The sequence below is a fragment of the Zemynaea arenosa genome, from assembly GCF_004614185.1.
GTDB lineage: Bacteria > Pseudomonadota > Gammaproteobacteria > Burkholderiales > Burkholderiaceae_D > Telluria > Telluria arenosa.
The window spans coordinates 1-56,847 of the sequence record NZ_SPVF01000106.1 but is presented as its reverse complement, the minus strand read 5'-3'; the positions used below and the strand labels follow the sequence as shown (position 1 = coordinate 56,847).

Annotated in this window: 51 protein-coding genes (1 of these 51 only partly in view); 24 read left to right on the top strand and 27 right to left on the bottom strand. The window is 67.3% G+C overall.

Annotated features, from left to right (window positions below):
- Positions 1–1,232 carry the 5' portion of a M20/M25/M40 family metallo-hydrolase gene (locus E4L96_RS07935; RefSeq protein ID WP_135206673.1) on the bottom strand. The gene continues 199 nt to the left of window position 1, outside the view, so 1,232 of the gene's 1,431 nt are visible here — the first part of the coding sequence; it begins with the start codon at positions 1,230–1,232; its stop codon lies beyond the left edge, outside the window.
- A gap of 97 nt (positions 1,233–1,329) precedes the next feature.
- Entirely contained in the window at positions 1,330–2,466 is a 1,137-nt protein-coding gene (locus E4L96_RS07930; RefSeq protein WP_229414302.1) for a metallophosphoesterase, read from the bottom strand.
- A 123-nt stretch (positions 2,467–2,589) separates the two neighbouring features.
- Here E4L96_RS07930 and E4L96_RS07925 point away from each other — a divergent pair, with 123 nt between their 5' ends.
- From E4L96_RS07925 to E4L96_RS07885, 8 genes are all read left to right on the top strand, one after another.
- The gene (locus E4L96_RS07925; protein ID WP_135206672.1) at positions 2,590–3,144 is read left to right on the top strand and encodes a GNAT family N-acetyltransferase; all 555 of its coding nucleotides are present in this window, start codon (positions 2,590–2,592) and stop codon (positions 3,142–3,144) included.
- A 109-nt stretch (positions 3,145–3,253) separates the two neighbouring features.
- Positions 3,254–3,757 (top strand): glycine zipper 2TM domain-containing protein, encoded by a 504-nt coding sequence (locus tag E4L96_RS07920; protein ID WP_135206671.1) that lies wholly within the window; start codon positions 3,254–3,256, stop codon positions 3,755–3,757.
- Between the two features lie 89 nt (positions 3,758–3,846).
- The gene (locus E4L96_RS07915) at positions 3,847–4,911 is read left to right on the top strand and encodes a protein kinase domain-containing protein (RefSeq protein WP_135206670.1); all 1,065 of its coding nucleotides are present in this window, start codon (positions 3,847–3,849) and stop codon (positions 4,909–4,911) included.
- A gap of 326 nt (positions 4,912–5,237) precedes the next feature.
- Positions 5,238–7,631, top strand: coding sequence for an FtsW/RodA/SpoVE family cell cycle protein (locus E4L96_RS07910; protein ID WP_229414301.1), 2,394 nt, complete (start codon positions 5,238–5,240; stop codon positions 7,629–7,631).
- Complete coding sequence (locus E4L96_RS23950) at positions 7,601–9,502, top strand: hypothetical protein (RefSeq protein ID WP_181017598.1); 1,902 nt, start codon at positions 7,601–7,603, stop codon at positions 9,500–9,502. The genes E4L96_RS07910 and E4L96_RS23950 overlap by 31 nt, the downstream gene beginning before the upstream one ends.
- Before the next feature lie 5 nt (positions 9,503–9,507).
- Positions 9,508–10,014, top strand: a complete 507-nt coding sequence (locus E4L96_RS07895) for an SH3 domain-containing protein (protein ID WP_135206668.1) — start codon at positions 9,508–9,510, stop codon at positions 10,012–10,014.
- Positions 10,015–10,151: 137 nt separating this feature from the next.
- Positions 10,152–11,141 (top strand): PP2C family protein-serine/threonine phosphatase, encoded by a 990-nt coding sequence (locus E4L96_RS07890; RefSeq protein ID WP_135206667.1) that lies wholly within the window; start codon positions 10,152–10,154, stop codon positions 11,139–11,141.
- 99 nt (positions 11,142–11,240) lie between these two features.
- The gene (locus E4L96_RS07885) at positions 11,241–12,770 is read left to right on the top strand and encodes an FHA domain-containing protein (protein ID WP_135206666.1); all 1,530 of its coding nucleotides are present in this window, start codon (positions 11,241–11,243) and stop codon (positions 12,768–12,770) included.
- 60 nt (positions 12,771–12,830) lie between these two features.
- Here E4L96_RS07885 and E4L96_RS07880 read toward each other — a convergent pair whose 3' ends face one another.
- The 11 genes from E4L96_RS07880 to E4L96_RS07830 all read right to left on the bottom strand — a co-directional run bounded on the left by E4L96_RS07880 (position 12,831) and on the right by E4L96_RS07830 (position 27,777).
- Complete coding sequence (locus E4L96_RS07880) at positions 12,831–13,244, bottom strand: type 2 periplasmic-binding domain-containing protein (protein ID WP_135206665.1); 414 nt, start codon at positions 13,242–13,244, stop codon at positions 12,831–12,833.
- Between the two features lie 14 nt (positions 13,245–13,258).
- Positions 13,259–14,458, bottom strand: a complete 1,200-nt coding sequence (locus tag E4L96_RS07875) for a porin (RefSeq protein WP_135206664.1) — start codon at positions 14,456–14,458, stop codon at positions 13,259–13,261.
- Between the two features lie 428 nt (positions 14,459–14,886).
- Positions 14,887–15,771 carry a pirin family protein gene (locus tag E4L96_RS07870; RefSeq protein ID WP_135206663.1) on the bottom strand — a complete coding sequence of 295 codons (885 nt, stop codon included), beginning with the start codon at positions 15,769–15,771 and terminating at the stop codon, positions 14,887–14,889.
- The gene (locus E4L96_RS07865) at positions 15,768–16,166 is read right to left on the bottom strand and encodes an OsmC family protein (protein WP_135206662.1); all 399 of its coding nucleotides are present in this window, start codon (positions 16,164–16,166) and stop codon (positions 15,768–15,770) included. Before E4L96_RS07865 ends, E4L96_RS07870 begins: the two co-directional genes overlap by 4 nt.
- Entirely contained in the window at positions 16,163–18,403 is a 2,241-nt protein-coding gene (locus E4L96_RS07860) for an SUMF1/EgtB/PvdO family nonheme iron enzyme (RefSeq protein WP_135206661.1), read from the bottom strand. The genes E4L96_RS07865 and E4L96_RS07860 overlap by 4 nt, the downstream gene beginning before the upstream one ends.
- 6 nt (positions 18,404–18,409) lie before the next feature.
- The gene (locus E4L96_RS07855; RefSeq protein ID WP_135206660.1) at positions 18,410–20,293 is read right to left on the bottom strand and encodes an SPFH domain-containing protein; all 1,884 of its coding nucleotides are present in this window, start codon (positions 20,291–20,293) and stop codon (positions 18,410–18,412) included.
- A 116-nt stretch (positions 20,294–20,409) separates the two neighbouring features.
- On the bottom strand, positions 20,410–21,447 hold the full coding sequence (locus E4L96_RS07850) for a hypothetical protein (protein WP_135206659.1): 1,038 nt from the start codon (positions 21,445–21,447) through the stop codon (positions 20,410–20,412).
- Entirely contained in the window at positions 21,444–22,715 is a 1,272-nt protein-coding gene (locus E4L96_RS07845) for a hypothetical protein (protein WP_135206658.1), read from the bottom strand. The genes E4L96_RS07850 and E4L96_RS07845 overlap by 4 nt, the downstream gene beginning before the upstream one ends.
- Complete coding sequence (locus tag E4L96_RS07840) at positions 22,712–23,266, bottom strand: hypothetical protein (protein ID WP_135206657.1); 555 nt, start codon at positions 23,264–23,266, stop codon at positions 22,712–22,714. The genes E4L96_RS07845 and E4L96_RS07840 overlap by 4 nt, the downstream gene beginning before the upstream one ends.
- Positions 23,267–23,276: 10 nt before the next feature.
- Positions 23,277–24,503 (bottom strand): hypothetical protein, encoded by a 1,227-nt coding sequence (locus E4L96_RS07835; protein ID WP_135206656.1) that lies wholly within the window; start codon positions 24,501–24,503, stop codon positions 23,277–23,279.
- 118 nt (positions 24,504–24,621) lie between these two features.
- Positions 24,622–27,777: a penicillin-binding transpeptidase domain-containing protein gene (locus tag E4L96_RS07830; RefSeq protein WP_229414300.1), complete on the bottom strand. Its 3,156-nt coding sequence runs from the start codon at positions 27,775–27,777 to the stop codon at positions 24,622–24,624.
- Positions 27,778–28,141: 364 nt separating this feature from the next.
- Here E4L96_RS07830 and E4L96_RS07825 point away from each other — a divergent pair, with 364 nt between their 5' ends.
- Complete coding sequence (locus E4L96_RS07825; protein WP_135206654.1) at positions 28,142–28,705, top strand: YXWGXW repeat-containing protein; 564 nt, start codon at positions 28,142–28,144, stop codon at positions 28,703–28,705.
- A 123-nt stretch (positions 28,706–28,828) separates the two neighbouring features.
- Positions 28,829–29,470, top strand: a complete 642-nt coding sequence (locus tag E4L96_RS07820; protein ID WP_135206653.1) for a ribonuclease HI family protein — start codon at positions 28,829–28,831, stop codon at positions 29,468–29,470.
- 61 nt (positions 29,471–29,531) lie between these two features.
- Here E4L96_RS07820 and E4L96_RS07815 read toward each other — a convergent pair whose 3' ends face one another.
- Positions 29,532–30,287 (bottom strand): tetratricopeptide repeat protein, encoded by a 756-nt coding sequence (locus E4L96_RS07815; RefSeq protein WP_135206652.1) that lies wholly within the window; start codon positions 30,285–30,287, stop codon positions 29,532–29,534.
- A 42-nt stretch (positions 30,288–30,329) separates the two neighbouring features.
- Here E4L96_RS07815 and E4L96_RS07810 point away from each other — a divergent pair, with 42 nt between their 5' ends.
- The 4 genes from E4L96_RS07810 to E4L96_RS07795 all read left to right on the top strand — a co-directional run bounded on the left by E4L96_RS07810 (position 30,330) and on the right by E4L96_RS07795 (position 33,751).
- Entirely contained in the window at positions 30,330–31,001 is a 672-nt protein-coding gene (locus E4L96_RS07810) for an HD domain-containing protein (RefSeq protein WP_135206651.1), read from the top strand.
- Positions 31,002–31,070: 69 nt separating this feature from the next.
- Positions 31,071–32,315 (top strand): TCR/Tet family MFS transporter, encoded by a 1,245-nt coding sequence (locus tag E4L96_RS07805; protein WP_135206650.1) that lies wholly within the window; start codon positions 31,071–31,073, stop codon positions 32,313–32,315.
- Positions 32,316–32,334: 19 nt separating this feature from the next.
- Positions 32,335–33,186, top strand: coding sequence for an EamA family transporter (locus E4L96_RS07800; protein WP_135206649.1), 852 nt, complete (start codon positions 32,335–32,337; stop codon positions 33,184–33,186).
- Positions 33,187–33,250: 64 nt separating this feature from the next.
- On the top strand, positions 33,251–33,751 hold the full coding sequence (locus E4L96_RS07795) for a hypothetical protein (protein ID WP_135206648.1): 501 nt from the start codon (positions 33,251–33,253) through the stop codon (positions 33,749–33,751).
- A gap of 3 nt (positions 33,752–33,754) precedes the next feature.
- Here E4L96_RS07795 and E4L96_RS07790 read toward each other — a convergent pair whose 3' ends face one another.
- From E4L96_RS07790 to E4L96_RS07770, 5 genes are read right to left on the bottom strand one after another with little or no spacing between them, the layout of a single operon-like run.
- A complete protein-coding gene (locus E4L96_RS07790) occupies positions 33,755–36,046 on the bottom strand; it encodes a GAF domain-containing protein (protein WP_135206647.1) in 2,292 nt (763 codons plus the stop codon).
- Complete coding sequence (locus E4L96_RS07785; protein WP_229414299.1) at positions 36,039–36,479, bottom strand: hypothetical protein; 441 nt, start codon at positions 36,477–36,479, stop codon at positions 36,039–36,041. The genes E4L96_RS07790 and E4L96_RS07785 overlap by 8 nt, the downstream gene beginning before the upstream one ends.
- Before the next feature lie 16 nt (positions 36,480–36,495).
- Positions 36,496–38,670, bottom strand: coding sequence for a TonB-dependent receptor plug domain-containing protein (locus E4L96_RS07780; protein ID WP_135206646.1), 2,175 nt, complete (start codon positions 38,668–38,670; stop codon positions 36,496–36,498).
- Positions 38,670–40,883, bottom strand: a complete 2,214-nt coding sequence (locus E4L96_RS07775) for a TonB-dependent receptor plug domain-containing protein (RefSeq protein ID WP_167758629.1) — start codon at positions 40,881–40,883, stop codon at positions 38,670–38,672. Before E4L96_RS07775 ends, E4L96_RS07780 begins: the two co-directional genes overlap by 1 nt.
- Positions 40,883–43,051, bottom strand: coding sequence for a TonB-dependent receptor plug domain-containing protein (locus E4L96_RS07770; RefSeq protein WP_229414297.1), 2,169 nt, complete (start codon positions 43,049–43,051; stop codon positions 40,883–40,885). The genes E4L96_RS07775 and E4L96_RS07770 overlap by 1 nt, the downstream gene beginning before the upstream one ends.
- 163 nt (positions 43,052–43,214) lie before the next feature.
- Between E4L96_RS07770 and asd the strand changes: the two genes are divergently transcribed.
- A complete protein-coding gene (asd, locus tag E4L96_RS07765) occupies positions 43,215–44,066 on the top strand; it encodes an archaetidylserine decarboxylase (RefSeq protein ID WP_135206643.1) in 852 nt (283 codons plus the stop codon).
- Positions 44,067–44,374: 308 nt separating this feature from the next.
- On the opposite strand, the gene E4L96_RS07760 is transcribed toward asd, so the two are convergent.
- Entirely contained in the window at positions 44,375–45,289 is a 915-nt protein-coding gene (locus tag E4L96_RS07760; RefSeq protein WP_135206642.1) for a LysR family transcriptional regulator, read from the bottom strand.
- A 137-nt stretch (positions 45,290–45,426) separates the two neighbouring features.
- On the opposite strand from E4L96_RS07760, the gene E4L96_RS07755 reads away from it, so the two are divergent.
- From E4L96_RS07755 to E4L96_RS07735, 5 genes are all read left to right on the top strand, one after another.
- Positions 45,427–46,026: an FMN-dependent NADH-azoreductase gene (locus E4L96_RS07755; protein ID WP_135206641.1), complete on the top strand. Its 600-nt coding sequence runs from the start codon at positions 45,427–45,429 to the stop codon at positions 46,024–46,026.
- A gap of 84 nt (positions 46,027–46,110) precedes the next feature.
- The gene (locus tag E4L96_RS07750; RefSeq protein ID WP_135206640.1) at positions 46,111–46,998 is read left to right on the top strand and encodes a pirin family protein; all 888 of its coding nucleotides are present in this window, start codon (positions 46,111–46,113) and stop codon (positions 46,996–46,998) included.
- 135 nt (positions 46,999–47,133) lie between these two features.
- Positions 47,134–47,613, top strand: a complete 480-nt coding sequence (locus E4L96_RS07745; protein ID WP_135206639.1) for a cupin domain-containing protein — start codon at positions 47,134–47,136, stop codon at positions 47,611–47,613.
- 9 nt (positions 47,614–47,622) lie between these two features.
- On the top strand, positions 47,623–48,084 hold the full coding sequence (locus E4L96_RS07740) for a hypothetical protein (RefSeq protein WP_135206638.1): 462 nt from the start codon (positions 47,623–47,625) through the stop codon (positions 48,082–48,084).
- Positions 48,085–48,139: 55 nt separating this feature from the next.
- Entirely contained in the window at positions 48,140–49,099 is a 960-nt protein-coding gene (locus tag E4L96_RS07735; protein WP_370660733.1) for a M14 family metallopeptidase, read from the top strand.
- A gap of 6 nt (positions 49,100–49,105) precedes the next feature.
- Here E4L96_RS07735 and E4L96_RS07730 read toward each other — a convergent pair whose 3' ends face one another.
- The 3 genes from E4L96_RS07730 to sugE form a co-directional block, all read right to left on the bottom strand.
- The gene (locus tag E4L96_RS07730) at positions 49,106–49,984 is read right to left on the bottom strand and encodes a DMT family transporter (protein ID WP_135206692.1); all 879 of its coding nucleotides are present in this window, start codon (positions 49,982–49,984) and stop codon (positions 49,106–49,108) included.
- The gene (locus E4L96_RS07725; protein WP_135206636.1) at positions 49,984–50,940 is read right to left on the bottom strand and encodes a 4-hydroxyproline epimerase; all 957 of its coding nucleotides are present in this window, start codon (positions 50,938–50,940) and stop codon (positions 49,984–49,986) included. The genes E4L96_RS07730 and E4L96_RS07725 overlap by 1 nt, the downstream gene beginning before the upstream one ends.
- A 159-nt stretch (positions 50,941–51,099) precedes the next feature.
- Positions 51,100–51,423: a quaternary ammonium compound efflux SMR transporter SugE gene (sugE, locus tag E4L96_RS07720; protein ID WP_135206635.1), complete on the bottom strand. Its 324-nt coding sequence runs from the start codon at positions 51,421–51,423 to the stop codon at positions 51,100–51,102.
- Between the two features lie 95 nt (positions 51,424–51,518).
- Between sugE and E4L96_RS07715 the strand changes: the two genes are divergently transcribed.
- The 3 genes from E4L96_RS07715 (at position 51,519) to E4L96_RS07705 (ending at position 53,875) form a co-directional block, all read left to right on the top strand.
- Positions 51,519–52,424, top strand: coding sequence for an EamA family transporter (locus E4L96_RS07715; RefSeq protein WP_135206691.1), 906 nt, complete (start codon positions 51,519–51,521; stop codon positions 52,422–52,424).
- Between the two features lie 84 nt (positions 52,425–52,508).
- Positions 52,509–52,805: an ArsR/SmtB family transcription factor gene (locus tag E4L96_RS07710; protein ID WP_135206634.1), complete on the top strand. Its 297-nt coding sequence runs from the start codon at positions 52,509–52,511 to the stop codon at positions 52,803–52,805.
- 14 nt (positions 52,806–52,819) lie between these two features.
- Positions 52,820–53,875, top strand: coding sequence for an alkene reductase (locus tag E4L96_RS07705; RefSeq protein WP_135206633.1), 1,056 nt, complete (start codon positions 52,820–52,822; stop codon positions 53,873–53,875).
- Positions 53,876–53,894: 19 nt separating this feature from the next.
- On the opposite strand, the gene E4L96_RS07700 is transcribed toward E4L96_RS07705, so the two are convergent.
- The 3 genes from E4L96_RS07700 to arsC all read right to left on the bottom strand — a co-directional run bounded on the left by E4L96_RS07700 (position 53,895) and on the right by arsC (position 55,205).
- Positions 53,895–54,410 carry an SRPBCC family protein gene (locus tag E4L96_RS07700; RefSeq protein WP_135206632.1) on the bottom strand — a complete coding sequence of 172 codons (516 nt, stop codon included), beginning with the start codon at positions 54,408–54,410 and terminating at the stop codon, positions 53,895–53,897.
- Positions 54,397–54,777, bottom strand: a complete 381-nt coding sequence (locus tag E4L96_RS07695; protein ID WP_135206631.1) for an ArsR/SmtB family transcription factor — start codon at positions 54,775–54,777, stop codon at positions 54,397–54,399. Before E4L96_RS07695 ends, E4L96_RS07700 begins: the two co-directional genes overlap by 14 nt.
- 83 nt (positions 54,778–54,860) lie before the next feature.
- Positions 54,861–55,205, bottom strand: a complete 345-nt coding sequence (gene arsC, locus E4L96_RS07690; RefSeq protein WP_135206630.1) for an arsenate reductase (glutaredoxin) — start codon at positions 55,203–55,205, stop codon at positions 54,861–54,863.
- 99 nt (positions 55,206–55,304) lie between these two features.
- Between arsC and E4L96_RS07685 the strand changes: the two genes are divergently transcribed.
- Positions 55,305–55,964, top strand: a complete 660-nt coding sequence (locus E4L96_RS07685) for a 1-acyl-sn-glycerol-3-phosphate acyltransferase (protein WP_229414293.1) — start codon at positions 55,305–55,307, stop codon at positions 55,962–55,964.
- A gap of 5 nt (positions 55,965–55,969) precedes the next feature.
- On the opposite strand, the gene E4L96_RS07680 is transcribed toward E4L96_RS07685, so the two are convergent.
- Entirely contained in the window at positions 55,970–56,530 is a 561-nt protein-coding gene (locus tag E4L96_RS07680) for a GNAT family N-acetyltransferase (RefSeq protein WP_135206628.1), read from the bottom strand.
- Positions 56,531–56,847 lie beyond the last annotated feature (317 nt).

Below are 56,847 nucleotides of genomic sequence, written 5' to 3'. Positions count from 1 at the left end.
TGTTCGAGCGAGAACAGGTCACCGGTCCCCAGTTCGTCCTCGCGCTTGAAGACGTTGGCGCCGATCGGCAGGAGCGCCTGCTGCAGGGGCGTGAACAGCGGCAGCGCGGCCTTGCCCACACTGGCCTGGATGCCGAACGGGCGCCCCGAGCCACCATCGCTTTCGATGGCCGCAAAGTGCTTCTCCACCTCGCCCTTGTACGCGCCCGCGTAGCCGATGCCGCCATGGCCGCCCTGCTCTTCGCTCATCCACGCCACCAGGCGGATGGTGCGGCGCGGGTGCAGGTCCAGCTTGCGCAGCGTCTCGATCACGCCCATTGCGGCAGCGACTTCGGATGCATCGTCATTGGCGCCGGTGGCGAGGTCCCAGGAATCCAGGTGACCGGAGACGATCACCACTTCGTCCGCCTTGTCGGTGCCCGGCCAGTCGGCGATCACGTTGAAGCTGTCGGCATCCGGCAGTTTTTGCGGGGTCACGGTCAGGTGCATGGTGAGCGGGCCGCGGCGCGCCAGGCGCGTCATCAGCATCGCGTCTTCCGTGGTCACGGCGGCGGCGGGAATCGGTTTGACGGTCCCGAAATTGGTCAGGCCCGTATGCGGGATGCGGAAGTTGGCGCCGCCGACGGAGCGCACCAGCGCGGCCAGAGCGCCGGCTTCCGCCGCCATGCGCGGACCAGCGCCACGGTAGGCCACCGCGGTGCCGTAGGCCGGGCCGGCCAGGCCGCGGTCCGCCGCCAGCTGGTCGAACGGCACGTCGAACAGCACGATCTTGCCCTTCGCTTCGGCGCTGCGCGCCTTGAATTCATCGAAGCTGTGCACCACCAGCACGGGTGCGCGCAGGCCGGCCTGCGGCGTCGCGCCGGAGTTGCCCAGCGCCGTCAGCACCACCTTCTGCGCCACGCCGTTGGGGCGGCCCGCGTACTCCACCAGCTCACCGGTCTCCACGCCGCGCACCCAGTGCGGCACCTTCACCGGCTGCAGCGTCACCTTGGCACCCAGCGCGCGCATCGCATCGGCCACCTGGTTGATGGCGGCGGCCGCACCCGGCGAGCCGGCGGGGCGCGGGCCAATCAGGTCGGTGAGGTCGGCCAGGCGCTCGTAGGCGTAGTCGCTGGCCATCGCGGTATCGCGGATCTGCGCCAGCGAGGCCGGCGTGTTCCCGGGGGTGGCGGCAAAGCTGGACGAGGCAAGCAGGAAGGCGGCGGCGGCCAGGGTATGGCGGGCAAAGTTCATGCGGTGATCCTTTTGGGTTCGACGGGAACTCAAAACGATAGCGCATTTGGCAACGGTCTGCTGGACCGTGCCATTTTTCGATGGCCGCGTGGCGCGCTTACTTGGCTGGGACCAGCCGCACGCGCGTGATTTCGGAGGGTGCGCCGAAGCGTTTCGGCGGGCCCCAGTAGCCGGTGCCGCGGCTGGTATAGACCCACAGGTTCTTCAAGCGATTAAGGCCCGCAACGAACGGCTGCTGCAGCGGCACGAACAGGTTCCACGGGAAGAACTGCCCACCATGCGTGTGGCCCGAGAGCTGCAGATCGAAGCCCGCGTCGGCAGCGGCAGGCGCGGTGCGCGGCTGGTGCGCCAGCAGAATCTTGACGGCGACGTTGTCCGGCGCGCCCGCGGCGGCCTGTTGCGGGTCGCTCTTGTGGGAGGCATCGAACAAATGCGCCGTGTAGTCGGGCACTCCGGCGATCAGCAGCTGCTGGCCATCGCGCTCGCGGATCACATGCTGGTTGATCAGCACCGTCAGGCCAAGGCGACGCATCTCGGCGATCCATTCATGCGCACCTGAGTAGTACTCGTGATTGCCGGTGACGAAGAAGGTGCCGTCGCGCGCGGCCAGGCGGCCCAGCGGCGCGGTGTGCGGGGCCAGGCGGTGCACACTGCCATCCACCACGTCACCCGTGACCGCGATGGCGTCCGGCTCCAGCGCGTTCACGCGGTTGACGATGGCGTCGATGTACTTGCGCTTGATGGTGGGGCCGACGTGGACGTCCGAGATTTGCACGATCGAATAGCCATCGAGCGACGCCGGCAGGTCCTTGATCGGCACTTCCACTTCGACCACCCGTGCGGTGCGGCGCGCGTTGAAGAAGCCGACCACGGTGACGCCCAGCGCCAGCAGCGGCACGCCGACGGCGGTGGCATGGGTGACGTCGGCATCGGCCATACCCGCGACTTCGAGCAAGAGCAGCAGCAGATCGCGCAGGAAGGTCAGCACCAGCAGGGACGAGAACAGGCCCATCACCAGCAGGCCGACCCACGCCAGCCGGTCCGCGAGATCGCCTTTCCGCACGCGCGTTGCGATGAGGCCCATCGGCATAAGCACCGTGGACGCGGCCAGGAACAGGACCGCCAGTGCGTAGCCCACGCCCGCCAGGCCGATGGCCGGAATCAGCCGCATGCCGATATACATATGCAGCAGTGCGAGCAGGCTGAGAACAACGGCGACACGGCGCTTGAGCATGGACGGATCCTTTCGATGCGGTCGGACCAAGATGGGGCCAGGGGCAACTTACACAAGGCCAATCTGCTAACATGGGGACGTCTATAGCACGTCTATACAATCGTCACTCGCACAGGAACCGCCATGCTGAAGGGAGCACTCTGCAACGTCCGTCACATCACGACCGTCGACCTGCCAACCTACATCGCGCTTCAGAATGAACTGGAAAACCGCGGCGAATATTTTTCGCAGCAGTTCCATTCGCCGGAGGCGCTGCGGCGCGAGTTCGCGGCCACCGGCTTCGTCACCGATGACCGCGAGATGATGCTGGTGGAAGACAAGACTGGCGCCATCGTCGGCTCGATCTCGCACTTCAAGAGCCGCACGCCGCTCGCGCGCGAGATCGGCTACCGCCTGCTGGCGGGCAGCGGGGGGCGCGGCATCATGACGGAAGCGACCCGGCTGATGTCCGACTACCTGTTCCGCGCCTATCAATACAACCGGCTGGAACTGCTGATGAACCCTCTGAACATCGCGTCCGAGCGCATCGCGCAGAAGTGCGGCTACACCTACGAGGGCACGCTGCGCGGCATGTTCTTCACCGATGGCCAGGTGCGCGATGCCAAAATGTACAGCCTGCTGCGCAGCGAGTGGGAACAGTGGCGCGGGTCCGATGTTTCGCGTGAGCGGCATTTGTAAAATTCTGTATTAAGAAAAGGAAAAATTCCGCGCCGGGCGTATATTGAACTCGTGCCCCCAGAGTGTCAGCGGCCATCCCGGCCGGGCCTGGGGATGTAGAGGAAACGCCATGATGAAGAAAACTGTTCTCGGTGCGGTGCTCCTGACCGCAGCTGCACTCTCCGGCGCGGCCATGGCGCAGGACCGCGCGGGCAGCACCCTGGCTGGTGCCGTGATCGGCGCCGCCGTCGGCAACTCGACCCACTCGCGCAACGGCGCGGCGGTCGGTGCCTTGGTGGGCGCGGCGATCGGCAATGCCGCCGCCTCAGGTGACCGCGGGTACTACTCCAACAACGGGTACTACTCCAACAGCGGGTACTACGGCAACGGCTACGCGCCCGCCACCAGCTACTATCCGCAATCGTCCACATATTACGCGCCGTCGACGACCTACTACGAGCCGGCCCCGGTGTACGTGGAACCGCGCCCGGTGGTGCGCTACTACGAGCCGGCTCCGGTCTACTACGCGCCCCCGCGCTACTACGGCCCGCGTGAAGTCGTCATCGTGGGTGGCCGCGGCGGATACTACGGCGGACGTGGCCACGGCGGCTGGGGCCATCACGGCCACCGCTAAACGGCGCCTTGCTCCCCTGAAAACACCGGCCTGCCGGTGTTTTTTTTCGTCCCTCCGCTAAGGTCCCGCATGGGCTTACGGGAGGTGACATGCAGGCAGGGGACGTGATGCAGCTGGACGGTGGCAGCTATGTGCTGCGCGAGCGGCTGGGCGGGTCGAGCTACGGGGTGGTGTGGAGTGCGCGCGGTGCCGCATGCGATGTGGCGCTCAAGCTGGTCAACCGCGAACAGATGGCGGCGGCGCGGTGCGGGGAGCGCGCACACTGGACGGCCAGCGCGGAGGCGGAGATCGGCTTTCTGCGGTCCCTGTCGCCGTGGGATGGGCGGCACATCGTGCGCTTACTCGACTGCGGCGTGGATGAAGGGCTGCCGGTGCTGGCCCTCGAACGGCTGGAGACCGACCTGTCGCGCTACGTCGCGCAGGAGCGCAATGCGGGGCGGGCGCTGGAGTTTGCGCAGGTCCTGTCATGGATGCAGCAATTGAACCAGGCGATCGCCAAGGTGCATCAGTATGGCTGGCGGTACCTGGATCTCAAGCCGTCCAATGTGCTGCTCGATTCCGCATCGATGCGGGTGAAACTGGCGGATTTTGGGACCAACCGGCCGCTCGTCGATGGCACTCCGCACTCGTACGCGGGCACGGCCAATTGGCAGGCGCCCGAACAGTTCTTCCCGGATGAGGAGCAGCGCTATCGCACCGATGCGCGGACGGATTACTTTGCGCTGGGGGCGCTGTTCTACTTTCTGGTGACGGGCGGGGTGCAGCTGCGCTTCTGCAGTGAGGTTGGGGCGGCGTATCGCGAGCATCGCAGCGCTGGCGCGTCCGTGCTGCGTGAGCGGCATGGCCGCAGGCTCCCGCCGATGTTGAGGCACGATGAGGCGGCGCTGTTCATGCACCGCATCGACCGGCAGGCGCAAGCCGGGTCGAGCTGGGTGCCTGCGGCGTGTGCGTGGACTCCTGCGGCCTGCGAGGCGTTGGCCCTGCTGCGGCAATTGCTGGCCGCCGACCCGCAGCAGCGTCCCCGCAATGCACTGGAGATCAGCCGGCGGCTCGATTCGGTCCGCAAGGCCTGGCAATCCCAGGCCAGCGAACGCGCCTTCTTCGCCACCCTGCGCGGCGGCGGCTGGGCCAGCGCCCTGCGAGGCGCTGCATGATCGCCCGCCCCGCCCTCCCCGGCGCCGCCTTCTGGCGTACGCTTCGCCTGATCGTATCGCGCGCTCGCCCCGAGCGAGTATCCCGCAGCCGCCAGCCAGCCGCGCGCCCGGCACCAACCGCCAAGCCGAAGGCATCAGCCCGACTCGCCAGACCGGGAGCGATGGCGTACCTCTTCGCCGCCGCAGCGCGCCTTGGCGGCGCTACGCGACCGCGAGGCAGCGGAACGTCGCGGGCGGCCAGTGCACAGCCTGCGCCCGTACGCGCCGGACGAGCCCCGCGTCATCTCGCGTGGGGCACTCATGTTGTTTTCGCGGGGGCGCTGGCGGTGCTGTGCGCGCTGCAGGTGCTGGCGTTGTGGCGCGCACCGGCCGCGTGGTATCCAGCGGCGATCAGGCTTTCGCTGCCCGCGGGCGCCTCGGTGGTGCTGGGCCGTGACCAACTGGCTGCGCCGCGCGCCGCACCATCGCATGTGCGCATCGAACACGCCGCATCCGGCGAGTGGCTTGCCGCAGCCGTCTCACAAGCGGCGCCCATTGCCATCCAGCGCGGGGACGAGGTGCAGCGCAGTGGCACCGTACCAATCACCGAAAGCATGCGCTTCGCCCTCGGCGCTGCGCGCTTCCACGTCACGGCACTGGACAGCGGCTCGGTCACCATGACGGACGGCCAATCGCAATGGCGCTTCGATGGCGGCACCGTGTACCGCGACGGCCACGCGCAAGTGGCCTGCCCCGACGCCCACGTCGGCGCCCGCATCGCCACCATCTGGAACCGCTTCACGCCGCGCCTGATCAACCTGCGCAAGCCCCTGGCCTTCGGCGGCAATCTCCACTGCGCCACGCGCATCGGCATTCCCAACGTGGACGCCGCCGCCGCGACCCTCATTCGCACGAGCGAAGCCTTTATCCTGACCGCCACGCCTGGCGCGGCATCGCCCCTCGTCGTCAACCAGAGCCCCGCCCATAGCTCCGCCGATCGGCAGCCGTCCCCCGTCTCGTCGAATGCCGCCTTCCCAGCACGCGCCGCGCTCCCGCTGGCCGCAGCAGATGCGCTGATCGTCGGCCAGACCCGCTTCGCCATCCGCACGGTTGGCGACGTCCTGACGCTCACGCCCTCCCGCCACGTGACCCTCTACACAAGCGACCGCGCCGACCTCCCGTCCAACGTGAGCTGGGACTGGCGTCAACGCCAGCACTGGACCATCCCCAGCGGCCCCGCATGGCGCATCGCCGCCGTCCTGATCGCAGTCCTCCTGCTGGCCACGGCCATCGCGGCACAACGCGGCCGCTGGCCGTTCACCCGGGACGCCACCCATGCCGAGCGCATCGCTTGCCTCGCCGGCGCCGCACTCGCCATTGCCGGGCTCACCGCCCTGCTCATGCAACGCGCTGGCACGCCGCTCGGCGCGGGCATCTCGCTGCTCCTCAACTGCGCTGCCTTGTGGACCGCATTGATACTGTTTGGCCGCAGCAGCCTCGCCGTATCCGCCGCAGTCATCCTGCTCGCCACCGGCCTCCTGGCCCAATTGGAACTGGGCCTTGGCGGCGCCGACATCGCCTGGCTGCGCCACTTCCAGAAAACCAGCGCCCTGCTGGCCCTGGGCATCGGCACCGCCTCCTTTGCCGTCATCCGGTTGAACGCCCGCCCCTTGCGCATCCCGCAGCTCACCCTCGAATGGCTGCTCGCCGCCCTCGCGCTTCTGGCACTCGCCGCCCTCGCCGCGCAAGTCTTGCTGGGCGACGAAACCGGCGTCTTCGATCTGCAACCCGTGGAATTCGCCAAGCTCGCGCTCACCGCGCTGACGGCCCACTGCATCGCCGTGGGTCTCGGCTGGCAGCAACAGCGCAACCTACCAAGCAAACGCACCCTGCGCACCGACACCCTGCGCTGGCTCCGCATGTCCGGTCCCGTCTTCATCTTCATGGCTCTCCTCGGCCTCGCCCTCGTGCAGGTGGACGACTATTCGCCCCTCATCCTGCTGACGGTATGGTCCACCGCCATCCTGCTGACCTGGTCCATCGCCACCCGCCGCTGGCTGCTTGCCATCCCCGTGCTGCTGGCCGCAGCCGCCGGCGTGGCGGCCATCGTCATGTTGCGCGAGGCGGGACCGCAAGCCTTGGCCGGAATGAACTTCTACGGCGACCGCTTCCAGGTCTGGCTCGATCCCGCCACGCATCCGCACACCGGCGAACAGATGCTGCTCGGCGCCCGCGCCATTGCGGACGGCGGCTGGTTCGGTGCCGACAACTGGTTCGGCCTGCGAACCCTCGGCCAGTCGGCGGGCGACACCTTACGCATCCCCGCCGTACAGGATGATTTCGCCCCCGCCTTCTTCCTGAACCGCCACGGCCTGGCCGCCGCGCTGCTGCTGTGGACTGTGCAGGCCCTGTTCCTGGCCGGTCTCCTGCAAGCCGCCGCGCGCGCATGGAAGTCGTCCGCAGGCTCGCGCGACTTTCACGGCGCCTGGCTAGGCCGCTTCCGCTGCTTCGCCCTGTGCGGGGGCGCAGCCTTCGTGCTTGGGCACTTTCTGCTCTCGTGGGGCACCAATCTTGCCATCTTCCCCGTCATGGGCCAGCCCATGAGCTTTTTGTCGGCCGGTGGCAGCCACCTGCTGTTTTTCATCTGCCCCCTGCTAGGACTGGTCGGGATCACGACGATCAGTGCTCAGAATTCAGAGGAGGTTTCATCATGCCGGTCTATGTCCAACACCAGGTGCTAGGCAATATCGACGACGTGTTCAACGCGGAAGCGATCTGGCGCGCCCCGGGCCTGGCCCTGTTCTCGCGCCGCCCGCTGCTGCGCGACCTGCTCGAGCGCAGCCCGCGTGAACATCGCGGCCGCGCGCCGACGCGCTGCTTTTCCCACGTCACCCTGGTGCTGCCGCAGGAAGACGTGGACGACGACCGCCACCTGACTCGCGGCAGCCGCGCGCGCGACCTGGTCGAGACGCTCAAGACGCTCCATCAAAAGGACTTCGGCGACCTGCTGGGCACTGACGAAGTCCGCTACGACGTGGTAGGCGACGAGCGCCTGCAGCCGGGCGAAGTGGAGGTGCGCTTCGGGCACGCGGTGTACCTGCCCGCGCAGGGCGAACCGGTGCTCTACAACGTCACGGTGTCACGCGACAGCGCTGTATGGAAGCCGGTGTGCCAGGTGTATCTGGACCAGCGGCTGGCGGTGCTGGGACAGGACGAGGAATCGGCGAGCCATGGGGTGCCGGGGTGGCCGTTCGGTGAGGAGTGCCAGGTCCTGCTGATCAACGACGGGCCGGAGGCGCCGGTGGAGGTTCAGGTGCGGCCGAAGAATGTGCTGGACTGCCACTATGATCCGCTCAATGGCTGCTACGTCATTCGCGGCAAGGATGCCGTGAACGGCGCGCCGCGCTTGTTCCTCAAGCTGGCGCGCACGCTGGCGGCGGCCAAAACGCGTTCGGCAGCGGAAGTTGCGGCTAGCGATGCTCGCGCGTCCGTATGGAAGTCGCGCTCGGGGGCGCAGCCGATTGCACTCGGCCAGCGCGAGATGGCGATGACGCAGGAGCGCGGGGCCGGGCAGGCTGCGGCGGCGGCCAGCAAGGTTGGAATGCGCTCTGCGGCCAAGGCCACCGTCGCCGCCGTCGCAACCTGCGGCGACGGAGCGGACGGGTCTTCAGGCACGTATGGTACGGCGCAGATGGAGGGCGGGCTCTCGGGTTCGCGTCCTGCGGCGCAGGAGGCTTGGCCCGCAGGCGCACTTGGCACGGCGCAGATGGACGCCCAGTCTGATGCGACGGCGGTGCCGGTGAGCCACCGGCCTGCGCTGGCGGCTGCGGGCCTGGGCCTGGCCGATGCGGAGGCGACCTATGCGCCGGTGGCGCGGCAGAGCGCCACGCTGGTGGCACTGGCTCTGCCACGCCTGTCCCGCTACCGCGATACCGGCGCGGCCAGCCTGTGCTTCGGCTTCGACGAGTCGCTGGGGATCGCCGCCGATCCGTCCCGCGCCGTCCTGACGATTGCCGTGGACGCGGCGGACAACGTCTCCGCCGCCAACGGCGACGGCCAAAGCGCGGTCACCATTCCGGCCACGTTCACGCCCGTGGATGCCCGCGCCATCACACTGGCCGCCGTACCGCGCCCGATGGCCGACCGCTACCTCGCGCTGGTGACTCTGCCGGAGCCGCGCACCGCCGCGATCTCGCGTGGCGCGCGTCTCAGCTTCGGCCGCGCCGCCGCCGCACTCTCGACGCTGCGCGTGCTCGACTCCGGTGCCTTGCTGCGCCAGACCAGTGCCACGGCCAGCGCTACCGCTGGGACGCCCGCGTTCGCAACCCAAGGTGCGCTCGGCTCCTCAGCCCTCGGCACCGGCGGTGGCGGCCCTGCCGGCGGCACATCGAATGCCGACCGCCTTGGCCTGTCCCGCACCGCCTTCAGCTTCGAGGCCGGCGATGGCGTCTACCGCATCACCCGCCAGAGTCCCACGCAGGCGCTCTACCACCTGGACGACAAGCTGCGCTTCGTTGCCGCCATCGGCGACGCGACGCCGGACCAGCCCTACATGCTGCCCTCCGGCCATCACCTGGTCGCCGGCCATTACGTGCTGCGCTTCGACGCCTGAGCACCATGGAGACGATCGCCCACATGCCCGCCCTGGCCTACGCCGCCGCCTTCCTCGCCACTCTGGTGCTGGCCCGCTACCTCACGCCCGCCCGCTGGTGGCGCCACGCGAACGCCCGCGCGCTGGCCGTACTGGTGGGGGGCACCTGGGCGCTCGGCACCGGCCTCCTGTGGCTCGCCAACGCCCCGGCGGATGCGCTGGCCGCTGACAGGCGCCCAACCCTGGCTGGCAGCGCCGATGCCCCGGCGGCGCCGCAGCTGACGTCAACGAGCGAAACCCCGGCCGGCACACCAGTGACGGGCGCCCACTACCGGGTCTACCGAGACCTGAACCTGCGCACTGCACCGGGAGTGTCCGCCCGCCGTATCGGGACTGTACCGGTACAGTCGGAAGTGGTGTCCACTGGAGTGTCCGCAGGTGATTGGTGGGAGGTGCGGGCCCGTACCGGTACAGTCGAAACGACGGGCTGGGCCAGCAGTCTCTGGCTGCGCCGCACCGACGAGCGCCACTGACCAGACCGTACTCCTTTGTCAAGCCAAATCATTAATGGCAAGAAACACCAAAAGGCCCGTCTAATCGTGCCTTTGGCGTCATGGGCCATCGGCTAGAGTAGGCGGATTGCTAATCTGCTTCTCACCCTGCCCGCACCATGTCCGCCGTTCCGCCCTGCCGCGAGTTTGACCTGGGCCCGCTCGGCCCCCGGCTGGACGTGGCCGCCCGCTCCGCCCCGGCAGCCCATGGCACCGGCGGGCGCGAGAACCAGGACAACTTCCTGCTCATCGACGCGGAAGGGAACGCACGCTACCTGCGCAACCAGCAGGAAGAAATCACCCATCTGGCCCATTGGCCGCACGGCCATGCGCGGGTGGCCGTCCTCGATGGCATGGGTGGCCACGTGCAAGGCCGGCAGGCCGCTGAAGCGACCGTCGCCGCCCTGCTGACCCTTCCGCCCTGCGGCAGCGCCACCGAACTCGCCGCGCGGCTCGATGCGCTGCACGCCGAGCTGCAGCGCCACTTCGACGCCGCCCACGAGAACGGCTTCCGCCGCCCCGGCACCACGCTCACGCTGCTCGAACTGCGCCCCGGCGCGAGCGCCCTGCTGTACCACGCCGGCGACTCCCGCCTGTACGAATTGACAGCCGACCAGGCCACGCCGCTGACGGTCGACCATGTGCCGGCGACCGCGATGGCGATGGCCGGCCAGCTCGACGAACACGAATGGTGGCGCCAGGTCCACGGCGAGCACCGCTCCCAGATCTCGCAGGCCTTCATTCTCGGCAACGCGTTTGCCAGCCAAACGGTGCTCTCGGACCCGCTGTTCCCACTTACGCCCCTGAACCTGCCACCCTGGCTGTGCCACCTGCCGGACCGCCGCGCCGTCGAACTGCTGCCGGAGCGCACCTACCTGCTCGCCACCGACGGCTTCTGGTCCTGCCCTGACGCGTGGGACTGGGTCGCGCGCTGGCCCGCTATGTTGGGAAGCGCCCAGACCGCCAGCGCCAAGCTTGACATCCTGTTCACGGAAATCGCGCAGCGGCCGCCCGCCCAGCTGCATCTCGACAACATCACCGCTGTGGCACTGCGGGTTCTGGCTCCCGCGACACCGCCGCATGACGAAACCGCCCTGCCCGCCGCATGATTTCCCGCGAAGAAACGTTGTTGAGCGTAATTCAACGGAAGTTTCCACAAGCCATGCAAAATGGCGTAAGCTTTCGGCAACCTCAAGTCCGGCACTGATATGAACAAATGCTGTGATCCCGATCATCCGCACTGCACGCAATGGGTTTTGCCCGGCGCGCACGCGTGCGCGGTCGGGCATGCGCAGCCGGTGCGGCCGGATGCCTCCAGCTTCAACCTGCTGGCCACGGCCCGCGCCACGCGCTCCGGCCTGACCGTCGCGCCGCAATCGCCGCAGGCTCTCGCCGCGGATGCCCGCATCAATCCGCGCCCCTACCTGCACGTGAGCGGCTTCGACCCGCGCGCCGCCGGTGGGCGCCAGACCTTGCGCCTGGACCTGCGCGCCCTGCCCGATGACGGCGCGCGCCAGGTGAACATCGCGCTGAAATCGGCCCTGCTGCCGCAAGGCCGCACGCACCACGTGTTCGCCCGCGCCCTGCATGGCCACTGGTGCCCGGTGTACGTGGAGTTTTCCTCGCGCGGCAAGGAGCATGGCCAGTACCGCATCGACGTGGAGCTGCACAGCCAGCGCGATGGCCAGGTGCACCGCCGCTGGACCTGCACCCTGGTGGTGCTGGTACCACGCGCCGACGCCACCCTGGGCGAGATCCACCAGACCTTCCTGGCCACGCACAAGAACGTGCGCGTGAGCGCGGATGACGCCTCGATCGCGCGCCTGAACGCTGCAGCGGGCGGTGGCCGCATCGACATCGACGTCAGCGCCACCAACGCCTCGATTGCTCACGTGGACGTGGACGCGCGCGGCAAGATCGACCTCGGCTTCCCCACCATCGCGTGGGACGAAGACCTGATCGAACTGGATGTGCAGGCCGCCCAGCACGCGCACCCGCACCCGGCACGCACCGCCAGCATCGTCAACGCGATGCCCAGCGCGGGCGAACAGCGCCACCTGCGCCTGTTCGCAGGCGACGAGTGTGTGCTCGGCCGCTTCGAATACATCGAACCCGAGGCCGACCTGCTGCTGGCGCACTTCGGCACGCACGGCATGGAGCGCTCGGGCCTCACGCGCCGCATCTCGGGCCGCCATGCCATCATCCGCCGCAGCGTGAACGGCTTCGAGATCGAAGACGTGTCGCGCTATGGCCTGCTGCTGGACGGCGTCTGGCCCGGCAAATACGTTCCGGTCCCGCTACGCACCGGCATGCGCATCGAACTCACGGCCAGTGTCCGCAACGCGGTGGTGCTGGAAGTCGGCGCGGTGCTGCCGCATGGCCTCATCCTGCACCGTATCGATGCCGGCGCCGCCGCCGAATGCTTCTACGTGCTGGCGCCAGACATGCCGCTCGTCTCAAGCCCGCCGGGCCACGCACTACTGCCGCAGGCCAGCCAGCTGCCTCTGGTCTTCCACGCCGCGGGTGGCTTCTGGCACCTGGACCCGGCCACTGGCGAGCGCACGGCGCTCGGCCCGCTGACCGACACCGCGCGGCTGGCGCAGATGCCTGCGCACGCCCGCTTCGCCGCCACCGCCTACCCCGAGCACGGCATCCTCCGCGACTCAGTTGAGAGCCCCTCGCCAACCCCGCGCCATCCCACCCGCCCCGGCAGCGGCGCCCACATCGCCACCGCCTGAACAAAAAAAACCGCGCCAGTTCATCGCTGGCGCGGCTCGTACAGCGGATCTCCGCAAAGATCACTGCACGGTGAGGATCACCTTCACGCTGTCATCGACAGCCGACTTCTCGATGTAGCCGATGGCCGAAACGTCCGAAGCCACCGCCTTCTTCACGTCCGCGCTTGATGCGTATTCCTTCGGTGCGGTCGCCTTGCCGGTGAAGACCAGCTTGGACCACGCGGCCTTCACGGTCGCCGGATCCTTGTTCAGGACCTTCTGGTAGAACTCCGCGCGCAGCGGGGCACCGTCATTGCGCTCCACCGGCGTGAACTGGGTCGACTTCCCGAGGAAGAACTGGGCCGCCTGCTCGCTGAACATGCGCGAGGCCGGGTTCTTCGGGTTGACGATCACGGCGATCTCGGTCGCGAAGGCAGGAGCGATGCCGCCGCCGATCAGCGCCGCCACCACGATATGGGCAAATTTCAGTTTCATGAATCACGCCCTCCTTAGAACACGAAGTCCACGCCAGCGGCGTACACGTTGACCGGACCGGTGAAGCCGGCGGCCGGCTTCAGGAACGCACCTGCGCCGTCCTTCGGCTCGATGCGGTCGATCTGCACCTTGAACGCGGCGGACTTGGCGAAGTCCCAGCGCAGGCCGATGGCATTGGAGGTTTGCAGCGGGGACTGGCCTGCGGCGTCCAGCGCGGCGGCCAGTGGCAGCAGCGGGCCGACGGCCGGCACGCCGGTGTAGTGGCGCGCGTTGTCCTGCTTCAGCGTGGCGTGCATCACGTACGGGGTGAACTTGCCGAGGCGGTAGCCGCCCATCGCGTACCACGCCGTGGTGTCCATCAGGAAGCGGCTGTCGGTGTCACGCTTGGCGTATTCGGCCTGCACGATGAAGTTCTGGTAGTCCATGGTGCCGCCCAGCGAGGTGAAGGTGCCCTTCACGCCGGCGATCTTGTAGTCGTTGGCGGCGGAGGCATAGCCCACCTTGGACAAGGTCGCGAGCAGCGTCGCGGCCTGGGTGTTGTTGACCATGGTGACGTCCGCACTGGCGCGGCCGAAGCGCACCGTGAACGGGCCGCGTTCCACCACCACTTGCAGTGCATACGCCTTCTTGTAGTCGACATAGTAGCCGCCCGGGACATCGGAACGGCTGTTGCCGTAGCCCAGCTGCGCGGTGACGGTGGTGTCGCCGTAGCTGTGGTTGTAGGTGATGTCGGCGCCGTCGATGTAGTCGGCGGTGACCTGGCGATACAGCTCGGCCGGCGGACGGATCATGGTGCTGGCGTAGCCGACGTAGCGGTAATCCGAGATCATGTAGATCGGGACGCCGACGCGGCCCACACGGACCGAGAAGTCGTCATTCAGCTTGTACTTGGCGAAGGCCCACGAGACTTCCGCGCCGAATTGGTCGGTCGCGTTCTTGCGCACCAGGCCTTGGGCGGTCAGCGACAGGCGGTCGTTGAAGGTGGCGGTGGCTTGCACGCCGAAATTCGAGTCGGGGCCGAAGCGCGGGTCTTCCTTGACGCCGGCGGCCTGGTTCGGGCGGGCGAATTCGGCCTTGTCCGTGTTGGTGGCGGTCAGGATCGCGGAACCGAAGCCACTGATGCTGATCTGCGGACCACCGTCCTGGGCCGACGCGTTGGCAGCGCAGGCGGCCAAGATTGCCACGGCCAGACTAGTGCGCTTGAACTGTTTCATCTCAATCCTCATGTTGGTTGCAGTGAACGAAGTTTGACGCACAGCAACACATGTTGAAAATGGGTTGGTTCAAGATTCTCACTAGAATCTCACCTCTAGTTGTCCCGAGGCAACGAAACGGTAATAACTGAGCAACATTGGATGGCCCAAAGGCTAACCAACATGACAAGACCGGCGGGGAAAAAGCGCGAAAAGCGCGAGAAGCCGCCGTCCCCGCACGGGAACGGGGCGTAACGGTCAGCTCGGGATGAGGACGAGGAAGATGAAGGACAGGACCACCAGCATTCCGCCACCGATGGACAGCACGGTGACCGGAATCCGGACGTTGTCGGGGATATGCATGACGGTTCCTTTCAAAAGTTGAACAGGAACCTTCAGTATAGAAAGGGCGCTTACGGTTTCAAGCGTCACCTTCCAGCTTCAAGAGGTCACGCGCGGGGTGGGCGATTGGCGGGCAAGGGAATGAACTCGGTCTCGCCGGGCACCATGGCATAGCGCTGCGCCTCCCAGTCGTCCGCCGCCTGCACGATCCGCTCGCGGCTGGAGGAGACGAAGTTCCAGTAGATGTAGCGATGCCCGTCCAGCGCCTCGCCGCCGATGACCACGAACCGCGTCCCGCCCGGCGCCGCCACCCGCACCTGAGCGGCAGCCGTCGGCAGCAGGGCCATGGTGTCCTGCGGGACGGTCTCCCCATCGATGCACACCGAGCCCTCGACGGCATACAGCGCCGCCTCGGCGGGCAGCGTGTCAAAGGTGAGCGTGGCGCCCGGGTCCAGCGCCACGTCCAGGTACAGGGTTTCGCTGTAGGTGCGCACCGGCGAGACCTGGCCAAAGGCGCTGCCCACCAGTACGCGGATGCGGCAACCGTCCAGCGCCACTTCGGGAATCGCACTGGCAGGCGTGTGTTCGAAAGACGGCGCGTCCTCTTCGTGCTCGCGCGGCAGCGCGCACCATAGCTGCAGGCCATGTTTGCGGTGCCCCACGCCGCGCAGCTCCGGCGGCGTGCGCTCGGAGTGCACAATGCCGCGGCCCGCCGTCATCCAGTTGATCGCCCCGGGCTCGATGCGCTGCTCGGAGCCGATGCTGTCCCGATGCATGATGGCGCCTTCGTACAGATAGGTCACCGTGGCCAGGCCGATATGCGGGTGCGGGCGCACGTCGTGGTTGTCCTGGGGGTGCGCGTCGATGGGACCGAAGTGGTCGAAGAAGATGAAGGGCCCGACGGCCTGCCTGGCGGCCGCCGGCAGGTAGCGCCGCACCTTGAAGCCGCCGCCGAGATCCTTCTCGTGGGCCTTGAGCAGTTGCGCGATCATGCCAGCTCCGTGGTGATTTCGGTGGTCACGCTGGACATCAGCTTGTGCACCGGGCATTTGCGCGCCACGCCGAGCAGCTCTTCGCGCTGCGCGCCGGTGAGGTCGCCCATCAGCGCGATGGTGGTCGCCAGCTTATAGACGCCCTGCCGTTCCTGCGAATTGTCGCGGTCCACCTGGACCTGGATGTCGGTCAGCCCGATGTTCTTGCGCTTCGCGTACCACAGCAGTGTGAGGGCCTTGCAGGCGCCGAGCGCCGCGTCGTACAGGTCGTGCGGATTGGGGCCGGCATCGGTCCCGCCCTCGTCCAGTTCCAGGTCGGTGGAGACGATATGGTCGCGCACATGCACGATGTGGCGCATGGGCTGCGAGAGGTCGCGCTTGACGGTGATGCTCATGCCGCTGGTTCCTTTTCCTGCTTGAGTTGGCGGGCGACCCGGAAACCGACAATGTCGTTCCCCAGCACGGCCGAATAACCGTTGCGCAGGGCCGACCGCAGATAGCGGGGATTGTACAGCCACGAGCCACCGCGCAGGACACGGCGGGCCTGGTCTCCGCCCTCCTCCCACGCACGGCCGGTCAATGGCGCGCCCACGTAGTTGTCGTGCACCACATCCTGTACCCATTCCCACACGTTACCGTGCATGTCATACAGGCCCCATGGGTTGGGCGGGAACATCGCCACCGGCGTGGTCCCGCCGCGGAACACGCCGCGCGGGCTGGTGTGGTAGGTGTAATTGCCGTCGTAGTTGGCCAGGTCGGTGTTGATGTCGTCGCCGAAGCTGAAGGCAGTCTTGGTTCCGGCCCGGCAGGCGTACTCCCATTCGGCTTCGCTGGGCAGACGGTAGACCTGGCCGGTCTTCATGGACAGCCAGCGCACGTACTGCTGCGCGTCCATCCAGGTGACGCCGACCACCGGGTGCTCGTCGGTCTGCACGAAGCCCGGCGCATCCCAATCCACATCGCTCGCGCCCTGCCAGCCGGTGTCGCGCACAAAGGCACGCCATTGCGCCACCGTTACCGGCGTGCGGCCCAGCGCGAACGATTCCTCGATACCGACCCAGTGCTGGGGCGTCTCGCGTTCCAGCCATGCGGACTGGGCCCCTGCGTCCATGGCGCGCTTGCGCTCATGCTGGGGAGAGCCCATCTGGAAGCGGCCGGTCGGGATCAACACCAGGTCCGGCCCGGTGCCGGTGCCGTCGATGAAGCGGTCGCGCAGCACGCCGTCGGCATCCGCGGTGGCGCTGCCGGGCGTCGGCATCTGGGCCTGCACTTCGGCGGCGGTGCGCGCGGCCATCTCGGCCCGGGCCCGCTTCTGTTCCGCGAGGTAGGCAGCGGCCGCACGGGCCTGGGCGGCCTTGCGCTGCGCTTCCTCCTGCGCCTTGCGTGCTTTCTCCGTTTCCACCGCGCGGCGCTCCAGCAGCTGGCGGCGCAGCTCCTCCTTGCGCGCCTGGCGCGCGGCTTCCTCGGCGGCGCGGGCTTTCGCTTCCTGCTCCTTACGCTGCTTGTCCGCCAGCGCTTGCGCCGCGGCGAGGGCTTCGGCTTCCGCGCGGCGCTTGGCGGCCAGCACGCGCTGGCGTTCTTCTTCCTGCGCGCGTTCGGTGGCACGCTGCGCGGCGATTTCCTGGTCGGTCGGCCCGGTGGCGCGGTCCAGGTCCGCCAGCAGCTCGTGCACGCTGGCCTGGCGCTCCTTGGCATCGATGGCAAAGCCGCGGCGCAGTGCAGCCCACTGGCGTTCGTTGATGCCGCGCGGGCGGTCTGGTTCGTGCTGCGCAGTGCGCGGGCCATCAAACGGCACGCGGCCTTCCAGCATCTGGTAGATCATCACAGCCACCGCGTACACGTCCAGCGTGCGGCTGGGGGAGCGCTGGTGAACGCCCGCTTCCGGGGCGCGGTAGCCTGCGGTGCCTGAATCGCCGGGTGCCTCCAGCCCGAGCATGCTGTTACCGCTGCGCGCACGCGCGGCGATGCCGAAGTCCAGCAGCTTGACTTCGCCCCGGGCGGTAACGAACACGTTGCCCGGCTTGATGTCGCGGTGGACCAGGTGGGCCTTGGCCCAGGCATAGTCCAATGCCTCGGCCACGGGGGCGAGCAGCGCCTGCACCCGGTTCAGCGGCAAACGCCCCTCGCGCGCGAGGAGGCTGTCGAGGTCTTCGCCCTCCAGGCACTCCATGATGATGAAGTAGCTGGAGGTGGCCGGGTCCTGCGCCCACTCGTACACGCGCACGATGTGCTCATGCGCGAGCTTGCGCGCCTGCGTGGCTTCTTCCACCAGCAGCTTGGCGTGGTGCGCGCTGCGCGTGAATTCCGGCGGCAGCACCTTGAGCGCCACGGTAGCACTGTGGCCAAGTTCAGCCTGGGTGGCGAGATCGGTGGCGCGCCACACCTGGCCCATGCCGCCGGTCGCGATCAGGTGCTCCAGCAGATAGCGGCGGTTGGGTGGACCGATTTCCATGCCGGGCATGAGGCCGATCTCGGTGCCCGCACGCTGCACGCTGGCCGCAAGCGGGCCTCCCGGTGGCGCATACTCCGCGTCCAGGATGGCGTTCTTGCGCCTGTCGAACTCCTGCTGGCTAAGCAGCCCGTCCTCGTGCAGGGCCCGCAGTTCGCGGATTTTGTCCCGTGCTGTCTGCATGCTTCCTTACTGTGTCAGCTCCACGCCGCACTGCGGGCAATAGCGGTCCTGCGGTCCGGCGGCGTGGCCGTTGGCGCAGATGCGCGGCGCCGGACTGTCGGTGTTGGTCTTGGGCGTGCGCGCGGCTTCGACACCGGCCAGTCCCTGCAGCTGGCCGGCGTTCATGGTGGCGTGCACACGGGTCTTCATCACGTCGGCCAGCAGTTCGGCATTGGCGGCGGGGGCCAGCACCAGCTTGGCCGTATCATCCACTTGAGCCAGGGTCTCCATGCGCTGGACTTCGCGCTGCCAAGTGGCGTCGCCCTCTTCGATGCGCAGTTCCATGCGCTTGCGCTCATAGGCCGCATCGGCTTCGATGGTGCGCAGCAGCTTCTCCTGCTGGGCGATGGCGTCCGCACTGGCCCCGCTGCGGCGCAGGGCGGCGATGCGCTGGTTGACCTGCTCCACGTCTTCGTGGCCGATGGCGTCCTTCAGGCTTTCATCACGCTGCGCTGCGCGTTCGCGCGCCGCGAAGTCGATGGCGAGCGACTGCAAGGCAGCGCGGTGGTGCTCGGCCTCCAGCGCCTGCAAGCGCAGCTTGGCGTCGCGCTCCGCCTGGTGCAGCAGCGCGAGCTGCCCGCGCTTGTGGGCTTCGTCCTCGATGGCAAGCGCCTGCTCGATCTTGTTGCGGATCTGCTGCTGCACCAGCTGGTGCATGAAGCGCTGCTGCGCGAACTGGCGCTCGTGCTGGGCGTCCTGCTGGGCGGCCTCCAGCGCGGCGCGCATCTTGACCCTGGCGAGGTCGCGCACGTGGGCCCATTCGGCGGCTTCACCGGCGCGGGCGGACTTCTTTTGCGTGGCTTCGTGCTCCAGCTGTGCCAGGACTTCGGCGGCGTCCAGACGCAGGGCTTCGATGCGGTTCTGCGATTCGGCCACGCGGCCATACAGCTCGATCTCGCGCAGCCGAATGGCCTGCATGCGATCGGTGCGCTGGAGAACGAGCTCGCGGTTTTCCACGTCCTGGTCCTGCTTCATCTCGGCGTGGCGGAAACGCAGGCGAGCCTCCTGCTCCTCGCGCCAGATGCGCTGCCATTCTTCGTCGTTGTACAGCTGGTCCAGCGCCTTGGTGTGTTCCAGGTCCGCCTGCCGGCCTTCGGCGATGAGCCACAAGCTGCCCGCCCGTTCGCGGTTCGCATTCAGCTTGTCGTGGCGCAGCGTGAGCGTGTCCACGTCCACGGCGGCCAGGCCGAACTGCGCGAGGCGCAGGCGCAGCGCGGAGTGCAGGCGCTCGTCCAGCTGCGCGCGCAGGTCGCGATTGCGGCTCATCTCGCGCAGGGCCTGGGAGCCGGTGAATTCGGCCGCCAGCTGGCGCACTGAGGGCGCGAGCAGTTCCTGCAGATGCGCTTCCGTGATCGTGCCAGGCACTGTCATAAAGTGCTGGGCGAAGGCGGCCACGTTCTCGATCTTGATGCTGATGCTGACGTCCAGCGCGACTTCCAGCCCTTCCGCCGTGCGCAAGCCTTCGAAGCCGAAACGGACCGGCAGCGCGGCGGTACGGGTGATGAGGATTTCGGCGTGGCGGTCGCGCAGCAGGTTGTTCAGGCGCGTGAAGAAGCCTTCGATCTCGTATTCGCCCTGAGGGACTTCGGTCGCCTGGCCGCCCTGCAGGATGTAGGCACGGGTGGTGGCTGGCACGCGCAGGGTCTTGACGAAAAGGCCCGACAGTTCGCGCACGCCGAAGAACACCGCGAATTCGTTGGGGGCCGCGATCCAGCGGTTGTCGCGCAGGACTGGTTCGTTGCGCGGGGTGCCCGCGGCCATGCCGCAGCGCTCACAGTACGCGCTGTCGCTGGCCTGTTTGTGTCCGCAGCGGGCGCAGGGCACGCCGCCGAATCCGAACGCCTGGAACATAAAAACTCCGTGTCTTGGTGATCTCTGACTGCCCTGCCAGATCGTACTTCCTTGCTGTCGATTCTAGCAGGGCGGGTCTGTTCTTTCCGGCCGCTCCCGTTAAGTGTGCGGGCCTCTCATATCATGCCGATCCGCTCGACAAATGCGGCGCCGGCGCCCAGTTCGCGCAGGGCGTGCTGGAAGTCGGGGCCGAGGGCGTCTTCCCAATCCTTGGGGACCAAGATGCGGTCACCTTTGGCCGCTTCCTTCAGGATCAAGGTGGCTTTGGGGGCGCAGCCATCGACTGTATCCACGCGGCCGACGTGCCAGGCTTGCGAACAGCCGCTGGCCACGATGCGGCCACGGGCCGGAAATTCGCGGCCACGGGCGAGCCGGTCGGCCAGCACGAGGGCGAGTTCGTAGGATGGGCCCTGGAAGCGGGTTTCGCTGAAGCGGACCACGGTGCGCCAGCGGCCCAGGGCGCGGCCATCGAAGTGGCGGGCGGCGGCCAGGGTTCTCCGCACGGCCAGCGTGAGGGCGGCGTCCGCGTTGGGGACCGTAATCGACTCTTCCTCGTCGGCGGCGGGGGCTTGCAAGGGATGAACGCTGATTTCGACCCAGGCGAGCGTATCGTCGACGCGGCCACTCCACAACGGGAACCATGCCCGCGCGCTCGACACCGCGGCCGCGCGATCCGGCTGGCCGTGCAGCGCGCCGAGGTGCGGCAGGATCGGTGACCCGCCCAGCAAATGGCCTGGTTCCGCTGCTTCGGTCCGCGCGCAGCCGTCGACGCGGCCAAGGTGCCAATGATCCGACCAGCCGTTGGCAAGCAACGGCTTGCGCGCGCCGGCGCCAGAACTGGCTGCGGCGGCGGGCGCGAAGACGCCGCGGACAAGGCGGTCAGCCAGGACGGCGGCGAGCTCCCAGTCGCGCTCTGTTGGCGTAGGTGCGCGGTCCATGCTGATCACGACCTGGTCGCGGCTGTCGAAGGTGGACTCGGTGAGGCGGGCGGCACGGACAGCGGCTTGCATGCGTTCGGCCAGTCCGGGCGCGCCGGGCACGCTGCACTTCACATCGGCGCGGTTGCCGCGCGGGCGGCGGCTGGCAGTGAGCGTGGCAATGCTGCCGTCGGCGAGTACGGTGCGCACCTGGGCTGAGGGTGGCAATCTGCTCATGCGTCCTCTCCCTGCTCCGCGGGCTCGCGGGTGGCGCGGCGGTTGGCGACGGAGGCTTCCAGGTTGGCGACGATGCGGTCCGCGTCATCGGCCATCGGCTCGTCGATGCGGCCAGCAAGCTCGATGCGGGCCAGCAGGGACCATGCCTCGTCCAGCGCGGCGATCGCCTGAGCGCTGGCGGTGGCGCGGCGGTGCTGCTCCTCGCGCGGCAGCGCCACGCCCGGTGCCTCCAGCTCCAGCGTCGGCATCGTGCTCACGGACAGCAGGACCAAGTCGAGACGCGCCAGCAGGGCCTTCTGCAAGCGGAACGCATCCGGACAATCCGGCAGCGCCGCCGCCCGGAAGCTGCACATCACATGCGGCAGCTCCAAGAACATTCGCCGCAACGCCAGCGCATCAACCTCCACCGCATCGCCCTGCGCTCCGCCCGGATGCGCCATTACCGGCTTGGCGGATTCACCGCCGCCGACACACGCCGCACCCCGCTCGGCGGATTCCGCGCCGCTTTCGCGCATGGCGCCAGTGCCGCCGCGAGTCCGTGCGGCCATCGTCTGGGTGGGCGCCGGGCGCCCGCTGGGCGAAGCCGCGCTTGCGGCCACGCCGGTGGGCAGCGCGGTCGCGTCATCTTCATTGCTCGCACCTTGAGGTGCGCACACGGCAGCGCCACCGCCAGCCGCCTGCTCCAGCGCAGGCCGCGCCGCGAGCAGCGCCGCATAGTCCACCCGATCACCCAGGTCGACCGGGAAGCAGTCCTCCACCGTCAATCCGAACCGCGTGTACACCAGTTGATTCAAGCCCCCTCGAAACGCATGCCACTCATCCAGCGTCGTACAAGGCGGCAGCTCCAGCGCCCCCTGCTCCAGCGCGGCCGCCAGCTGCGCCTCCAGCCGCGCCTTCAAATCAACAAAGCAGAGGCCTTCCCGGACCTCTGCCATCACAAACAAGTCAAACCTCTGCTGCCGCAAGCGCGGATCAGCGTCGTCCACCACCACCTGCAAGTGCAAGCCCATCTCCGGCGCATGCGCAAACGGCGCAATCTCCATGCGGTACGGCCCAGGATGAAAGCACCACACCAGCTCATGGTTCGCCGCGTCCAGCCGCTGCCCGGCCGGCACGCGCCGCGCGCTGCCAGCGGCATCCGCCACCAGGCCCACGCACCCAACTGGCACACTGCGCCCAGCCGCAACGCGCGTGACGACGCTGCCTGCGCCAAGGTCCCCGCAGTCGGCCGGCAGCAGCCGCTCCATCCATTTGAACAACGCGATCATCCCTCTCCCTGCACCGGCAGCACCGCGAACCGCGCGCCCGCCGCCTGAAAGTGCGCCGCCGGAGCCGCGGCAAACGGCCACGCGGCCTCGCACTCGCCATCCGCATCCAGCCGCTCGCGCAGCACCTGCGCGCCCGAGCCATCGACCACGCGCACCGCCACCCGTTCGCGCAGCAGCTCTCCCGCAAACGGCGCTTCCGCCTCCAGTCTCAGGATAGCCTGCCAGCCGTCCCCGCGCGGCAGGAATTCGATCGACCACCAGCCGTCATCGGTCACCAGCCGTTCCAGATCGCCCGCCGCCGCGGCGCGCAGCAAACCAGGGCTACCGGACCACTGCGCATCGTTGGCCGCGACCGGCCGCGCGCGCCGCTCCATCGCCAGCGTGCGAAAGCGCCGCAGCGTCAGCGGCGATGCGGCCAGCGCTGTGCGCTCGCCCATCGTCAGCGAACGCGAACCGTCCAGAGCGCGCCGCAGCACATCATCGGCCAGCACCAGCCGGTCGCCCTCGACGCGCCGCGCCAGCAGCGCCTGCGCCAGCAGTTTGTCATTCATGTCCGTCACTTCATTCTCCTTCGCCCGCACCAGCCAGCGACTGCAAGCGCGCGATCGCTTCATCGCGCCGCTTGCGCAAGGTGGGCAGCGATACGCCGTCCCGCGCCGCCAGCTGCTGCATGGTGGGCAGCTCGCCGGTGGCTTCCATCAGCCAGTCCGGCGGATAGCTGTCGTCGGCAGGGCCGAGCAGTTTGAGATACACGGCCAGGCGCGCCCCCTCCGATACGCCGGACAGGCTGCGCTCCACGTGGCCGCGCCGGTCCTGGGTGGACCTTGCCATATCTTGGTAGCGGGGGGAGGCTGAAACCGGGTCGGCTTGTGCGTCGTCGTCGTTCCCGTCCTCGGGCGGCAGGATCTGGTCCGGTCCCTCGCCCAGCGCGGCGGCGAATACGCTGGCCAGATCATCCAGCCAATCAGTAGCCGTGGCCTCGTCCAGCCGCCAGTCGGCCTCCCGGTTGGCCGAAAGCTGTTCGTACTCCGCGATCTCGTCGAGCATCTGCTGGATCTTGGCGGCGCTGCCTTTCAGGCTGTCGAAGCGCTTGGACTTGGTGTCCAGCGGGCCGGGGCTGCCGGTGTGCTCCTCCAGCGTGGCGCTCCAGCGCAGGATCCACTCCGCGCGGCAATCAGCCACACCCTGCATCTGGCGCGCTTCGATCGGCTCCGCTTCGATGGGCCGTCCGAGAATCGCGCTCACCTGCGCGCGGTGCGAGCGCCAGTCCGCGAACAGGCGCGCGATGTCCGAGCTGGCTGTGTCCAGCATGCGGTAGGCGTACATACGATTTGGGCTGCACGGGCGCCCGCACGCCGCCATATAGTTGTCACTGTCAACTTTATCGCGGAGGACGGCGAAAGCGTCGTTGACCTTCTTGCGCAGCAGGGCCGCGCCTTCGGGGCGCTGCCAGAAGTCGCCCAGGCGCGCCCGTTCGGCGGCGATGGCGGCGGCCAAGGCTTCGCCATCGGAAGCGCGTGCCTGCAGTTCGTAGGCCAGCATGAGCGCCAGTTCGGCCACGCTGTCGCCATAGCTGTTGCCGGGTGCCTCGCCGCGATGGCGGCGTGCGTGGCCGTGCAGGGCCAGGGCGAGCGCGTCGACATAGTCCGCCAGCGCCGCGGCGCGCGCATCAGCGGCGCACAGGCGCTCGATCAGGGCGGCATCCAGCACATGGAGCGAGCATTGCCCCAGCAGCTTGCGCACCTGCTCCCATCCGTGCTCCTGATACCGGGTTCCCGGCAAGCGCATACGTCCTGTCCCTCGATCCTTGATCCGTCCTGCTCCCGCACGCACACCACGGGATACTGGCAAAGTTTGCCACAAGCCAGACCGCGGCAAGGCGCGCTTGAGCCGCCGAATTGCCCTTCTATTCTCGGTTCTGCGGCGGGGTTTGCGAAAGAGTGGCGAGAATCGCAGCGATCACCGGTGCCGCGTGCTCGCCGCCGGTGCCGTCCGAGTGGCTGGCGTAGGCCGCGAACGCGAGGCGATGGCGATGCCCGGGCAGCGCGCCCGGCTCCAGCCAGCCGGTGAACCAGACGGTGGCCACATCCCGCCGCGTACCATCGGCTTCAATGGCAACGGTGGGGGCGGTGCCGGTCTTGCCATACAGGTGGGTGCGGATGGCCGCCAGTTCGGATGCGCGGAAGGCGCCGGCGGCGGTGCCACGGTCGACCACGCCCTTCATGCCGGCGCGGATGCGGTCCAGGCGGACGTCGAGGGCGGGCGCCTGCGGTGCCGTTGCCGATCTGCCGTCCAGCTGGAGCAATAGGCGCGGGGCCAGGACTCGGCCCTGGCCGACCGCGCCGGCGGCCATCGCCATGTGCAGCGGGGTGGTTTGCATGCGCAGGCCGATCGCCATCTGGCGCAATTCGTGGCGGGCGTCGACCCGGTCGATGCGGGCATTGGACGCTTGCAGAGCGTCCCAGCGGTGCCATGGGTAGGTGGTGGGCAGGAGGCCGCCATCGAGTTTGATGGGGCGCTCGAAGCCAACCAGATGGGCCATGGCGAGGATGGGGCGCGCGGTATCCAGGGCGCCGGGTTCGAGGGCTTCCACGTCGGGCAGGCCGCCCGCGGAGCGGCCGAGCAGCGTGCGGTCGCTCAGTTCTCCGTTCCAGGCGAACCAGGTATTCAGGCTGTAGGTCAGCGCCTGAGCGAGGCCGAAGCGGCCTTCCTGTGCGCGGCGGTCCAGCAAACCATCGCGGTAGTTGGTGACGTGGGCACGCGTGGTCTGCATCGGGTAAGTCGCGGCGTCGGTGCGGAACGCGAATCCGCGCTGCTGGGCGACGCGATTGATGTCATTGAGCGGGAGACCGGCCAGGAGCTGCTCCATTTGCGGGTCGCGCCTGGCGGCCAGTTCCAGGCCCAGGGCGCTGATCACCTTGAAGGTGGAGCCGGGACTGTTATGCACGCCGCCGTCGTGCTGCCAGGCGGGCAGGCGCAGGGGGCTGGCGGCGGGGTTGGCGCGGTCGAAGTCTCTGAGTTCCGGCCACGGGGAGGCGTAGGGGTCGCCCATGCCGGCACCGGCCGAGGCGCGGATGTCGCCGGTGTCGGCGTCCATGATCACCACGCCGGCGTGGCGGCCCTGGGCTGGTTCGCTGGGTTTGGCGTTGGTGCATGCGTGACCGGTCCAGTGGCCGCGGTGCATGGCGATGCAGTCGAGGGTGCGCTGGGCGAGCTGCTGGAGCGGGAGGTCGATCGTGAGCTGGGCGGCGTGAGCGGAGGCGTTGTCGGTCAGGCGGGCCAGCATGCCTGCCACGCTGTTGGATTGGTCGGTGCGGAGACCGAGCAGCGGGGCGAGGCCGGCGGCGCGAGCATCGTCGGTGGGGGCGCCATCGGTCCACAGTGGGGTGCCATTGCGGTCGGCGATGGTGATGTCGTGCGCGGGGGCACGGGCGGGCGCGGTTGTCTCGTCAAGGGTCTGCCATATGAGGCGGCCGTCGGCGATGCGGATGTGGCGGTATTTTGCGTCGCCGGGGTTGGCGAGGGTGGCCATGGACAGGGGCGTGGCTTCCAGGGCGATGGTGTCGGCACCGGCGTGCGGGGCCAGCGTGTAGATGCGGACGGCGGCGCGGTCGGGGCATACCCGGCCGGTGCAGGCGTCGCGCTGGGATTCGATGGTGGCGCCACTCACACTCAGCAGGCGGCCAGCCAGCATGACTTCAATTGTCCGCGTCACGCGCGCCGCGGCAGCAACGGGGGACGGGGCGACCGCCACCCTGGCGGAATCGACACGTGCGGCGGCGGGACGGTTCGTCAGGGAGAGGACGAGGCGGGCACGCGGGGTGGTGGCTGTCGCGGGCCATTGGGAGATGCGGGTCCAGGACGACCAGCCTTGAGGAAGCTGGGCGAACAGTGCGCTGGCAGCGGGAGGCATGGTGTCGCTGGTGGCGGTTGCGGCGTCGGCGACATCGGCCTGCCAAGCGGGTGCGGCGAGTGCGGTGGGCGTGGCGGGCGCGGTGGGCGCGCTGCCGGGGGACTTTACGCGCACGGCGAGCAGGCGGCGTTCGGCGTTGAAGATGTCGACTTGCTGGCGGACGTAGTCGCCGTCGGCCATGCGGTAGAGGCGCTTCAGCAGCTTCAGCGTGTCGTCGTCGAGGCGGACATCGGTCCAGGCATTAAGGACCGCGGCGCGTTCGCTGCCCTCCGCTGCGCGCCAGGCTGGGAGGTCGCGCGGAGCGAGTTCGATCAAGCCATCGTCGGCGAGACGCAGGAGGCCATGAGCCTGCAATTGGACGAAGAGCGTCTGGTCTTCGAGGCCGGGACGGGGCACGGCGGGAATCTGATAACGGCCCGGCTTGAGCGTGACGGCCATCGAAGCAAGGCCCGGCGCGATGGCGGTGACCAGCGCATCGGCACTCTGGCTTTGCCCGACACGCAGCACGCTGACCAGCAGCTCGCCGCTTTGCGGACAGGCCGCTGTCACGCGCCGCTGCAAACGCACCGCTCCCGCGCTCCACACCAGCCACCCCTCGCGATCGAACGTCCCCGTCCCCTCGCGAGTGCCGCTGGCCGCTTGCCCGGCGCGGCCAGTGTCGCTGACCCAGCGCGCAGCGATGGCGGGGCCTTCGTTCCAGCGGACGGCGAGCGGCTCACGGCGGTCGGCGCGGCCCGTGATGTCGAGAGTTGGCGTGGCTGGCGCATCGTCGGCCAGCACGAGAGCATTGCGGGCCAAGCCTGGGCGCATCGCGCCCTCGCCCTGCTCCCCCACCATGCGCGCCAGCGCGTCGAAGCGATAGCCCACGCGCAGCGTCGCAAGCCTCGAGCGCGCCGCATCCACCGTTTGCTGGCACAAGTCCACGCGCACCGGCGCAGGCATGATCGCCCCCGGCGCCACGATCAGCGCCCCGCTGCCAGCCTGCACCACCTGGAACACAGGCGTATCCGGCACATCAAATGCCGCGCCTGGCAACAGCGGCTGCAGCACATCCAGCCCCGCCGAACCAGCATCGCCGCCCCGCAGCGACACCGCCGTCGCCAGATGCCGCGCATGCCCCGCAATCAGAGCGCCACCAGCAACCAGCACGAACACTCCCGCCACAGCCGCCCAGTACACGGACCGCGGCCGTGCCGGTACAGCTGACTGAGTGTGCCGGTGCACCGCGCTACGCTGTACCGGTACAGGACGCACACGTGTACCGGTACGCAAATTGCGCTGGCGGCGCAAGCGGACAAACACCTTCGATAGGGCAGCAAATGGACTCGGCATGGCCTCACGTTCTCCTCTGCCTCCACCTAGCAGAGGGAAACGCAAAAGCAGATCCAAAATTGACGCCACTTGTGTCATTTGTAAAAACTTGCATCAACACTCCCTCCCCCAAACGTGCGCGGCTATAGTCACCTCAAGGAAAGCAGTTCATTGAAGTTCATCGACGGAAGGAGAAGGCATCATGAAACGAACCCTCACTATTGCACTGCTGGCCGCGAGCGCCGCGGCCTTTGCACCGGCCGCCTTCGCCCAAACGTCCTACAGCGTGACGGTCCGGAACGCGCCTCCGCCGCCGCGTGTGGAACGGATTGGCGAGGCACGCCACGGCCAGTTCTGGGCGCCGGGCTATTGGGCCTGGAACGGTCACCGCTACGTGTGGCAGTCCGGCCACTGGGAATATGCACGCAGCGGCTACGCATGGATGCAGCCGGGATGGGTGCGCGTGAACGGCGGCTGGGTGCTGCGTGAAGGCGGCTGGCACCCGAACGTGGCCTACAACGACTACCGCCGCCGCGACCGCGATCACGACGGCATCCCGGACCGCTACGAGTACCGCGACCGCGACCGCGATGGCGTGCCGGATCGCTACGAGCGCCAGCGTGACCGCGACCGCGACGGAGTGCCGGACCGCTATGACCATGACCGCGACAACGACGGTGTGGCCAACCGCTACGACCGTGACCGCGACGGCGACGGTGTCCCTAATCGCTATGACGGCTCGCCGGACAACCGCTATCGCCGCTGACCTCAACGCTGCATGAACCAGGCCGCCTTCGGGCGGCTTTTTTCATGCCCATGCACGCTTGTGTGAAGACACGCACATAGCCTGCGTGCGCCGAAAAACGTTGAATCTTGGTATGCTTTAGGTATGAAAGACTTCACCAGTTTGGCCTTCAAGTCCGAGCGCGCGGCGAGCCGCAAGCTCGCGCAGCGTCTCGGCATTTCGGAGCAGGAGGCCCTGCTCCAGACCATGACTTTGGCTGCGGGTGCACAGGGCCTTGACCGCTTGCTGGCCCAGCGCCGCGCCATGCGCGATGCCGATGCCGCGCGGGCCCTGGCGCGCCGCGAACGCAACGACATCGCGATCGCCAAAACCCAGAGCAAGCCGCTGACCGCTACCAGCTGGCAGGCGTGGTTCGATGGTTCTGCGCGCCCCAACCCGGGCAAGCTGACCATCGGCGGCGTGCTTACCGCGCCAGACGGCAAGCGGATCGAGATTTCAGAAGACGCAGGCTTTGGCGACAGCAGCGCAGCGGAATACCGCGCCCTGATTGCAATCCTGGAAGCGGCCATCGAGGCCGGAGTGGACGACCTGGCCGTCTACGGCGACAGCAAGATCGTGATCGATGACGTGAACGGCGTCTCGGCCGACGCCGCGCCGGTGCTGGCCGAGTACCGCCAGCAGGTGCGCGCCCTGATGGCGCGCTTTGCGCACATCCAGTTGCGCTGGGTCCCCCGCCACAAGAACCCGGATGCGGACGCGCTCTCCCAGCGCTCGCGCTTGAACTGATCCGATAGCGCCACCGGGAAAAAGCGCGTCGCCCGCCGCTGCCGGTGACGCCTTCGCTCAATCACTCCCGCGGCATGCGCGCATACTCCGCATCCAGCCGCCGGAACAGATCCGCGTACAGCTCCTTGGTGTATTTTGCCATGTGGCGCCGCGCATGTTCGAGCTCGCGTACCTCATGTTCCGCGATGTCGCGCCGCTGCTGCGAGATGGCCCACAGCGCATATTCGGCGCGCGCCTCCACGCTGCCAAAATGCTGGACGACGTCAGCAAATTCATCCCCCGCCTCAGCGTGCCGCCCCGCCGCCGCATGCGCCTTCGCCAGCAGCAGGCGGGCCTGCTCCGGCCGGAACGTCGGCGACCGTGAACGCAGCGCGGTGAGAATGTCGATGGCCTGCTGCACCTGGCCGAACGCCAGCTTGGCCTGGGCCGCCCCCAGGTTGATTTCAGTGTCGTTCGCAAAGGGACCAGACAGACAGGCATCGTAGTGCCGCACCGCCTCCTCCAGCTGCCCCGCCTCGAACAGCGCATTCGCCAGCCGCATCTGGTTCTGCGCGGTCGGCGTCATGTCGAAGGCCTGGCGGGCTTCGCGCAGCGCACGGCCCGGGTCCAGCGTGCGCGCCACGGCCGCAGTCGCCTTGCGCATCCCGCGGTTATCGCGCATCGCCGGCAGGAAGGCGACGAAGAAGTACACCACGCTCCCCAGCAGCGGAAACATGAAGAGGATCACAACCCAATACAGCTCGCGCCCCGTGCGGATCGCATGCACGGCGAAGAAAATCGCGATCAGGATATGGATACCGATTCCGAAAATGGCCATGGCAAGGCTCCAAACAAAACCCATCCATTATACTCACGCGCCATGACTCCCGACCTCACCACCAGCCCCCTGATCGACCACTGGCAGCCGCGCCTCGCCGCCATCGCCGCCGAAGCCAATGATGGCGACGGCGCCCATGACATGGCACACCTGCACAGGGTCTGGGGCAACGCCCGCCGCCTGCTCGCCGCGCAACCGGAGGCCGATGCTCTCATCGTGCTGGCCGCATGCTACCTGCACGACCTGGTCAACCTGCCGAAGAACCACCCGGACCGCGCGCTGGCCTCGCGCCAGTCGGCAGAATATGCAACCAAAAGGTTGCATATTCTCGACTTTCCGCCGGATCTGCTGGCCGGTGTGGCGCACGCCATCGAAGCGCACAGCTTCTCGGCCCGCATCACCCCGCGCACCATCGAAGCGCAGATCGTGCAGGACGCCGACCGGTTGGACGCACTGGGCGCCGTCGGCCTGGCGCGCCTGTTCTACATTGCGGGCCGCATGGGTTCCATGCTGGCCCACCCGAACGACCCCTTGGCCGAAGCGCGCGACCTGGACGACCGCACCTATGCGCTGGACCACATCATCGTCAAGCTGGCGACCCTGCCCGGCATGATGAATACCGCGGAAGCGCGCCGCATCGGCGACCAGCGGCTGGCGGACCTGCACGAATTCCGCGCACGCTTCGCCGACGAGTGGTCCGCGGGCATAAGCTGAGTATGAGCGCAGCGGTGGTGATTGCGATAACATAGCCGCTTTGTCACGCATGCCACCCCGCCCCCGCCCATGAGTATTCCGTCCGCCGTCCCGCACGCGCCGGTCCGCGCCGCGAACCTGAATTTCGTCCTGGTCTGTGTGTTCATCGACATGCTCGGGATTGGCCTGATCGTCCCCGTGCTGCCGGTCTTGGTCGGTGAGTTCGTGCATGCACGCGACCAGCAGGCCTGGTGGTTCGGCGTGATGTCCATGACCTTCGGGCTGATGCAGTTCCTCTTCATGCCCATGCTCGGCGCGATCAGCGACCGCGTGGGCCGCCGCCCGGTGCTGCTGTATTCCATGGCGGGCATGTGCATCAACTTCCTCGCCACCGCGTGGGCGCCCACCCTGGCCTTCATGTTCGTGGGCCGCGTCATCGGCGGCATGTCCTCGGCTTCGATGTCGGTCGCCTCGGCCTACGCCTCGGACATCTCGACGCCGGAGAACCGCGCCAGCAGTTTCGGCAAAGTCGGCGCGGCGTTTGGCCTCGGCTTCATCTGCGGACCGATGCTGGGCGGCCTGCTGGGGAACGTCAACCTGCACCTGCCGTTCTACGTTGCCGCCGGGCTCAGTGCCTGCAACTTCGTGTATGGCTTCTTCGTGGTGCCCGAGTCGCTGCCCGCCCGCGAGCGCGCGCCGTTCGACTGGAACAAGATCAATCCCCTCAGCGCGCTGTTCAAACTCGTGCGCCGCAAAGACATCCGCGGCCTGGTGATCGTGTTCGCGCTCACCACTTGCGCGCAGATGATGCTGCACACCACCTGGGTGCTGTACACCACCTTCCGCTTTGACTGGACGCCGCGCGAAAACGGCATCGCCATGTTCTGCGTCGGCCTGTGCGCCGCCGGCGTTCAGGCGGGCCTGATGGCGGTGCTGATCCGCCGCTTTGGCGAAGTGCGGCTGTCGGTCATTGGCCTGGTTTCGGGTGGGATCACCTACGTGCTGTATGGCCTGGCCACGCATGGGTGGATGATGTATGTGTTCATCCTCTGTAACCTGCTGGCCTTCGCCGCTGGTCCCGCACTGCAAGGCATCGTGTCCAAGCTCACGCCCGCCAGCGAGCAGGGCGAGTTGATGGGATCCCTGCAGTCGATCAGCAGTCTGGGTCTGATCTTCATGCCGCTGGCGGGCACCGCCATCCTCGGCGCGGTCAGCCACCTGCCGCCCAACGACTGGCGCATCGGCACCACCTTCTTCATCTGCGCGGCGATGCAGGCCGTCGGCGTGGCGGTGGCGCTGCGCTACTTCCGCAGCCATCACATGCGGATCGCATGAGCGGAGCCGCCGGAGCCCCATGAGCGGAACCGTCGTCGCGGCCGTGCTCTGCGCGGCCCTGTTCCACGCGATCTGGAATGCGATCATCAAGGGCGGCCGCGATGTGCTGCTCGGTACCGCGCTGGTGAGCACCGGCGCCGGCGTCATGGCCGGTGCCGCGCTGCTGGTGCTCCCGCTGCCGCCACCCGCACCGGACAGCTGGCCCTTCGCCGCCGCCTCTTCCATCATCCAGGTGGTCTATTGCGCCCTGCTGGCCGAAACCTACCGCCAGGGCGACGTGAGCTTTTCCTATCCGCTGATGCGCGGCACCGCGCCGCTGCTGGTGGCTGTCGCCAGCCTGCCGCTCGCGCACGAGCGCCTGCACATGGGCCAGTGGCTGGCGATTGCCTGCATCTGCGGCGGCATCCTCGCCATTTGCGCAGACCGGCACCGCCGTGGCGAGGCCCATGGCCGTGCCCTGCCCTATGCCCTCACGGTCGCGGTGCTGATCGCGTCCTACACGCTGGTCGATGGCATCGGCGTGCGCCGCTCGGGCGCTGCGGTGGCGTACGTGCTGTGGATCTTCCTGCTGACCGGGATCGGCTTTTTGCTCTATACGATTGCGCGTACTGGCACCCGCCGCCTCCTCAGCTATGGCCTCGGCCATCCGCGCGCGTTCTTCATCGGAGGCCTGGGCAGCCTGGGATCCTACGGCATCGCCGTGTGGGCCATGACGCGCGCGCCGGTGGCCACCGTGGCCGCGCTGCGCGAAACGTCGATCCTGTTCGCGACCGCCATCGCAGGCCTGGTCCTCAAGGAAAAGATCAGCCGCACACGCGTGGCCGCGGTGACGGCGATTGCCTGCGGCGCGGTGCTGATGCGGCTCGCGTAGCGCGTCATCCAAACGGACCCTGCGCACGATTGACTTGGCGCGCGCACGGGCATAGATTGGCGCCATGCGCTTCGCTTCCCTCATCCCAGTCGTCCTGTTCGCCCTGGCCGCACCCGTGCATGCGGCACCGGCCACGCCGCTCGCCCCCATGGCCTATCTGGCCGGCCATTGCTGGAAGGGCGATATTCCAATGACTTTGAGCTCGGACGAGCATTGCTTCGCCTGGGTGCTGGACGGCCGCGCGTTGCGGGACACGCACACGGTGCGCACCAGCGGCAAGCCGGATGTGGTGGGCGAGACTACGTACTACTGGAATCCGGTGTCGAAGGCGGTCGAGTACATGTACCTGGACAGTGGCGACACCTATGCGCGCGGCGCGATGGAGAGTGCCGCCAACGCGCTGTATTTCCCGCCCAACGAGCAGCTGGCGCACGGCCCGGCCAACTCATACCGGGTGCGCTGGAATCCCCTGGGTGAGGACAGCATCCAGGCCTTCACGGAAAGCCGAGGCAAGGATGGCGCCTGGTTCTCCGTGTTCCAGATGACGCTCAAGCGGACGAAGTAGGGCCTACTTCTCTTCCATGACGAACACCCCGTCCCACTCGGGCGCCGGGGGATGCGCCAGATAGTGCGCGCAGCGCTCCACATACATCTGGGCCGCCTGGTCGGCCGCGTTCAGCTTGAGCACCTGCCCGAACAGGGCCTGCGCCCGCGCGAACTCGCGCGCCCGGTATTTTTCAAGTCCATTGCGGAACAGTCCCAGCGCATCGATCAGATGCGGATAGGTCTCGCCGGTGTGGTGGTCCATCACCTCGTAAATCGCCACCGGCCGAGTCTTGCCCTTGACGATGACGATATCCAGCTCGCGCATGCGGTAGGTGCCGCGCACCGCACGCCAGGTCTGTTCGGAGACCAGGATGCTGGCGCCGTAGTTCTTGCAGGCCGACTCCAGCCGCGCCGCCAGGTTCACGCCATCGCCAATGATGGTGTAGTCCATGCGCTTCTTGGAGCCGATATTCCCGGAGACGACGAGGTCCGAGTTCAGCCCGATCCCGATCTCCACCGGCAGCTTGCCGTCCGCGATACGGGACTGGTTCCAGGCGCGCAGCTCGGTGATCATCGCAATGGCCGTGCGCACTCCGCGGTCAGGGTCATCGTCATGCGCGAACGGGATACCGAAGGCCGCCATGATCGCGTCGCCGATGAATTTGTCGAGCATGCCCTCTTCGCGCTGGATGCAGTCGACCATCATGGTGAAGTACTCGTTCAGCAGTGCCACCGTGCCCTGGGCGCCCAGCTGCTCGGTGATGGTGGTGAAGTTACGGATGTCCGAGAACAGCACCGTGGCCGGCACGTTCTTGCCGCCCAGGGCCTCGGCGCCATTGGCGACCATCTGGTCCGCGATGCCCGGGTCCATGTAGCGCGACATGGTCGAGCGCAGGCGCTTTTCGTTGGAGATATCCTCAATCATCAGCATCCAGCCGATGCGCTTCTTTTCCGTCGAGAGCAGCGGCTGCACGCTGAAGTTGACCGACAGCGTATCGCCGCCGACCACCAGCTCCGCGTCCATCGCCAGCTCCGCCGCCTGGGTGGTCTCCACCTGGTGCAGGCGCGCCATGACCCACTCATTGGGGCCGCTGAAGAATTCCGCCGCCGCGCGGCCCAGTATCCCGTCGGGCTGGGTGCGCAGGATGCGCAGGCCCGCCGCGTTGCAGGTGACGATCTTCTCCGCTTCATCGAGCGTCACGACGCCGCTGGACATCGATTCCAGCATGGCCTCGTTGTAGTTCTTCATCTGCTGCACGTCCGCGAACAGCTTCGCGTTCTCCAGCGCGATGGAGATCTGCGCCGTGAACGCACGCAGGCGCGATTCGTCCTCCGCCGTGAAGGTGCCGCCACGCTTGTTGAGCACTTGGGTCACGCCGATTGTCTTGCCATGCTTGTTGACGATGGGGACGCACAGGATCGAGCGGGTGAAGAAGCCGGTCTTCTTGTCGAAGGCCGGATTGAAGCGCAAATCCGCGTACGCGTACGGGATGTTGATGGTCTTCCCCGACGTGAACACCGCGCCTGCGATACCGGCCGAATTCGGGAGACGAATCTGCATCGACGCCAGGCCCTGCCCAACCTCCGACCACAGTTCGCTGGTCTTCTCATCGTTCAGGAAGAGCGTGGAGCGCTCGGCGTTGAGCATGCGCGTGGCCTCGCCCATCACCTTCTGCAACAGCGAACCGAGCTTGATGTCGGCAGTGACTTCAGAGACGACGTCGATGAATTCCATCTCCTGGCGCCGCACCTTCTTCATCCGCTCCAGGAAGCGCGCGCTTTGCAGGGCCAGCGTACCCTGCGTAGTCAAGGCCTCCAGCAGCTGCAGGTCGTTGCGGGTGAACTTGCCGCGCTTCTTGTTCAGCGTTTGCGACACGCCGATGATCTCGCCCTTCACCGTGCGGATCGGGACGCACAGGATGTTGCGGGTAACGAAGCCCGTCTGCTCGTCGATCGTGCGGTTGAAGCGTTCGTCGGCATAGGCATCGTGGATCAGCAGCGGCTCGCCGGTCGTGAACACGTGGCCCGCAATGCCCGTGCTGTTCAGCAGGCGGATCTCGCGCTGGTTGTTCCCCTGCGCGACCCGTGAAAACAGTTCATTGGTCTCAGGATCATTGAGGAACAGCGTTCCACGCTCGGCGCTCAGCTCCTCGGTGGTGATGTCCACCAGCGCAGTGAGGATGTCATCCAGCGTGTCGAAGGCCGCCATGCGGCGCGACACTTCCAGCAGCAACTCAGCCTGCCGCAGCCGGCGGCCTTGCGAAGCAGCCGCGCTGTCGTTGGCGGCGACGCTGCCGCGTACCCGGCTATCCATGGCGGGCCTCCAGTTCATCGCGCAGCACGCGCACCGTCTCGTGCAGGTGGGTCAGTTCGGCGCGGTGAGCCGCGGCCATCTGCATTACGGCGTCCTCCTTGCCGGCGTGCGCCTGCTCCAGCTGTTCGCGCAGCACCACGATGGCCTCGCGCAGCTGGGTCACCTCCGCCATCGTGCCAAGAGTGGCCTGCTTGACGGCCGCCTCCTGGTCCGCCCGCGCCAGCTCCAGCGCATCGCGCAGCGCGCTGACCGTGGCACGGGCCTGCTGCAGCTCGATGTGGGCGGTGGCGGCGGCGTCCTGCACCTGACGGGCGCGCTCCATGTGCGCCGCTTCCAGCTCCTCGCGCAGCACGGTCACGGTGCGCTGCAGTTCGCGCACCTCGGCCAGCGCGGCCTGCAGGGCATTCGATTCGAGGGTCGGGGCGGAGGTCATGGTGCGACCGATACTATCAGAACTTATACTCGAGCTGAACCCGCAGGAAGCTGCGGTTGCCCACGGTGGAGCGGGTGTACAACGTGCCGTAGGCGTCCTGATAACCCGTGGCCGTGGTCTGGTCGTTCAGCTCATGGTAGGCCGTGGCGCGCAGGGACAGCTTCGGGTCGAACTTCCACAGCGCGTAGACCTCCACCTCGCGGTTCACCGAGGTGTAGCTGGTTTCGGTGGCGGAGACGCGCACCCAGCCCCCGTTGGTGAAGTTGAAGCTCGTGCCCGTGGTCAGGCGCCCCGCCTTGTGGTCCAGCGCGGCCTTGAACGAGACCGGGGTCTGGTTATCCAGCCGGTTATGCGGACCGGGGACCGCATCCACCGTGGACCAGTTGCGGCTCAGGTTCGCCCGCACGTCGATGGCGGGTGCGTTCGCGAAGAAGGTCTTGAGCGGGAATTTGGCCTCCAGCTCCAGACCGCGCGTGGTGGCGTTGCCGATGTTGGCGGGGGCGTTCACCCAGCGGTCGCCCACCAGCTGGATGGTGTTGCGGATGTAGTGGTCGATGCGGCGGGTGGACACGCCAGCCGACAACAGGCCGCCATCGCTGCCGAAGTAGTGTTCGAAGGTCAGGTCCAGGCCGGTGGCCAGTTCCGGCTTCAAGTCCGGGTTTCCTTGGTAGTCTGGCGTCGTTTGCGAGTTGTTGACGGACAGAGAGCGGCGCGGCGTGAGGCTGTACAGCGCGGGCGGCCGGTAGGTGCGCGTGAAGGCGAAGCGCAACTGGTCCGCCTTGGTGTCTGGCAGCTTCCACAGCACGTGGAACAGGGGGCTGAACACGCTGGTGGTGCTGGCCAGGCTATCGAAGCTGGTGCCGGAGGCGTGAGTGCGCACGCCTTCCCAGCGCGCGCCGACGTAGGTCGAGACGCGCGGTGTGATATTCCACTCGTCTTGCGCGAACAGGGCGAGGCGCGTGACTTCCGCGCTGAAGGTCTGGTCGATCAGGTTCCGCTTCGGCACACTGTTGACCAGCAGGCGCTCGTCCATCAGGTTGTCCGTGGCCGCACGCGAAGTGCCCGCATCCCAGCCGAAGGCCGCACTGTGCTTGTCGAACAGGGAGCGCGAGTATTTGCCGGTGCTGGTGACGCCATGCTCGCGGCTCTCGATGGTCTCGCTGCGGTCCTGGGTCAGCAGCTCCGGGCGCTCGTAGCCCGTGATGTGGGCATCGCGGTCGTTGCGCGAGCCGTAGGCGCTCAGCTTCGCATCGAGCTTGCCGCCCGCGAACTTGGCGACCCAGTTGAGCTCCGAGCGCGCAAACAGGCGGCCGTAATCCGTCAGCGAGTCCACGTTGGGGTATGGCCGCGCCGTGCCGAGCTCCGTCACGCTGCGTCCATAACTATCGCCACCGCCGTGGGAGCGGTTGACGAAATTCTGCCAGCTGAGGCTCTCGCCGTCGCCGAGCGACCAGACCAGGCGGGCGCCGAGGTCCAGGCCCTGGTTGACCGTGTGGCCGTAAGTGTGAATGCGGCGCAGCAGATCGGGCATGCCGACAGCATCCGCTCCGCCCTCCTCCACCTCCGTGGCGGGGCTGTTTTCGTTGCGCTGGGCGCCACCGAACACGGACCAGGACAGCTTGCCGTCCTTGTCCGCCAGCGAGAAGTTGACCCGGCGCTGGCGGTAGGCATCGCCAGTGCCGAGGCCCACGCTCACGCTGCGGGCAGCCTTCTCAACCAACTTCTTCAACACGATGTTGATGGTACCCGCCACCGCCTGGGTCGAATACTCGGCCGTCGCCGCGCGCACGATCTCGATCTTTTCGATGGACTCCGGCGCCACCGCGTCGAGCGAGAAGCCGGACGGAGGCCGTTCGCCGTTGACCAGCACCTGCGTATAGCCCGCCATGCCACGCATTTGCACCGCGCCGCGGCTGACGGTTACGCCGGGCAGGCGCTTGAGTACATCGAGCGCGGACGGGTCGCCGTACTTGAGCAGTTCCTCGCGGCCAACCACGATCTTGCTGGCCGTGTCGTCGCGGCGCGGATCGTAGGCCTCCGCCTTCGCCTTGACTTCGACCTTGTTCGCCGGCGCCGGCGGCGTCACCGTGGCCGGTGCCCCGGCCTTGTCCGCGGGCCGGGACGGTGCTTCCTGCGCCGTGGCGCCGCCCGCTACGGCCAGTGACAGCAAGGACCAGGCGGCAGCGCGCATTAGTATTTGTACTCCACCAGGATGCGGCCGCGCAGCAGCGGCAGCTCCACCGAGCGGCGGTACTGGGTGCCGGCATCGTCCTGGAACAGCGTCGCGGGCGTGCTGTCCCCAGCCAGCGCATTGACGAGGGTGACGCGCAAGGCGAGATGGCTGTCGAACTTCCACAGCGCGTAGACGTCCATGCTGCGGTCCACCGAGGTGTAGCGCCACTGGTTGAGCGCCGTGCGCGCCCAGCCGCCGTTGGAGAAGGTGAAGCTGGTGCCGGCGGTCAGCTGGCCCGCCCTGTAGTCGGCGCCAAAGGTCGCGGAGACCGGCGACTGGTTATCGAGGCGGTTGTCCGGCCCCGGCACCGCGTCCACGCTCGACCAATGGCGGCTCAGGCTTGCGCGCAAGTCCACCGCCGGTGCGTTGGCGATGAGGGTCTTGAGCGGCAGCTTGGCTTCGAGTTCGATGCCCCAGGTGCGCGCATCGCCCACGTTGGCCGGTGCCACGACCCAGCGGTCGCCCACGCGCTGCAGCGTGTTGCGGATGTAATGGCTGATCGCGCGCCGCGACACGTTGGCCGACAGCAGCCCGCCATTCGCTTCCAGGTAGTGTTCGAACGTGAGGTCCAGGCCCGTCGCCAATTCCGGCTTGAGCGCAGGATTGCCGTCCGAGTCCGGCGTGGTCGGCGAATTGTTGATCGCCAGCGTGCGGCGCGGCGTGAGCATGAAGGCCGTGGGCGCCTTGTAGGTCCGCGTGAGGGCGAAGCGCAGCTGATCCGACTTGGAACCGGGGATCTTCCACAGCGTGTGCATCAAGGGGCTGAGGACACTGGTGCTGGTGGTGATGGGCGCGAAGCCACTCCCCTCGCTGTGGGTGCGCACGCCTTCCCAGCGGCCGCCCAGGTAGACCGAAAAGCGCGGCGTAAGCGTCCATTCGTCTTGCGCGTACAAGGCCAGGCGCGAGACCGAGGCGCGGTAGGTCTGCATAGTCTCCGGCTGCGCGAGTTCGGCCAGCCAGTTGTCGGTGTCCAGGCGGGACAGGCCGGCTTCCCAGCCCGCCGCCGCGGCATGGCCTTCAACTAGAGGGCGCGCATACTTGCCGGTGGTGGTCAGCGCCGCTTCGCTGTTCCGTGTTTTCTCGCGCCGGTCCTGCGTAATCACGGAGGGTTGGTCGAAGCCCAGCTCCCGGTCACGCTTCATGTTGCGCATCGCAGTGATGCCGATCTTGGATTCCAGCTTGGCGCTGTTCCCCAGCTTGGCGACATAGTTCAGGTCCGAGCGCAGGGTCTCCGTGTGGCCGTCGATGAAGCTGTCCACATTCGGGTTCACCGGCGGCAGGCCAAGCGTGGTGGTACTGCGCGAGAACGGGCGGTCGCGCAGGCGCGAGGTATTCAGGAAGTTCTGCCAGGTCAGCGTGTTCCCGCCAGCCAGCGTCCAGTTGATGCGGCCACTCAGGTTGAACATGTCGAAGCTGCTCGACGTATGGTCCGAGTACTCGCGGCGCAGGGTCGGGCGGCCGCTCGGATCGGCCGCCGTTTCCAGTGCAGTGGTGTCGCCGTCATGCCCGCTGTGGGCTGCGTAGACGGTGAAGTTCCAGGAGCGGCGGCCATTCTTGTCCGAGATGGTCATGGTGCCGCCCGGGGACCAGTAATCATGGCCGAAGCCCGCGCCGCCGCGGAATTCCAGCGAGGCTTTTTCCACCGACTTCTTGAGCACCACGTTGATTGTGCCTGCGATAGCCTGGGTCGAAAACTCCGCCGTCGCGGCGCGCACGATCTCGATCCGCTCGATCAGGTCCGGCGCCACCGTATCGAGGGAAAAACCGGCGGGCGGACGTTCGCCGTTCAGCAGCAGCTGGGTGTAGCCGGTCAGGCCGCGCATACGCACGGCACTGCCGGACACGGTCACGCCGGGCAGGCGCTTGAGCACATCGAGCACGGTCTGGTCGCCGTACTTGAGGACCTCGTCGCGGCCAACCACGATGCGGCTCGCGGTGTCGTCGCGGCGCGGGTCGTAGTTGCTGGCGGCGGAGCCGTTGACTTCCACCGTGCTGGGAGGGGCCGATGCCTTGGCTTCTGCTAATGGTGCTGCTGGCGTTGCGGGTGCTGCGGTTGCTGCGGGTGCTGCGGGTGTTGCGGGTGCGGACTGCTGCTGTGCGGCGCTGGCGCCAGCAGCAGCCGACGCGCCCAGCGCCAACGCGATGGCGTGAGCGAGTGCGCCAACCTTCATCAGAACTTCATCTCCATCATCACGCGCACCAGCATGGTGCCGGGGTAGACGATGCGGCGGTGCGATGCGGTACGCGCGTCCTCGTAGAACGATTCGCTGACCCAGTCCTGCGCCAGCACGTTACCGATGGTGACGCGCAGCTGGTTTTTCGGATCGAACTTCCACAGCCCGTACACGTCCACATCGCGGCGCACGGTCTGGTAAGCGGCCTGCGTCGCCGAGATGCGCACCGGGCCACCGTTGCGGAAGACGTAGCTGCCGCCCATGGTCAGGGCGCCCAGCTTGTAGTCCAGGCCCAGGGTGGCCGAGAGAGGCGTCTGCTGGTCCAGGCGGTTGTTCGGGCCCGGCACGGCGTCGACCGAGGACCAGTTGCGGCTCACGTTCGCGCGCACGTCCAGCGCCGGGCCTTCGGGGAAGAAGATCTTGACCGGGAACTTGGCTTCGATCTCCAGGCTGCGGGTGTTGGCGGTGCCGTCGTTGACGGGCATGGACACCCAGCGGCCGTCGTCCGCCAGCACGATGGCCTGGCGCGTGAAGTCCGTGATGCGGCGCGCCGACGCGGCCACCGAGAACACTCCGCCCTGCGGCCAGTAATGCTCGTACGACGCATCGATGCCGGTGGCCTGCTCCGGCTTCAGGTCCGGATTGCCCATGGTGTCCGGCTCAAGTTCGCTGTTGTTGATGGACGGTGTGCGGCGCGGGATCAGCTGCCCGGCGCCAGGCGCCTTGAAGGTGCGCGTGAGCGCCAAGCGGACCTGGTCCGCTTTGCTGTTGGGGAGCTTGTACAGCACCTGCGCCACCGGGCTCCAGACCGACAGGCGCGAGGTCGAATCCGCGAAGCCCGAACCGGTGCTGGTGGTGCGAATGCCTTCCCAGCGCGCGCCGAGGTACACGGACAGCTGCTTGGTCAGGCTCCACTCGTCCTGCGCGAAGGCGGCGAAGCGCGCGACCTTGGCTGCGTAGACGTCATACTGCGGCGCGGCCGGCTGGTCTTGCTGCACGCGGTCTTCGTCGCGTGTGGTGTAGCCGCCGTCCCAGCCCATCGCCAGCGAGTGGCCTTCCATGATCGGCGTGGTGTACTTGCCAGTGGTACTGAGACCCTTCTCGGTGCTGTCGGTGTCGATGCGGCTGTCGAGCAGGTCCACGCCCGCAGTGCGTCCGCCGCGGCGGCGCTGCTCATTGTCGCTGGTGTTGTAGTTGAAGCCGATCTTGGTATCCAGCTTGGCGCTGCCACCCAGTTTATGGACCCAGTTCAGGTCCGAACGCACGAACGCGCCCTCGTTGGTGGTGTGCATGCTGGTGTTCGGGAAGGCCGGCGCCAGGCCGCTCACCGTGGTCACCTGCTGGTCGCTGTTCATCTGCAGGCGATTCAGGTTGATGAAGCTCTGCGACGTCAGCGTGTCGCCGTTGGCCAGGTTCCAGTTGATGCGCGGCGCCGCGTTGAGGCCCTTGAAACCGCCCTCCATGGACGGATCGGATTCGCGCACGCTGGTCACGCCGGTGCTGTTGTCCGTGAATTCCTCGACGGTCGGCGAATGCCGGTCAAAGCGGTTGTTCACCGCGTTCAGCGCAACCGAGTAGGACATGGTGCCCATGCGGTCTGAAATCTGCAGGTTGGCGTTGGGCGAGCGCAGGCCCTGGCCGCCCGAATAACCCGCCTTCAGCTCGCGCTGGCGCGTGGAGATGGCCCGGCGCAGCACGATGTTGATGGTGCCGGCGATCGACTGCGTCGAGAACTCGGCGCTGGCCGCGCGCAGCACTTCGATACGCTCGATGACGTCCGGCGACAGGGAGTCCATCGAGAACCCGGCCGGGGCGCGCTCGCCGTTGATGAGGATCTGCGTGTAGCCGCTGCCCAGGCCCCGCATGCGGACCTCGCCGCCCATACGGCCACCGCCACCGCTCACGGTCACTCCGGGCACGCGCTTGAGCACATCGAGCACATTGGTGTCGCCGTACTTGATGATCTCATCGTGGCTCACCACGATCTTGCTGGCTGTGTCGTCACGGCGCGGGTCGTAAGTGCTGGTGGCGGCGGCGTTGATCTCGACCTTGTTGGCGGGCGCCTCGGCCTTCTTTGTGGGCGCGGGCTGCTGGGCGAAGACGGAGACCGGGAGGCAGGCCGCGACAGCGGCGGCAAGGACGGTGAGGCGGAACTGCGTATGCATGGACATCGGAGCGGGCAAAAGTGGTTCGGCAAAGCCGACTATTGTCACCCATCCGTCTCCGATTTTGTTGTCTTGGAGAACATTTATTTTATATGCATACAGGCTTTCGCATTGCGGGAAGCTCGTTATAATCGCGCATCGCCATAGACAGAAGAACAGCATCGTGTCCGACCGTATCAAAGTCCTGCCGCAATACTTTCTGCCGAAACGGGCACTCACCTCGCTGGCTGGCCGCGTGGCCGGCGCCAAGGGCGGGCCGCAGACCACGCGCCTGATCAAGTGGTTCGTGGCCAAGTACGGGGTCAATATGGAGGAAGCGGTCAATCCGGACATCGCGAGCTACGCGAGCTTCAACGACTTCTTTACCCGGCCGCTGAAGGATGGCGCGCGGCCGCTGGCGCAGGCCGATTTCGTGAGCCCCGTCGATGGGGCCATCAGCCAGTTCGGCGAGGTGCAGGACCACCAGATTTTCCAGGCCAAGGGCCATGCCTTCACCACGGCGGCGCTGATCGGTGGCGATGCTGGGCTGGCCGCACACTTCCAGCACGGGAGCTTTGCGAACCTGTACCTGAGCCCCAAGGACTATCACCGCATCCACATGCCCTGCGACGGGCGCTTGACGCGCATGATCTACGTGCCGGGCGAGCTGTTCTCGGTGAATCCGACCACGGCGCGCGGCGTACCTGGCCTCTTTGCGCGCAACGAGCGCGTGGTGTGCGTGTTCGAGTCCGAAGCCTACGGCACGTTTGTGATGGTGCTGGTGGGCGCGACCATCGTCGGCAGCATGGCGACGGTGTGGCACGGCGTGGTCAACCCGCCGCGCGGCGGCGCGGTGCGTGAGTGGACTTACGCGGACCAGCAGATCGTGCTGCGCAAAGGCGAAGAGATGGGCCGCTTCCTGCTTGGGTCCACGGTGGTCATGCTGTTCAAGCCGGGCACCATCCGCTTCAACGCCGACTGGGCGCCGCAGCGCTCCATCCGCCTCGGCGAATTGATGGGCAACCGGCCCGCCTGATTTTACGGCGCGGCCGCCTCCTGCGCCGCGCTTTCCAGCCTCCCCCACGCCGCATCCGCAGCCCCTCCTTTCGTCGCGTCCCCAGCAAACACCGGGGACGTACCCCGTTCCCAGACCGGGGTACGTCCCCGTTTTGGCAAATGAGCCCACATTATCCCCACACGGCCAAATCGTTGATTGAATTGGTTATTTCAATAACTGGTCGAGAGTGAATAAGCGCCGATTAGGAGCAGTCCTACCCCGGTAATCCGGGGTACGTCCCTTGCCTGGGAGCGGGGTACGTCCCCGGTGTGGGGAGAATGAGCGTTCTATATTTGCTTCAGCAGCTGCTCCTTGCAGTTGGCGTCCGTGACCATGTCGAGGAAGGCACGGACTTTGGCGGGCATGAGGCGGCGGCCGGGGAAGACGGCCCAGCCGTGCGCCTCGGGCATCTCCCATTCCGGCAGTACGTGTACCAGCTCGCCGCGGTCGAGCATCGGCTGGGCGAAGATGAAGGAGCTGGCGGCGATGCCCAAGCCGGCGAAGGCCATGCGCGCCAGCAGGTCGGGCGAATTGGCCATCATCCTGGCCGGAAGTTCACGCTGCCAAGTGGTCTTGCCGCGCTGGAGGACCCAGGCGGCGGACGCGCCGGGACGCGCGAGGATGCACAGCAGGTCGTGGTCCACCAACTGGTCGGGATGCTCGGGCAGGCCGCGCCGCGCGATGTAGGCCGGCGAGGCAAACAGGCCGGGGCGCTGCGTCATGATGCGGCGCGCAGCCAGCGACGCATCATCGGGCAGGTCGCCCATGCGGATCGCGAGGTCAAACCCTTCCGCCACCAAATCCACGCGGCGCGGCGACAGGTCCAGCTCCAGCGTCACTTGCGGGTAGCGCTGCGAGAACTCGGCCAGCATGCGGTACATGCCCAGCATGGCGAGATCTCCCGGCATGGAGATGCGCAATCGGCCACTCGGCGCAGCCTGGCGGTGCTGGGCCAGCGCGCCCGCGGCCTCCACCTCCTCCGCCACCTTGCGCGCGTGCTCCAGCAGCGTGGTGCCGAATTCGGTCAGGACCAGCGTGCGCGTGGTCCGCTGCAGCAGGCGCTCGCCCAGGTGTGCCTCCAGCTGCGAGAGGCGGCGCGAGACGGTGGACTTGGGCAGGTCCAGGCGTTGCGCGGCCTTGCTGATGCTCCCGCTATCGACGATGCGGGCGAAAAGTAGAAGATCGTTGGCTTCGAGTTCCATGGTGCGGCTCACTTATGCATTGGTCGATTGTTCCATTCATAGAACAATGTAATCCATTTTCATGGCTTCCGCAGCAATTATGGAACCCGTATAGTGTCTCCATCGCAGTTCAAACAGACACACAAGAGGACACCACCATGAACATCCTGCAGATCAATTCCAGCGCCCGCAGCACCGGTTCCGAGTCCACCCGCATGGCCGACTCCATCGTCGCCAAGCTGGTCCAGCGCAGCGAAGGCGCCAGGGTGACCCGCCGCGACCTGGCCTCCGACCCGCACCCGGTGCTGGACCAGGCCGCGCTGCAGGCCCTGTTCACGCCCGCCGACCAGCGCTCCGCCGAGCAGGCCGCCCGAGTGGCGCTCGACGATGCGCTGATCGCCCAGGTGCAGGCGGCGGACGTGATCGTGATCGGCGCGCCGATGTACAACTTTGGCATCACCGTGCAGCTGAAAAGCTGGTTCGACGCCATCGCCCGCGCTGGCGTGACCTTCCGCTACACTGCGACCGGCCCGGAAGGCCTGCTGAAGAACAAGAAGGTGTACGTGGCCCTGTCGCGCGGCGGCTTCCATAAAGATGGCGGCAACGACGTGCAGCTGGCGCACCTGAAGACCTTCCTGGGCTTCGTGGGCCTGACCGACGTGACCTACATCTACTCGGAAGGCCATGGCATGGGTGCCGACGCCGTCGCCAAGGCGCAGGCGGCCGCCAACGAGCAGATCGCCGAAGCCGTCGCTTAAATCCGTTCCAGTCAATGTAGACTGGACGATTCGTGCGGGCCGCCAGAGATGCGGCCCGCGCTTCATGAAGAAAGGAGCATTGAGATGACGACGCAAGCTGAATTTGGCCGTGTGCAGCAGAGCCGCATCGTGGAACGCCTGGTCGGCGGCCAGTTTGTGATGGATGGCGCGGGGGTGAAGATCAACCGCGTGCTCACCGGGCCGCTGCAGCGGCGTCTCGATCCGTTCCTGATGCTGGACGCTTTCGGGAGCGACAAGGCGGGCGACTACATCGCCGGCTTCCCGGAGCACCCGCACCGCGGCTTCGAGACCGTGACCTACATGATCCACGGCCGCATGCGCCACCGCGACAGCGCCGGGCACGAAGGCTTGATCACCGACGGCGGCGTGCAATGGATGACCGCAGGCCGCGGCGTGGCGCACTCGGAGATGCCGGAGCAGAGCGAAGGCCTGATGGAAGGCTTCCAGCTGTGGCTTAACCTCCCCGCCAAGGACAAGATGCGCGACCCGTGGTACCGCGATATCCCCTCCGCCGAGATCCCGCGCTTTACGACGCCCGACGGCGCCGAAGTGCAGGTGATCGCCGGGACCAGCCACGGCATCGCAGGTGCCGTGCAGCGTGAGGTGACGCAGCCGCTATACCTGGACATCGCTTTGCCCGCAGGCGCGCACTTCGAGCAGCCGATCCCCGCGACCCACAACGCGTTCGTGTACGTGTTCCGCGGCGAGGCGGTCATCGAAGGCAAGGCCGTGCCGGCAGGACGGATGGCGATCCTGGCCAATCCGCCGCAAGCGGACGGCGTACGCATCACCGCATCGTCGGACGCGCGCCTGCTGCTCATCGCGGGCCAGCCGCTCGGGGAGCCGATCGCGCAATACGGTCCGTTCGTGATGAACACCCAGGCCGAGATTTACCAGGCGGTCGAGGACTTCCGCGCGGGCCGCTTCGGCGGCACCGGGCCAGCAGCCTGACTGCCTGCTCGTCCAAGAGGGCGCTCCACAACGGAGCACCCTTTTTACTTGTGCCGGCGAAAAGCAGGCCCCAGCCAGCACGCGGCGGGACGGAGCGCTACAATCGTGGCCCGCACACACGTCCGTACCTGAATCATGGTCAAACTTGAAGGCGTCATCGCCATCGCCGCCGAAGAGGTGGCCCTCCGAAGCACCTCGGGCTACCCTGCCCCGTATCAGCCGCGCGTGGCGGGCCGCACCAAGCGTGCCCTGGGCGATGCGTTTGGGCTGACCAACTTCGGCGTGAACCTGACCCGCGTGCCGCCGGGCGCCGCCTCCGCGCTGCGCCACTCGCACACGAAGCAGGACGAATTCATCTACATCCTGGAAGGCGCGCCGACGCTCGTCACCAACGCGGGCGAAACCCAGCTGGCTCCCGGCATGTGCGCCGGCTTCCCGCATGGGACAGGCGACGCGCACCAACTGGTGAACCGCACGGACCGCGACGTGGTCTACCTGGAAGTCGGCGACCGCACGCCGGGCGATGAACCGGACTATCCGGACGACGACGTGGCCGCGCACATGGGCCCAGACGGCAAATGGCGCTTTACCCACAAGGACGGTTCCAGCTACTGACCTGCCGCGATGCCCAATCTGATCGACAATCTTGCGCAGGCCATCTCCTGGGCCAGCCGCAAGCTCGGGCTGGAGACCATCGACGCCTTCCCGCCCGGCCATCCGCATGCGCGCACGCGCTGGAACCGGGCCTATTTCGACATCCCGTCGGATATGGCGCCGGACGATATCGAGCGCACGCTGTGCGAGGCGTTCGCGAACACGCCGACCGTGTTCGCGCACATCGCGCATCCCACGCCGCGCATGCAGCGCACCTTCGCCGCCATCGTCGAAAGCCACATGCGCAAGCACCCGGCGCACGCGGCCACCCTGGGCGCACTGCTGATCGCGGCCTACGACAGCCGCCACACAATCGAGATGGTGCCCGGCCTGCGCGAGGCGCTCGCCCGCACCGACGGCCTGGATCCGGTGGTGCGCGTGCAGGCGCTGCTGGCGTGGCTCTCCGACAACACCGCCGTCATCGACGTGTAGAATAACGGCGCCCCGCAATCACTCCTCTCTGCCCCGTATGAGCTCTCCGAACAAGATGCAATTCAAATCCGTGAACTACACCGGCCTGCGCCCCGGCGTGAAACTGATCGTCACCGGCGCCGTGCATGGCAACGAGACGGCGGGCACCAAGGGCATCCTGCGCGTGATGGAGCAGATCGACTCCGGCGCGCTGACGGTGGCGGCAGGGAGCGTGACCTTTGTCCCGATCACCAATCCGCTGGCCTATCAGCTGGGCCAGCGCGCGGGCGACCGCAACCTGAACCGCAACCTGTTCCCGAACGAGAACCCGCAGGACTTCGAGGACCATATCGCCAACTGGCTGTGCCCTTTGCTCGCGCAGCATGAAGTGCTGCTGGACCTGCACTCCTTCAATGCACAAAGCGAACCGTTCGTGATGGTCGGGCCGCGCAACAATGGCGGTCTGCTGCAGCCGTTCGAGCATGCGCAGAAGGAACGCGCGCTGGCGCGGGTGCTGGGCGTGCGCCGTTTCGTGGACGGATGGCTGGCCACCTACGGCGCGGGCGTCAAGCGGCGCGCGAAAGGGGGCGATGGGTTGGACCTGGAACTGCAGCTGCGCTACGGAGTGGGCACCACGGAGTTCATGCGTTCGACAGGCGGCTATGCGCTGACGCTGGAATGCGGCCAGCATGCGGACCCGCAGGCGCCGGAGGTGGCTTACCGCGCCATCATGAATACGCTGGCGCACCTGGGCGTCATCGATGCGCCCGCGCCGGAGCCAATCCCGCTGGATCAGATGGAAGCGCTGTCGATGGTCGAAGTGCACGACAAGCTGCACGACGATGACCGGTTTGTGAAAACGTGGGCGAGCTTTGACCCGGTGAAGGCCGGTGACCAGATCGGGGTGCGGGCAGATGGGTCGCCGGTGCATGCGGAGTTCGACGGACGCATCCTGTTCCCGGATACGAATGCGAAGGCGAATCATGAGTGGTACTACATGACGCGGCCGAATCCCGATTTCGAGCGGTACGAGTAATTCTCTTTAAGGCTGGGTGACCACCGTCTCGGCGGCATGCTTGCCGCGAGCTGCCAGCACGATGGCGAAGATAATGAGGGCGGCGCCCGCCAGCATTCGCAGGGAGGGCTGTTCGCCGAACAGCCACCAGGCGCAGGCGATTGCGTACACAGGCTCCAAAGCGATGATCATGCCGGCGCTTCGGGCGTCCAGCCCTTCCAGGCTGCGCACGAACAGCGTTTGCGACAGACCGGTGCAAAAGATGCCGAGCAGGCCGAGATAGAGCCAGTCCACCGGCGCTGGCGCCGCCAGTTTGGTGAGCGCGAACGGGACCACCAAAACGGTCACCACGAAGTTCTGCCAGAACGCGACCTGGGTCGGGTCCATGCCGCGCGTGGCACGGCGGTTGGCCATGGCCAGCAGGGCGAACGACAGGCCGGACGCCAGGCCCCACATCAATCCGACTGTTCCTTTGTCGCCGAAATCAAAAGATGGGGTGACCAACACCAGGCCAGCAGTCACCAGCGCGAGCAGCTTGCCTTCGGCGGCGCCGATCCGCTCGCGGAAGACCGCCATATCGAGCAAGGCGATGAACGCGGGGAAGCTGGCGAAGCCCAGCGTCGCAACGGCCACGCCGCCGACTTTCACTGCGACGAAAAATGTGACCCAATGAACGGCGAGCAGCAGGCCGGTGCCCGCCAGCGTGGCGAGCCGCGTGCCAGTCATGTCGCGCAGCAGCGAGCGGCGTTGCAGCAACGAGTACAGGCCGAGGGCCAGGACCGCGAAGGCGGCGCGTCCGGAGGTGATGACCGTGGCATCGGCATGAATCAGCGCGCCGAAGATGCCGGTCAGGCCAAACAGCACCGCCGCAATATGAGCGGCAGTGAGCGCGGCGCGGTGGGTGATCATCGCGCGGTGAGGCTCCACGCGAACGGATCGCTCGGGTCGATGACCAGCCTGGCCTCACTGTTGACCCATGCCCGGCCGCGAATCGTCGGCAGGATGCGCGCGGCATCGCCGTCGCTTGCATGGCGATACGATCCTTCGAACACGCTGCCGATGATGCTCTCCTGGCGCCAGATCGCGCCTTCGGCCAGGACGCCGTCCGCGGCGAGGCAGGCCAGCTTGGCACTGGTGCCGGTACCGCAAGGGGAACGGTCGTAGGCCTTGCCGGGGCAGAGTACAAAGTTGCGCGCATCCGCTCCCGACGCCGACCGCCCATACAGCTCGATGTGATCGATCAGCGCCCCGCCGTCGCCCGTTACGCCCGCGCGGACCAGCGCCTCGCCAATCGCCACCGTGTACGCGGTCAGCGCTTCCACGCGCGCGGCGTCCAGCGCCACCCCATGCGCATCCGCGTCCACGAGGAAGAACCAGTTGCCGCCCCAGGCCACGTCGCCTGTCACCCGGCCGAAGCCGTCGACGTCAACACTCACGCCGGTGCGCGAACGCCAGGACGGCACGTTATCGATACTCACACTGCCATCATCCGCCAGCGTGGCTTCGACCACGCCGACCGGCGTATCGATGCGGTGCGTTCCCGGTCCGATCCGGCCAAGATAGGCCAGGGAAGCCACCAGGCCGATGGTCCCATGCCCGCACATTCCGAGATAGCCCACGTTGTTGAAGAAGATGACTCCTGCCACGCAATCGGCAGCATGCGGTTCGCACAGCAGCGCGCCCACCAGCACGTCCGACCCGCGCGGCTCGCACACGGTGGCGGTGCGATAGCGGTCAAAATCCCGGCGGAACACCCGCATGCGTTCGGACAGCGGTCCACGGCCGAGGTCCGGGCCGCCGTCCAGGATCAGCCGCGTGGGTTCGCCGCCGGTGTGGGAATCGATGATGGAAATGGTCTGCATGGACAAAGGATAAGTGGAGGCGGCGCGCGCGGCTTGGCACTCGGCGTGCGCCCGGCGCCGAAAAAGGCACAGCGCGCGGCTGGCCGGTCCTCGCACCGCGCCAAAGATCAGTGGCCACTCCCCGGCCACACCCCGCAGGCCGCAGCCGCAACCGAATCGTCAGCCCGCCGGCGTTACCATCTTCAAGCCGACGATCCCGGCCACGATCAGCGCGATGCATCCCAGCCGCACCGCTCCCGCAGGCTCCCCCAGCAGCACCATGCCCGCTACCGCCGTCCCGACGGTCCCGATCCCCGTCCAGATGGCATATGCAGTTCCCAGCGGCAGATTGCGCATCGCAATCCCCAGCAGGACCACGCTGCCCGTCATGGCAACGATGGTAATCGTGGATGGAAGCCAGCGGGTGAAGCCTTCGGTGTACTTGAGTGCCACGGCCCAGACGCATTCGAGCAGTCCGGCGGCAAGGAGGATCAGCCAGGTCATAAAAAAAGTATAGCACCCGGCAGACTTTGCCCGGATTGGCGATAATCCCCGTTCGCCATCCACGGAGGAGCACCATGTCGACCAACAAGCACGCGATGTCGCCTGCGGATATTCTCGTCGCGCTGGGCGTGGTGCTCGTGTGGGGCGTGAACTTCGTGGTCATCAAACTGGGGCTGCGTGAACTGCCGCCAGTGCTGTTCACGGCCCTGCGCTTCGTATTCGCGGCGCTGCCGCTGGTGTTCTTCGTCAAGCGGCCGAACACGAAATGGTCGCTGGTCGCCACCTACGGCGCCTTCCAGTTCGCGCTGGTGTTCGCGCTGCTGTTCATCGGGATCAAGCTCGGATTGCCCGCGGGCCTGGCCTCGCTGGTGATCCAGCTGCAGGCCTTCTTCACCATCGGCCTTGCGGTGCTGATGCTGGGCGAGCGGCCGCACCCGGCCCAGATCGCGGGTGCGCTGGTTGCGTTCTGCGGCATGGGCGTGGTCGCGCTCAATCTGGAAGGCCAAGCCACGCTGGCGGGCTTCGTTCTTGTGGTGCTGGCGGGCTTTTGCTGGGCCGTGGCCAACATCGCGACCAAGAAGATGGGCGCCGTGAATGCCCTGTCGCTGGTGGCCTGGGGCTCGCTGATCGCCACGCCGCCGCTGCTGCTGGCGTCCTGGTTCATGGAAGGCGCGAACGCGTGGGCCCAGGCCGCGCAGCACATCAACGGCATGACCATATTTGCGGTGCTGTTCCAGGCCTACGCCAACACCATCTTCGGCTACGGCATCTGGGCGGTCCTGATGCGCAAGTACGCCGCGGCGACGGTCGCCCCTTTCACCCTGCTGGTGCCGGTGGTCGGACTGCTCAGCGCCGCCGCCCTGCTCAATGAAGGGCTGCACTGGTGGGAGGCCGGGGCCGGCCTGCTGGTGCTCGCGGGCCTCGCCCTCAACCAGTACGCGGGCAAGCTGAAGGCCGCCGCCGCCGCCGCGCCCACTGGCGCCGCCACCCAAAAAACGTAAAATCGCGCCGTGCTCTGCACGTTTGCCCGTTATATCGTAAGATCCCAATATGCATTTCGTCGAAAGACGATATACAAAAGACCCATGGACATAGACGCCATCCTCAAAGCACTGGCCAATCCGGTGCGCCGCCAGATCCTCGAATGGCTGAAGGAGCCCGAAGTGCACTTCGCGCACCAGCACCATCCGCTCGACTTTGGCGTGTGCGCCGGGATGATCGACCAGCGCACGGGGTTGTCGCAGTCCACCGTGTCCGCGCACCTGGCGACCCTGCAAAAGGCCGGCCTGGTCACTTCCCAGCGCGTGGGCCAATGGATCTTCTTCAAGCGCGACGAGGCGACCATCGCCGCCTTCCGCGCGCATATGAACAACGAGCTGTAACGACGGAGCCAAGAATGACCAAACTGTTTGAACCCCTGAAGGTGGGTGCCCTCACCCTGCCCAACCGCGTGATCATGGCGCCCCTGACCCGGTCGCGCGCCGTGGGCGAAGGCCGCGTGCCGAATGACCTGATGGTCGAGTACTACGTGCAGCGCGCCAGCGCGGGCCTGATCCTGTCCGAAGCCACGGCCGTGACGCCGCAGGGCGTCGGCTACGCCAACACGCCGGGCATCTGGTCCGACGAGCAGGTCGCGGGCTGGAAGAAGGTGACCGAGGCGGTGCACGCCGCCGGTGGCCGCATCGTGCTGCAGCTGTGGCACGTGGGCCGCATTTCGGACCCGATCTTCCTGAATGGCGACCTGCCGGTGGCGCCGAGCGCGATCCGCCCGGCGGGCCACGTGAGCCTGGTCCGCCCGATCAAGGACTACGAAACCCCGCGCGCGCTGGCACTGGATGAGATCCCGGGCGTGGTGGCGGCCTACCGCAAGGGCGCCGAAAACGCCAAGCGCGCCGGCTTTGACGGGGTGGAGATCCACGGCGCCAACGGCTACCTGCTGGACCAGTTCCTGCAGGACTCCACCAACCAGCGCACCGACCAATACGGCGGCTCGATCGAGAACCGCGCGCGCCTGATGCTCGAAGTGACGGACGCCTGCATCGAGGTGTGGGGCGCGGACCGCGTCGGCATGCATCTGGCGCCGCGCCGCGACTCGCACGACATGGGCGACTCCACGCCGCAGGAAACCTTCGGCTATGTGGCGCGGGAGCTCGGCAAGCGTGGTATCGCCTTCATCTGCGCCCGCGAGGCGGTGGGTGACGACAGCCTCGGTCCGCTGCTCAAGCGCGAGTTCGGCGGCGTCTACATCGCCAACGAAAAGCTGACCCGCGAACAGGCCGACCGCTTGATCAAAGACGGCAAGGCCGATGCCGTGGCTTTTGGCCGGGCCTTCATCGCCAACCCGGACCTGCCGCGCCGCCTGAAGGAAAACGCGCCGCTGAACGAGCCGCGGCCGGAGTTCTTCTACCACGCGTCGCACGAGGGCTACACGGACTATCCGGCCCTCGGCTGATCCGCGTTAGGGTTCGTCGTTAACCTTTCGACGGCAGCTTCGCCAGATACGCATCCAGCACGTCGAAGCTGCCGCCGTAGCCCTGCGCCATCGAGGCGTGCATCGCCACGAAGGCCGCCACTTCGGCCGGGCTGGCGTCGATGGGCTCCGCATGCAGGGTGAGCTCCGTGCGGCCACCCTGCTCTTCCAGCGTCACCGTGTTGCGCACTTCCAGCGGCCACACGGGCAGCATCGTGCCCCGCGTGCGTGCGCCCTCCTCGTCGGCGAAGCCGTTGATGAAGACCACGCGGCGTGGCGGCGCGATCTCCTCGTAGTCAAAGCGGCCCCACATGCCATCGACCGGCGCGCCGCCGAAATCCATCCGGTAATGAAAGATGCCGCCCGGCTGCCCTTCGTGGCGTTTGATGGCGATGGTGCAGCCCTTCGGCCCCCACCAGTGCGCGAGGTGCTCAGCCTCGGTCAGCATCTTGAATACCAGTTCGCGCGGCGCATCGAAGGTGCGGCGCAGGATGAATGCAGTGTCAGCGTTTGCCATGTTTGGTCTCCTTCTTCTTGCGATGAGGGGCCGCGGACTGCGCCCGCAGCGCCGCGAGATAGTCGTCCATCTTGTCCAGCGAGTCCTCCCACAGCTCACGGTACTGCACCATCCAGCCGGTGGCCTCGCGCAGCGGCGCGGCCTCCAGCTTGCAGGGGCGGTACTGCGCGTGCTGGGTACGCGAGATCAGGCGCGCCCGTTCGAGAACCTTGAGATGCTTGGTCACGGCGGGCATGCTCATCTCGAAGGGCTCGGCCAGTTGCGAGACGGAGGCCTCGCCTTCCGCCAGCCGGGCCAGGATGGCGCGACGGGTCGGGTCGGCCAGGGCCGCGAAGGTGAGGCTGAGGTGATCGGGATGCGCGTCCATACTTGACTTTACCAATCGGTTAATTAACCTATCGGTAAACTAGCACCCACAAAACGAGGAGTCAAGCGGCTCCAGTGAAAAAATCAGGGCAGGATTTCGCGCACCAGGCCGGGTGGGCGGCACAGGCGGGCGCCCTTCTCGGTCACCACAAACGGGCGATTCATGAGGATGGGGTGGGCTATCATCGCGTCCAGCAGCTGCTCGTCGGTGGCGTTGTCCAGGCCGAGCTGCAGGTATTCGGGCTCCTTGGTGCGCATCGCCTCGCGCACTGTCAGGCCGGCGCTGGCGATCATCGCGCGCAGCTGGTCGCGCGTGGGCGGATGGTCGAGGTACTCGATCACCGACGGCTCGATGCCGGTAGCGCGGATCAGCTGCAGGGTCTCGCGCGAGTTGCTGCAGCGCGGGTTGTGATAGATGGTCGTGGTCATCGCGCGACCTTACCGCACCGCGCGTGCCCTCGCAAGGGTTTTTCCAGCCGTGCGAACGCCCGCGCTATAATGCGGCCGCTGTATTTCTGGACTGCAATTTTGGAAAATTCTGATCAATATTATCTGCGCCCGCAGGACCTGCCGACCTGGCAGCAGCGGCTGTCCTTGCGCATCCTGAACCTGCTGGGCTGGCGCCTGCGCTTCAAGTCGCTGCCCGGTCCGCACGGCGTGGTGGTGGTCTATCCGCACACCTCCAACTGGGACGTGTTCACGGGCCTGTTCTGCAAGTGGGCGATCGGGCTGCCGTTCCGCTGGCTGGCCAAGGAGAAGCTGTTCCGCGGGATCGCGGGCAAGACCATCGGGCCGGTGCTGCGCAGCTGGGGTGCGGTGCCGGTGGAACGCGGGACGGCCAGTGGCGCCATCACGCGGCTCGCCGAGACGATGAAGAAGTCGGACTGGTTCTGGCTCGCGCTGGCGCCGGAGGGCACGCGTAGCTACAAGCCGCACTGGCGCAGCGGGTTCTATCACCTGGCGGTGACGGCCAAGGTGCCGCTGCTGGTGGTGTACATCGACTATCCGCGCAAGGAGTGGGGAGTGGTCGATTATCTCGATCTCACGGGCGACCAGGAGACGGATATGGCGGCCATTCGGGCGGTGTACGAAGGCCACCATGGCAAATTCCCCGAGCTGGAATCGAAGATCGAACTGGCGCCGCCGCGCGGTGACGATCCTGCCGGTGCGGGGCGCATGCAGGCTTGAACTGTTTACGCTGCGGCGCGGGGCGAGTCCATGTCCTTCTCTGCGCTGCGCGTGAACAGCGTTTTATAGTAGATGGCGTTGGCGCGCCATTCACCATCGGGGCTACAGGCGTATTCCGGCAGGCCACCGATGCAGGTATAGCCTTGCGCGAGGTAGAAAGCCTCGGCGGGGCTGCCGGCTTCCGTGTCCAGGTAGACCAATCCACGTCCGCGTTCGCGGGCGACATCTTCCTCTTTCGTCATCAATGCTGCCGCCACGCCACGGCGGCGGGCGCTCGTGTGCACGATCAGTTTCTGGATCTCGGCGCGGTTGACGCCATTGGGCTTGAGGCAGAAGTCCAGTTGCACGGTGCCTTGCAGTTGGCCTGCGTGTTCGGCGATCAGCAGGACACGGCAGCCTGACTCCATCGCGGCGCGGACGGCGTCCCAGTAGGCGCTGGCTTCAGCGGCGTCGATGGTGCGCAGGAAGCCGACCGAGGAGCCATTGCGGACGCAGTCGATCAGCAGGGCGGAGAGCTCGTTGGTGCGCCCGGCGAGCATGGCTGGGGTAACGGTGACGATGTTCATGGTTTCGGACGTGCGCAATGGAGATGACTTTACCTGAGCATGAGCCGTGCCATTGCGGCATGCCGGGCTATGCACCGGGGAGGTGCAAGCGCGCGTTTCCAGGGGGTGTGTCAGCGCCAACGCGCACAGGTCAAGTGCGCTGCCACCGCGTACGCACATCGCCGGTGCGCGGCCAGGGAGCCAACATCGACCGGCGCGGAGCGATGCGGCGGCGCGGTCGCCGGGGTAGGTGCTGACCAGAGGCGCGAGTTGTCTCAGCGCCCCGGGCGCGGACGAGGCAAGGCAGTAAGCGCTCTGGCCGGGGGCGGTCCCTGCGC

Coding starts and splice junctions, on each gene's coding strand:
- E4L96_RS07785 (WP_229414299.1), bottom strand. CDS start 36,479: ATGACCTCCGCCCCGACCCTCGAATCGAATGCCCTGCAGGCCGCGCTG.
- E4L96_RS07805 (WP_135206650.1), top strand. CDS start 31,071: ATGAGTATTCCGTCCGCCGTCCCGCACGCGCCGGTCCGCGCCGCGAAC.
- E4L96_RS07880 (WP_135206665.1), bottom strand. CDS start 13,244: ATGAAACTGAAATTTGCCCATATCGTGGTGGCGGCGCTGATCGGCGGC.
- E4L96_RS07700 (WP_135206632.1), bottom strand. CDS start 54,410: ATGGCAAACGCTGACACTGCATTCATCCTGCGCCGCACCTTCGATGCG.
- E4L96_RS07710 (WP_135206634.1), top strand. CDS start 52,509: ATGGACATAGACGCCATCCTCAAAGCACTGGCCAATCCGGTGCGCCGC.
- E4L96_RS07735 (WP_370660733.1), top strand. CDS start 48,140: ATGCAATTCAAATCCGTGAACTACACCGGCCTGCGCCCCGGCGTGAAA.
- E4L96_RS07775 (WP_167758629.1), bottom strand. CDS start 40,883: ATGAAGGTTGGCGCACTCGCTCACGCCATCGCGTTGGCGCTGGGCGCG.
- E4L96_RS07855 (WP_135206660.1), bottom strand. CDS start 20,293: ATGTTCCAGGCGTTCGGATTCGGCGGCGTGCCCTGCGCCCGCTGCGGA.
- E4L96_RS07725 (WP_135206636.1), bottom strand. CDS start 50,940: ATGCAGACCATTTCCATCATCGATTCCCACACCGGCGGCGAACCCACG.
- E4L96_RS07865 (WP_135206662.1), bottom strand. CDS start 16,166: ATGAGCATCACCGTCAAGCGCGACCTCTCGCAGCCCATGCGCCACATC.
- E4L96_RS07915 (WP_135206670.1), top strand. CDS start 3,847: ATGCAGGCAGGGGACGTGATGCAGCTGGACGGTGGCAGCTATGTGCTG.
- E4L96_RS07705 (WP_135206633.1), top strand. CDS start 52,820: ATGACCAAACTGTTTGAACCCCTGAAGGTGGGTGCCCTCACCCTGCCC.
- E4L96_RS07820 (WP_135206653.1), top strand. CDS start 28,829: ATGAAAGACTTCACCAGTTTGGCCTTCAAGTCCGAGCGCGCGGCGAGC.
- E4L96_RS07845 (WP_135206658.1), bottom strand. CDS start 22,715: ATGATCGCGTTGTTCAAATGGATGGAGCGGCTGCTGCCGGCCGACTGC.
- E4L96_RS07875 (WP_135206664.1), bottom strand. CDS start 14,458: ATGAAACAGTTCAAGCGCACTAGTCTGGCCGTGGCAATCTTGGCCGCC.
- E4L96_RS07680 (WP_135206628.1), bottom strand. CDS start 56,530: ATGAACATCGTCACCGTTACCCCAGCCATGCTCGCCGGGCGCACCAAC.
- E4L96_RS07790 (WP_135206647.1), bottom strand. CDS start 36,046: ATGGATAGCCGGGTACGCGGCAGCGTCGCCGCCAACGACAGCGCGGCT.
- E4L96_RS07745 (WP_135206639.1), top strand. CDS start 47,134: ATGGTCAAACTTGAAGGCGTCATCGCCATCGCCGCCGAAGAGGTGGCC.
- E4L96_RS07930 (WP_229414302.1), bottom strand. CDS start 2,466: ATGCTCAAGCGCCGTGTCGCCGTTGTTCTCAGCCTGCTCGCACTGCTG.
- E4L96_RS07870 (WP_135206663.1), bottom strand. CDS start 15,771: ATGATCGCGCAACTGCTCAAGGCCCACGAGAAGGATCTCGGCGGCGGC.
- E4L96_RS07850 (WP_135206659.1), bottom strand. CDS start 21,447: ATGAGCAGATTGCCACCCTCAGCCCAGGTGCGCACCGTACTCGCCGAC.
- E4L96_RS07860 (WP_135206661.1), bottom strand. CDS start 18,403: ATGCAGACAGCACGGGACAAAATCCGCGAACTGCGGGCCCTGCACGAG.
- E4L96_RS07885 (WP_135206666.1), top strand. CDS start 11,241: ATGAACAAATGCTGTGATCCCGATCATCCGCACTGCACGCAATGGGTT.
- E4L96_RS07835 (WP_135206656.1), bottom strand. CDS start 24,503: ATGCGCTTGCCGGGAACCCGGTATCAGGAGCACGGATGGGAGCAGGTG.
- E4L96_RS07770 (WP_229414297.1), bottom strand. CDS start 43,051: ATGCATACGCAGTTCCGCCTCACCGTCCTTGCCGCCGCTGTCGCGGCC.
- E4L96_RS23950 (WP_181017598.1), top strand. CDS start 7,601: ATGCCGGTCTATGTCCAACACCAGGTGCTAGGCAATATCGACGACGTG.
- E4L96_RS07815 (WP_135206652.1), bottom strand. CDS start 30,287: ATGGCCATTTTCGGAATCGGTATCCATATCCTGATCGCGATTTTCTTC.
- E4L96_RS07920 (WP_135206671.1), top strand. CDS start 3,254: ATGATGAAGAAAACTGTTCTCGGTGCGGTGCTCCTGACCGCAGCTGCA.
- E4L96_RS07760 (WP_135206642.1), bottom strand. CDS start 45,289: ATGGAACTCGAAGCCAACGATCTTCTACTTTTCGCCCGCATCGTCGAT.
- E4L96_RS07695 (WP_135206631.1), bottom strand. CDS start 54,777: ATGGACGCGCATCCCGATCACCTCAGCCTCACCTTCGCGGCCCTGGCC.
- E4L96_RS07810 (WP_135206651.1), top strand. CDS start 30,330: ATGACTCCCGACCTCACCACCAGCCCCCTGATCGACCACTGGCAGCCG.
- E4L96_RS07740 (WP_135206638.1), top strand. CDS start 47,623: ATGCCCAATCTGATCGACAATCTTGCGCAGGCCATCTCCTGGGCCAGC.
- E4L96_RS07780 (WP_135206646.1), bottom strand. CDS start 38,670: ATGCGCGCTGCCGCCTGGTCCTTGCTGTCACTGGCCGTAGCGGGCGGC.
- sugE (WP_135206635.1), bottom strand. CDS start 51,423: ATGACCTGGCTGATCCTCCTTGCCGCCGGACTGCTCGAATGCGTCTGG.
- E4L96_RS07715 (WP_135206691.1), top strand. CDS start 51,519: ATGTCGCCTGCGGATATTCTCGTCGCGCTGGGCGTGGTGCTCGTGTGG.
- E4L96_RS07895 (WP_135206668.1), top strand. CDS start 9,508: ATGGAGACGATCGCCCACATGCCCGCCCTGGCCTACGCCGCCGCCTTC.
- E4L96_RS07750 (WP_135206640.1), top strand. CDS start 46,111: ATGACGACGCAAGCTGAATTTGGCCGTGTGCAGCAGAGCCGCATCGTG.
- E4L96_RS07890 (WP_135206667.1), top strand. CDS start 10,152: ATGTCCGCCGTTCCGCCCTGCCGCGAGTTTGACCTGGGCCCGCTCGGC.
- E4L96_RS07925 (WP_135206672.1), top strand. CDS start 2,590: ATGCTGAAGGGAGCACTCTGCAACGTCCGTCACATCACGACCGTCGAC.
- E4L96_RS07825 (WP_135206654.1), top strand. CDS start 28,142: ATGAAACGAACCCTCACTATTGCACTGCTGGCCGCGAGCGCCGCGGCC.
- E4L96_RS07840 (WP_135206657.1), bottom strand. CDS start 23,266: ATGAATGACAAACTGCTGGCGCAGGCGCTGCTGGCGCGGCGCGTCGAG.
- arsC (WP_135206630.1), bottom strand. CDS start 55,205: ATGACCACGACCATCTATCACAACCCGCGCTGCAGCAACTCGCGCGAG.
- E4L96_RS07800 (WP_135206649.1), top strand. CDS start 32,335: ATGAGCGGAACCGTCGTCGCGGCCGTGCTCTGCGCGGCCCTGTTCCAC.
- E4L96_RS07755 (WP_135206641.1), top strand. CDS start 45,427: ATGAACATCCTGCAGATCAATTCCAGCGCCCGCAGCACCGGTTCCGAG.
- E4L96_RS07795 (WP_135206648.1), top strand. CDS start 33,251: ATGCGCTTCGCTTCCCTCATCCCAGTCGTCCTGTTCGCCCTGGCCGCA.